Below are 57,671 nucleotides of genomic sequence, written 5' to 3' on the forward strand. Positions count from 1 at the left end.
TGGATATAAAGGCAAAAGACTTATTTATGCAGTTGCGTTCAGCTTTAACAGGAACAGAAACAGGCCCAGAACTTGCTAAATTATTGATTTTTATCGGCAAAGAAAATATCATTGCAAGGTTAAAAAAAAAGTGAAAATCAAAAAATTATATAGTAACCAGACTGCATTCTGTGAAAAACACGATCTTTCATTTGAGCTTTCTTCAATTTAAAGTAAATACAGAAACTAGCTATCTTCAAAAATATAGTTGAATAATTGTTAATAATAGTGTATAATTATTAATATTTTCCAAGCATTATGGCTCTTTCAAAATTTCTCGATCCTCGCAATGATTTGTGTTTCAAAAAAATCTTTGGAACGGAAAAAAATAAGAATATCCTTATTCACTTTTTGAACGATATTTTAGGATTTGCTGAGGCAAGTGCAATACAAGAAGTAGAATTCTTAAGTACTATCATGGATCCCGAAATTGCCTCTGATAAACAAAGTATTGTTGATGTTCTCTGCAAGGATTCTATTGGTAATAGGTTTGTGATTGAGATGCAACTGGCTCGTGATAAAGGTTTTGAGAAACGCGCTCAACTATATGCTGCTAAGGCTTACTCAAGACAATTAGATAAATCTGGCAACTACATTGATTTAAAGAAAGTCTTCTTTATTGCTATTTCCAATTGTAACTTACTTCCTGAAGAAGTTGGTTATATCTCTACTCATAATATACGTGATATAAAAACCAACGGCCATTACTTAAAAGATTTTCAATTTGTCTTTATTGAGTTACCTAAATTTACAAAAAGCAAAGTAGAACAGCTAGAAAGCATAGTAGATCGTTGGCTATTTTTCTTTAAATATGCTGAAGAAACGACAGATGAAGATCTAAAGAAAATTGCAGAAAAGGCACCAATAATAAAGCTAGCATATGATGAGTTAGATAAGTTTCGTTGGAACGAAAAAGATTTAGTAGCTTACGAAGAAAGAATAATGGATCTACGCAAAGAAGAAGCCATTCTTGAATACAGACTTGATCTTGCTGAAGAGAAAGGTATAGAAAAAGGTATAGAGAAAGGAAAAATTGAAGTCGCAAAAGCAATGCTGGCTAATAATGTTGATGTCAACACTATTGTCAAGTGTACTGGCCTTTCTATTAGTGAGATTGAAGAATTAAGTGTGAACGGTTACATTACATAAAAGGTTTAAATATACTGGACATACTGATATACTTTCGTATTAAAAAATACCCAATAAGCAGAGTTGTGAGTGGAATAAACCACAAAATGTAAGTGCTAGGTGGGGTAGTTATAATTGAATTGCCGTAAGAATTTTTTAACTCTGAGATTATCTCTTCATCTGTGTATCCATCATTGATTTTTTTACGAATTGCTTCTCGCATATCATACGCAATCTGAGATCCAGATTCAGACAATGATTCGCCAGAACATATTGGACACCTTATTATTTCAAATAAACTGGTTGCTCGTTTTTCCATGCTTTTATCTCTGAGTTTATTATCCAGAGTAAAAGCGTTTACGCCTGAGTGAAATATCAATATGAAAAGTAAACTAACTACTGCTCTCATCCTTGGTTAATTGGGTTATTTTACTGAGTTGGTTCATAAAATCAGTGGTGGATAACTTTCCAATAAAGCTTGACCCTACATCATCATCGTACTTTATTGAAAATTGAACGCTGTCATCAGTTGTTTTTTCTGATAAGGAAGACATTAATTTTTCAAACGCATCTGAAGTTTTTGAGTCACCAATCATAAACGAGATTAATTCTTTATAATTTGATATAGCCACGTTGATTTTGTCTTTAAATGAAGACGTAACCAAATTATAATTTTGCATTCCACCATCTGCAGCAAGAGAAAAATTATTACTTTGAATTAAAAATTTCTCTATGTTGAAATTAACTCTGGAAGCTGAGATGTGGTTTACAAATTCGTAATCAAATTTAGTGTCGATACTAAGGTAACTTTCAGGACTTGCAGTATTTTTATACCGATAAGTATAAAAATCAAATCCTAGTTTAGTATTTCCACTTGGTTCTTTATCGAGGTGAAATTGAATGTAATTGCTTTTATCATTCACTTCAGTTATAACACTTTGCTGATTTTCTGAAACATCACATTTTAATCCATAATCTGCGTAACGAAGTGTATCTATATAGTCTATCACGGTACTATTTTTGTTGAATCGCAATGAAGATGGTAAATCATTTAGTCTAACAACAAAGTGGCTGCTATCGTTTGTGTGGCATTTTATATTCTTTTTCTCATGACCATGAACAACAATGTTGACTTCATTGCTTGGTATGTAGATATATACTGATTTATCAAACAATCTATTTTTTATCAATAAAGCATCAGATGAGATGGTTAATTGCTTATTGGAAAATTTTGGGTTTGTCACACGGAAAATTAGGTTAGAAGGAAGTCCACTGAAATCATGTGAAATATCAAACTTTTCGTCGTTAATGTATAGTATTGCTTCAGCTAAAAGATTTTTTACCTTACATGCAGAAAAATACCAAAAACCACCATACGCTACAGGAATAAACAAAAGTAAAGAGATGATAATATAGATAAAAATCTTACGCATAGCTAATTATTCCCCTGTTTATCCAATGATATATTTCTTGTACCCCTTGGTATGGTTACACACAAACCGTCGATATCTTTTGTGATTTTTATTTGGCACCCAAGTCTTGATGTCTCTGTTAAGCCGAAGGCTAGATCTAACATATCGTTTTCCTCATCAGATATGGGATTATGCGTTTCTACAGCATCATAAAATTCTGGATCAACAATCACGTGGCATGTAGAACAAGCAAGAGAGCCTTCACATGCACCTTCAAGCAGATCTGGATCACTTCTGTGGGCTAAATTAAGCAGAGTTTCTCCCTCTGCAGCTTCATAGCTTTTCTTACTCCCATCAGGTAAAACAAAAGTAACAGATGGCATATTATTCCTATTAAAATCCTTACTAATTTCTCTGTATTCTACAGGTAATAACTAATATTTGCAAACTCTTTGCAATTCCAGTGCCTATTTTTTGTCATCCAAGTACCCCTTTCTTGTCATTCAAGTAGCTGACTACTTGGATCCAGATTGGATACTGAGTTGGTGAGTATAAAAGTATAGCTTCTACGTCATACCGCCACGAACCGTCATACCGTGATTTATTCACGGTATCTCATCCGCTAACACGCAGCAGGATGAAGAGGTTATCGTCATGCTGCCGCGAACCGTCATACCGCCGCAGACCGTCATACCGCCGCGGTATCTCTAGATCCCGCTAACAAGTAGCGGGATGACGAATTACTTAACCGTCATACCGTGATTTATTCACGGTATCTCACATAGATCCCGCTAACAAGCAGCGGGATGACGAGTTTATCGTCATGTCACCACGAACCGTCATACCGCCGCAGACCGTCATACCGCCGCGTTATCTCTAGATCCCGCTAACAAGCAGCGGGATGACGGTTGTCATGGTGTCATGAAAGTAGCTGAAACTGGTTTCCATCCAAGAGGGTGTCATCCCAGTGCCCTGACTACTTGGATCCAGAAAACTTAACTCTACACCAAGTAAATGTACAATAAGAACTAGATTCCAGACTGAAATGACAAGTTCTCGGCAACCCCTACGTCATCCCACTAACACGTAGCGGGATGACGGTAAACCTAGATTACTTTAGCCATGAATGTTTAAGAAATTTACCAAACGAAAAAAAAGGCAAAAGAAGCCCCGAGTAGCGAGTTTTGACTCTATATTACTGTAAGTGGCGCTGTAATAATGTGCTGACGCTTAGTTTAAGCGCGATTTGGCTGAATGTAGAAAAAATTTAAAAGACATGCAGCCGCTATAATTTTATGTAATCCGCCAATAAATACCTGAGTTTTTTTACTGAATTTTGTTGTTGAGCCCGCGCGTATCAAAAACAAGTTTTGAGTCATAAATACCCTTAATACTACAATAAGGGGGCTGGCGGAGTTTGTCAAGGAAGTTTTTTCGTTTCTACTGAATGACAGTTGTGACCTATGCAAGAAGTCTGTTGTAGTTTGTACGATATCTTTATAAAATGGTTCGCATAAGTTATCTAGCAGTGCAACTAAACAAATACAAAAATCAAAACGTCGCGGTTTTTGGTCTTGGTAAAACTGGTTTATCCGCCATTAACGCTCTAATAAAGAGTGGTGCAAGAATATATGCATGGGATGATCATGAAGAGCAAATAGCAAATGCAAAAATGATGTATAAAAAATGTAATTTTATTCATCCCAAGGAATACAATTGGCATGAGATCAGTGCATTGGTTTTAAGCCCTGGAGTGCCAACAGAGCCACATTGGATAGTAAAACTTGCAAGGAGATTTGATTGCAAAATAAAATCAGACATTGAGCTATTTCTTGAAGCTAAAACTACGAACCAGAAGGTAATAGGCATCACAGGAACAAATGGTAAATCAACCACTACATCACTAATAGGGCACATATTAAAATCTGCAGGGAAAAAAGTAGCTATTGGTGGAAATTTAGGCGTTCCTGTTTTGGATCTAGAAAGAGATGCAGAAATTTATGTAATTGAATTTTCCTCTTTTCAATTGGAGTTGATGAATGAAATTAACGTGGACATTTCAGCACTGCTCAATATTACACCAGATCACATAGATAGGCATGGAAGTATGGAGAACTACATAGCAACTAAATTAAAACTGATAAACGGTAGTGAGGTTGCCGTAATAGGATGTGACAATGAGATTACTGCTGACATATTCAACAAATTCACTGGAAACAAAATTCCAATCTCAGCTTCGATGTCATCCTCTTTGTCATTCCAGCCACTTCTTTTGTCATCCCAGTGCTTGGCTACTCGGATCCAGAAGATCTCGTTAAAACTAGAGAATCATAGCTTATCAGTAAGCGACGTGAAAATAAACCTAATATCCAATGCAGAAAACATAGCAGCCGCATATGCCATATGTAAGCTACTTGGAGTAGATAGCAACACTATTATCAATGGAATCAAGTCCTTTTCAGGACTGAGGCATAGGAATGAACTGCTTGGCAAAATAAGAAATGTGTTTTTCGTGAACGATAGCAAAGCAACTAATGCAAAGTCGAGCGAAAAGGCGATCTTATCTTATGAAAACATAAATTGGATCGTTGGTGGAAGAAGCAAAAAAGGTGGAATAGAATCATTAAGCAAGCATTTCACGAGGATTAGAAAAGCTTTTCTTATTGGGGAATCAACCGAAGCCTTTGCAAACACTATGGAGAATAAAGTAGATTATGTTAGATGTTGCAATCTAGAAGATGCATTCAGATTGGCTTTTGAAGAGGCCTTAAATAGCGCAGAAGAAGTAACTATATTACTTTCTCCCGCGTGTGCTTCTTTTGATCAATGGAAAAATTTCGAGGAACGTGGTGAAGCATTTTGTAGAATGTTTGAAAATCTCAGGTACAATCACACATGCTGTTTAGTATAATGTTGCGTGGAACAAGATGAAATAAAGTTAATAATAGATAAGCTAATTAGGGTTATTCCATTTGAAGGGATAAGCGATGAAACCCTATTAAAAATTTGCACAGACCTTAATCTAGCTAATAGCTTTTGCAAATTTCAGAATGGAATATATAGCGCTTTGGAGCACATAGCAGAGGACTTAAATAGCTCAATGGAAGCTGAACTAAGAAATTCCAATTTAGAAGATATGAAAGTGCGAGAGCGGGTAAAGTTAGCTATTCAAATACGCCTTTCAAACTACGCTAAGCTACCGAATTATAGAGAACTTTTAAAAAATGTTTTATCATTCTCCGTATCACCAAAAAATACATATTTTTCTAGTAAACTTTTATACAGAACTATTAGCGCGATTTGGTATGGCATTCATGACCAATCAACAGATTTTAACTACTATACAAAAAGAGCAATATTAGCTGGAGTGTACTTAAGTACGATACTTTTTTTTATCAATGATTATTCAGAAGATTTTGCGGATACTTTATCGTTTCTTGATAACCGTATCAACAATGTCATGACATTTCAAAAATTCAAAACTCGCTTAAAAGGAATCATAGGAAATTTCTTATAAGCTTTTCATCATACTGGTTATTCATATTTATATTCTCTTGTTTTTTTTTGATCTTTATGTTAAAATAACTAAATATTCATTAACGATAAAATGAAAGTTATTTATCATACCAATAGTGATATCAAGCCAGAAGAAAATACAAAACACGTGATAAACTTTTTTGGAGTACTTGGGTGTATTAAGGTTAAGGCACTTGGTAAAGGTGCACCTAATGGGCAAGAAAGTAAGTTAGTTAAGCATTATTTTGACTATCCTTATTTTTCTAGAATTGTTAATCCAGAATTCTTTAAAAAAGAATTGAATGATGAAGAAAGAAAATTCAATAGGAGAATAGTATCACTATGGTTATGTTCTGCTATATTTTCTACTGCTTCTATTGTATCGTTATACTTGGCATACCAGAATCAAAAATCAAAAAAGGTACTTACAGGGTTATCTTTTGCATCAGTAGTGCTATCAATTTTGGCTACCATATGTTTTATCGTATTTTGCCTATGGATGCTTTTTGACTTTGTTAAGAAAAGGTTCGTTGTACATAGAATCAAAAGCTTTTTGGAAAATGAAGTTAGCCCTGAGTGGATAAAGCGTTACAAAAAAGAACTTGTAGGTGACGATAAGGAAGTGGATGCAGAAGCTCACGATCAAGAGTTAGGAGAAAATAAAGATATAGAAGATATCGTGGAGTTTCTCTTGGAAAGAAAGAAAATTGTAGCGCTATATGAATTTCTAACAAACGGTGAAAAGTTAGTTCAAGCTGGAATGGCAATGGTAAACATGTTACTTGTAAAAGGTGTGCATCCAAACGATATAATTTTGGATACTAACTCTCTTGGAGGAGGAATTGCAGCAGAAGTTTTAAAAAGGTTTGAAAAGCAAGGGATTTATTTAACGCTAATTCATAGTAATTCTTATAGCTCGCTTAAGGATGCAACTAATAACTTTCCTCATGGGGTAGGGAGTTTTTTCATGAGACGGCTTCCTGCAAAATTCTTGAATTTTTGGTTTAGTCGTTGCGGATTGGAATTTAATTCACGAGAGATTATAGAGAATACAAAATGTCCTGTATTGATTGTCGGTAGGAAAGGCGATACTGTGATTCCACAGGAAATACAACTTGTTGGTAAACTGAGTGATCAATCAACTGAAGAAAGGTTAAGAAGAAATAGAGTGCTTGAACATGATCCAGAAAGAGCTTGTGAGAATAAAAATATTCACATCGATCATGAAGAACATTTGGTATGGAAAGATGGCGAAAAATATGAAAGTTATATTAAAATAAAAAGTGATTTTATTGAGTTGGCGGATAATTATCTGGTAAGTAATAACTTTAATGGAGGTTATAAGCCTGAAGAATACAAAAAAAGCCATTTCTCAGGAAACTTGACGGAAATAGAACTGAAACCCATCAATGAAAAGTATATGCAAGTTTAAGTTAATAGAGAAAGAAAAATTATTCTTGCTATACCGTATGTACGTTCCAAGATTATACTGAAGTTTTTATTGCACTCAAAACCTTCGTTTTTCCTAATCTCTAGAATTATCAATGCATCATCACTTAACCAGCCTGAGTGAGCTAGTCCATTCAACGTTGATTCAACTAGATTGCTATTGTAAGGTGGGTCTATAAAAACTACATCGCACTTTGAAATAGGTTGTGGCAATTTGTTAGCACTGCAACAAATTAGCGTGACATTGTTCGTAATTCCAAAATCTTCTGCTGTTTTTTTAGGCAGTTGCAAATTGTAATAATCTGAATCCACCATGAATGCATGTTTAGCGCCGCGAGAAAGTGCTTCAAATGAAAAAGAGCCACTTCCGCAGAATAAATCAAGTACATTCAAGTTATAAATAGGTTTTCTTGAGGAAAGTATACTAAATATTGCTTCTCGGACAACACTCATAGTTGGCCGTGCAGCTAAATGCTTACCTGTAGTTATTTTTCTTCCGCGATATTTGCCTGCAATGATGCGTAGCATACTAAATAAGCTCCAAAATAACTAATTATTTAATACTATATGATTAATGTCAATATGGCTTTAGCAGTTTAATAGAGAGAAGCTATCGAGTCGCTTGTAAGAAAAACACAAACACAAAACTCATCCGTTATTTTTTTCTGATTTGCCTACTGCATTAATTGCTTGACCAATCTCATCTTGTAAACCACCATAATCATTTCTTTCATCATGATTTATCCCTTCAATTCTGCTTTCTAACTCCAGCTTAATTATAGTATTAATTTTATCTATGTTATCGAGAAAGCTTTTACATTCTTCATCACTATACTCTTCGCCAGATGCTTTTTTTTCAACAAATAGGTTTTTAAATCCTACTAAATCGGAATTCTGATCGGTATTCAGTACAACATTTCTCTCTACGAAGCTAAGATCTGATAGTAATAAACTAACCTCTAATAGATCTTCACTTTTAATGTTTGCAAGATTATCAAGATTGTCTAAAATATTAAACACCTTAAGCCTTTCTTGTGCAATCTCTTTGTCTTCCTTATCAAATTCAGACAATAAACTATGATTATCTACAAATTTCTCACTCAAAGCTTTATTTAATTTAGTGAGGTCGATATTGTTGTCTGGTGTGTTGTCTAATAGTAGATCTACTCTTGCCCTACGCGCATTTAAAATGTCATCGTAGTCATTTAACTTTATATTACCATCACCGTCTTGCTGCAGACCATAATAATTTAATCCTTTAAAGTTATGATTCTTCGTCATTATCACCCCTGTTATCAGCCCTTTCATTATTCTCACGTTCTGTATCTTCTCCAAAAAGTAATGAGGTGTCGTAATTTTCGCCTTCTTGATTTCTTTCTTTTTTTCTTCTAGCTCTTTCAGCACGTTTTTCTATAGCTTCCGGAGTATTAGTGTATTTTTCTGTGCCTAACTCTCGTGCTAATTCATTTGATTGATTAGACTTATTTTCCTTTAGTGGTTGATCAAGCTTGTCTTTTTCTGGTTCTCTCTTACGTCCGATAGTGTAATCATGAAGTTTTTCTAAGAAATCTCGCCTATGCGATTTTGCTCTATAGAGCAGATTACCTTGGTAACCATCTTTTTCTCCTGTACGGTGGCTAACTCCTATAGAATCAAGGCCATGCTCCCAAGTAAACTTCATAGCATCTTCTATTGTATAGCCCAAATGTGACCCTACATATCCTTTATAATAATCTAAATATTTACCAATCCTTCTATGTGTAATATCTTCTTTATCAACTCCAAATGCCCTATAAATTTTTTCCTCAAGCTTATCAATGTCATTTTCAGGCGATGTCACAAATTTTGTTGCTTCAATAGTAGCATTTACAAGTTTACGTGGCGCATCAATAGCATGTTTCAGTACACCTCCAACTCTTGGTATCCTACCCAGTAGATTAGCTGTACCTCCGGCTAATCTGTCTGGTAAATGAGTAGCCCAACTGCCTAAAGACTCTAGTTTTCCACCAGCAAAATCTTGCCACTTCTGCTTTAATCCTTCTGCTACACCAGCTAAAGGTGACGCATGATACATGCTAGATATGCTGTAAACGCTGTATCCACCACCGGCAATACTTGAGCCCATTTGTTGCACAAACTCACGTAAGGAGAACATTAAGAATGAGAGCAAGAATAATACAAAGATTTCCCCCGCATTGATTAAATAGCCCCTCTGTATGTCTTGCACCCTTTGGTAATCGCTATTTTCTTGATAATTTTTGCAATCCTCACAATCTTTACATTTCTGACAGTATTCACTGTTGGGATCCCTATATAATTTGTGCAAATCCTGTAATTGGCAATATGGCTCTCGTCTAATAACATCCTGCACCAAAGACTTTATCTCTCTTTTAAGATCTGGTCTTATGGTACCTTTTCTGTAGTCATCCACTATTTTCCTATAATTTTTACATTTTTCTTCATCTTGCTGAGGTTGACAGTAAAGCTCTGTTATTTTACTATTCATACCACCTATCTTTTTGTCTATATTGTTGATCAGTAATATAATGTTAGCCCTCTCTGATGCATGAGATAAACTATTTGTTAAGCGTACTAGATCCTTTGCACTACAGTTATTATCCACTACTATATCACTTTCCGCAATATAGTGGTCTGCTGGATTATCTTTAGTTCCAGGAATTGGATTAAAGAAAGGATAATCTATATAACGAAACCCTTTTATATGTTCACCATTTTTATCTTTAGGGTAATCCGGTGGAAGCGGGATATATCCAGCGCCTCCAGTAAATTTTATTGTACCACCTTCTCTGCTTATCTTTTCTATACCTTCTATGTTCTTATCTACGTTCAGCGGAGAAGCTTCTCCAAGAGTGTAAGGTACGAAAATTTGCCCTGGGGTCCAACCAAAGTACTGGTTATCAACGATACAAAAACCGCCAAACACCCATTTTGGAGCACATAACCTTACCTCAAACCATTTATTGTAGCATACAGTAAAACCTAACTGCCTATAAAAGGTATTCATTATAATGGAAGCCAGTAATGACAAGAGAGCAAATATCATAATCGACTGTAAACAAAAGCTGATGCAGAATTTTATCCAACCTTCAAACAGACTTTTCAGCGGTGAAAATAAAATAGAGATCAGGAACAATGGCATGATAGCTATAAGAAAAGCTATACCCATAAAACCAGAGAGAAATATTATGTAAGCATATAAGCACAGCAAGAAATATAAAACTATCCCTATGAAAATTGCTGGTATCATAAGTAAGCTTGCCCACATTTGGTAATGTAAAAACGCTGCAAACTTTTTCCAAACAGAATAAGCAAAAAACTTATTGAACATGTCCTCCATGAAGCTAAACAACTTAGCTTCATTTCCTTGAGCAATACTTCCGGTGTTCATGTTGGGAGCAAAATTAGTAATTATACTTATCAGTTGTTCAAGACCTTTAACGAATAGAACGAGAAAATGATCATAGAAAAATCTAAAACTTCCAGGAGATATAAGCACTATTACTAGAGTGATTTTCATCATTCTGATGAGCATATCATGCTTAGTTTCTCGTATCATGCCAAAAAGATAAAGAAGCGATGAAATCATTACAAATAGAACAAGCAAGGAAAGAACAAAATTGTGAAAACTTGAACCTTTTTTAACTATATTCTCAAACATAGTTTGCGCAGCCGCACACTCACTACCTTTACAATCTTTATTAGGTGAGATCAATAAAGTGTCTTTTAGATAATGATAAACTTCATTGAAAAATCCAAAGGTACCTGGTTTTTGTACTCCACCCAAAAACTCAAAAGAGTAGCCACCTACATTATCTAAGTAATATCTATCTAATATTTTTACATATATTTTCCATCCCTTTTCTAACTTCAACTCATTACAATTTCTGTCCTTTAATTCAGTGCTATCTCTGTCTAAAGTAAAAAGTCCATTGGCGCCCTCTGCTGTGGAGTTATAACCTAGATGTACAGTAGGATATTGAGGATCGCGCATTAACTTTAGATTTTCGTTAGGATCATCTTTCCCCGTTTGAAACAAAAGATAAGCACCATGACCATTGGTAAACCAACATGGAGCACCACGTGATACTGTATTTGCGCTATCATCTTCATTAATGCAGTTGCACTTTACAGTGCAACTTGCATCAGGCTTACTTGAAAATTTTTGTATGCTAGGTTTATAATCATTACAAACTAAGTGAAAGTCAGGTAGACTATTATCACCTGACTTGCCTTCAAATTTAGTTGCATATTTTAACTGCTCCAAGCTTTGTAAGGTATAACTGCCTTTTTTAGATTCCTTCTTGTTATTATTACTCCAAGATGTCCATGCACCATTAACTCGCACTATTAAGCTATCTCCATTGGTTTCTAATCCAGTATCTTTCCACTTCACCACTTGGTTATGGTGGAAACCATAATTAATTTCTCCAGTTTCAGGATCAATAACTTCTCCATCTTCTGGAATAAACGCATCGTGATCGTTTGTAAAATGAGCGCTTACTGCAATAGGTTCAGGACCAAAATAATCGGCAGATATGCACCTTGGGAAAGGCATATCGTTCTTACTACAACCTGTGATCAGCACATAAGCTGCAAGAAGTAATACCCTAAACCAACATTTGCCTAAGCGTGATTGCATATCTAAACTTTTTCCAAATATAGAAATAAATTTCTAAAACTTTACTTAAAATATCTTTTTAATTAGTTACTCCATAACATCATTCATATCTTACTTCTCTCCATTTCCTTCCTTGTTTTTAGCTTTATCACTAGGATCACTTCTTATTGTTTCATCAGGATTTTTTTGCTGACCTGATTGTTTTGGTGCTTCAGGTTTAGAGCTCCCCCTCTCCTTTTTATCAGGACCTTCTTGCTTACCTGATTGTTCTGGTATTTCAGATTTAGGGCTCATGGAATTATCCTTCACGTCAACTTCCGTCCGATCTTTACCCACTTGTTGCCTAATGTTCTGTATCATACCTTGGGTGTTATTATCAAGGCCAACAGCCGACAGTATAGCTTGTGATGCGCTACCGGCAACTTTGCTAACATTTTGAGCAGCTCCCCAACCAGAGCTGAATAGTGCTTGTGCCATAGTTTCTGATATAGTAACAAAAGCTTCCATTGCATTAGCAATAATTAAGTACATAAATGCTTGGATCAGATCTATGGGCAACGCTGCAAAGTGCCCACCAGCCCTTTCTCCGGTACTGAGTGCAACATCAACATTAGTGCCAGGACTGTATCCAAGAGGCAGTATTGATTTCATCAAGCACAGATCATACGATAAGAAATTTACGCTAATTAAACATTGATAGCATGCAGAAAAATTTGTGAGATTGTATAGAACTGAATACATCAACTGATTTAAAAGAGATAAAGATGAAAATAAAATAACTGGTTGTACTGCAACGTGAGCCAGCGTTTTTATCCAGTTATCAAACAAGGGTTTAGTCTGTTGAAATAAAATAAACACGATAAACAAAGGTGTTAATGACAGTAAAAACGCTACTAGAACAGTAGATATTACATATTTAAACGTAGCGCTAATAATGCATTTTAAAAACGCAAAAGTAGCGTAGAGTATTGCCAAAAATGCAATAAAGCCAAAAGGACCAGAGAGCATCAACGATAAAAACTTTAACCAAGTTTCTGCTGTGAATAATATTCCTGCTGTCAAGTCTAAGAATGCAAATTTTCTCCCCCCTTCCCCTATATAGCCAGAAAAGCTATCAACTAAATAAGTGCTACCATCTATAAAAAGTCTGGATAAAGTTGTACCAAAAAGTTCCCAGCTTCTATCGCTAAAGGCAAAAGCTATAAATGCTATCTTGAACATTCTTACAATGAAATCAAATTTACTTAGCTGTATTGTTCCAAGCATATAGCCAACGACAGTAAATATAACGTATAGAGTAAGCAAAGCTCTTACTCCTTGAAGAAGACCTCTTGCATATCCTTTGTATGAATCTTTAACGCTGTCACCAATTACTTCTTTTTTCATAAAACCAAATATCTTGTTTATATTTGATGAAATAAAATCATTAATTTTTCTTTTGACAAATAAAGTTACACTATACTTATTGTTTTCGTAATATTTGCCATTTTTGTCCGTAATGTCATCTCTCTCTACGTTGCTTACATCAATACCAAAATATATCTTCTTAGATTCTTCGTTCTGAAAGTGTTTTCCGCTTATTACACCTAATATAGTGTACTCATCTTTTCCGTCTACTCTTTCTCTTACCACTTTGAAATCATTAGTTCCCACACTATGCAAATCTTTAGGTGGCTCATCACCTAAATATACATATAATTTTTCGCCATTAATGTATTCACATGATCTAGTCACTTTAACATGGTACCCACCCCTATTAGCTCCATAATGACCATAATCTGCAATGGCAAGCATCACACTGCTACCAGGTGTTACACTTCCTATTGGATAGTCATGATTTAATTTCAGAGAAAAATCCTTAAAATTATCACTAATTTGCGAACACACATTATCCTTTCTTGCACCTACTTCATTATCTGGAAGACATTGCATACCTTTAGCAGTACCTTGATTATCAAGATCACCAATTTTTGCAACAGCAGTACCTTGATTATCAAGATCACCAATTTTTGCAACAAGAGCCTCAGCCCAGGAAATATCTTCTTTAGTGTTTATTGTAAAATCAATGTTAATCTGCTTGAGATCCCCTTTATTTTCTTCTCTCTTCTTAAGTTTATCTTCAACTTCTTTAAGGTGAGAATACATATCACATTTATTTCCTTTATCATATTTGTTATACCTTATAGAAGAGACACAGTTCCGTTCTTTGTCTTTATATGTATAATTCCATATACCCTTCTCGGTATAGCACACGTTCTGATAGTAACAATTAAGCTCATAAGAGCTGTACTTTTTCACCTCGTTAGAATCGAAGTTTTTTCCATCACATAATTCGTTCAATCCTATTTTAGCGCGGCGTAAATCGAGTAGCGAGCCATATATCCATGGTTCGTTGTCTTGAATATAACCTTTATTAAAATGTACCTTATTATCATATGGGGTATACCCATTGCCAACTAGCACTTTGCTTTCCTTTGCTTTTGTTTTATCAAGAGGTAAAAATTTTATTTTATTTCTCTTTCCATCCTTGCCCTCACAAAAAAATTCCTCTCCCTCTTGCTTGCTAACATTCAATATTTCACTTGCTGACACTTTTTCACCTCCTTCTTCAGCTCTATAACAATTGTCATCAAAGCTGATGCCTTTCCCTCCTGGATTATCATAATCAATTGTTATCTCCCTGGGAATTAAGCTGAAGCTTACCTTATCACCAGGATTTACTTTAATTCCAGTGTCCACATAACGTCTATTGCTGCCAAATTCTTTACCGCCGCACAATTCGTTTTCATTTACGCCTTTTTCATCAACGCCATAATTATTAGGCACATCGTTAATATTTGCAGCTTTACTATAATTTGGTTCTGAGCCATCAGCACAAAAGCTAGCTGGCACAAGTACTTTCCTTGGATTTTTACCTTCTTTAAGAGGGCAAAAATTTACTGATCCATCGAGGGTGAATTTGATTTCCTCACCCCCACTAATTACCTGACCAGAATCAACCCAATGAATTTTATCGGCTTTATGAACTGGAACATCCACATTAACGCTGGTGTTTCTGCTCTGCAACCCAGGCTCAACACACTCCATAGTACAACCAGTGATTGCAAGACACAGTATCAATAATAGTGATCTTTTACTTATCATTGCTGTCTTCCTGGTTGTGGTATCTGAGGCGTTGACCTTTGAGTCCCTTGTGGTATTTGAGGTCTTGACGCACCTGACTGTTGAAAAGTACCTCCTCCTCTTCTTTGAACGCTTTGTTCATCTAACCCTACTGTTCCCATTAAGCTTTGTTGATATTCTTTTCCAGGTTCGTTTTGCACATAAGCACCAAACAACGAGTCAGATATTGCCGAAGAAGCTTTAACTAAAGCTTTCATAGCGTGTCCCAAAATAACAAAAGCCATCATAGCGGTAATATTAGGTGTATATTTGGAAGCATAACCATAGAAGATACAAGGGTTAAAAATCTTTAGGTTAATACTAAGTATACACGTAGAGCAGACTTCAAAATCAAATACTGAATATATGATATAATCCATAACCTGACTTATCAGTGATATAAAAATTAAAAGCACTACTGGATGAATCGCAAATCTTGCTAAATTTTTAACCCAGTTGTGAAACATCTGCCTAGTATACGCAAATAAAAGACAAATAATAAAAATAGGTGCTAAAGAAAGCAATAACGCAACTATTGCTATAGATGTAATAAAAGAAAATAAGGCATTAAAAATAGATAAGCTCACTGTGATTAAACCCCAAATCACCAAGCAAAAAGATACAATGCCCAAAGGGCCAGAAAATATAAGAGATACTATTAACAATACTGAATGCGATGACAGAAATCTATTTAACGGCAAATCAAGAAACTCAAAAACATTTGAAGTAGTGCCTCTGAAATTTGCTATTTCTATTAACTGTCTTGGGGTGTTAATAAAAATAGAAAATGCATTGTTATAAAAAAAATTCCAACTGTTGTCCTGCAGCAGCTGGGTAATAACTCCTATCTTTACGCATATAATTAGAAACTCATATATAGAAATATGAGTTAATCCAAAAAAGTAGTAAAGGGTATATAAGATTATGTATAATACTAACAGCGATATTATCGTAGATCTAATTGTGTTTGTTTTGTTTGATTTTAGAAAACTTTCGTAAAGATGCTTTACAGGACTAGTATCAGAGTGAATCGCGTTGGAGTCTTTATAGCTGGAACCAAAAAATGCAGTTTTTACTTTTTCGTCAAAAAAATTATAGATTGCACTAAAAGTTCTTGTAGGTGGCTCTTTAGTTGTTAGGTTAATGCTAAACTGACCTTCATTTTTGTAATCGCAGCCATGGTCTCTTATTCCGTAATATATGTTGCCTGTTTTGTCTTTTAACTTTTCTTTTAAGCCTTCCATGTACTCAGTATCATGAACTTGGCTAATATCCACAGATATATCCGCTTGGTCTTCACCAGGCTTATGGTCAGGGAATTTATCAGAAACACGTATATATAAGTTATTTTTTAGGCTATGGTTCTTTGTTACCCTTATGTTGAAACCACCTTTGTCATTTCTATCGTAGCAGTGCTCGTCATTTCTACTACATAAACTAAAAGTTAAACTTGGTGTTCGATGGTATTTTTCTATCTTATAATCACAGTTAGTACATATGCCACCTGTTGGAATGTATTCAAAATCTTCACCATCCATGTGAACACGTAATAGTGTAATGTCAGTTTTTACCTGTTTTTCCTTTAATACGTTACTAATAGTTTCAGCAATAACAGATTCACCACTAGAATTTAAAGCATTGAATATCTCACCTTCTATACTATTGTATTCAATATATGCGCAACCTTTGTTTCCGCTGTCGGAAGGAAATTTACATATACGTCCGCAGAGTAAATTCAAAATGCGCGTATCTATTTTGCTTTTCTGATCACTTGAAAGCCCCCTGCAGTCTATATTTCCCCCTTCTTGTTTTATAGAATTGATGACATTTTTAATCTTTTTTTCATCTTGATCTAACTTCGAAAAATCTGAATCCCAGTACTCTTTTCCATTCAACCATTGCGCATCGCCTATTATATATTTATTAGGACATATTCCATCTTGAATACTACCTTGACATTCTTCTTGATTTAAAACATGTGCAAAATGTTCCGTTTCTTGCTCGCTACACTTTTCATCGATTTTCACATACCTGATTTTTGTCTCACTCTCTTTATCTTTACACACTTTACTTCCAATAACACTAAAGCTTATCGTATCGTCTTTTTTAAGTGCAAATGGTAATGTAACGTCATTTCTCCCAGGCCTAATTGCAAAATCTGCATACTGCTTAGGACAAAAATTAACCTTACTAGGCACTATATTAATCTCTGTTACGCTTCTTATCCCATCTGAGATGTAAACACCAGAATCAACCCACTTCTGCTCTGTTGACACTATATCTAGTTTTTCACGCAAACCTGATAAATTTTCTGGCTTAATACAGTGATCCTCCCCGCATCCAGACAATAAAAAAAGTACCACAAAACTTATGCATAGCTTACCCAAGTTTTGGTTACTTAAACGTTTAAGCATCTGTTACTTACCTTAACTAGCATCACCGCCACCTTAGTTAATCTTTTCGCTGGAACTTTTACCACTATCTCCACCTCCTCCACCAGCACCACCTCTTGCCTTCTTGACAGCCGCAGCAGCAGCTTGACCAACACCTCCAGCAGCAGCTTTGGCAGCAGATAAAGCTTTGCCCACCATTTGTCCAGGTGTACTACCAGAACCGAGTAATGCTCTATGGTTACCAGCAAGTTCAGCAGCCATGTTAGGAAGAATGTTTAAAAAGTGGTAAAAGAGGAATAACACTAGACACAACTTTAATAACTCTCCGATGAGAGAGCTGCCAAACTCCATGTATGTAAAGTCGAATAGACCAAGTATGCTGCTCTTTTTAAAGCTATAATTTTGCATCATACATGCAAGAGTAGTTTCATTTTTATCACATTCCCCATCTTTCAATTTAAACCACTGTTTTTTCTTACTATATGAGATTTCTGCTTGTTTCTTTTCATATGACTTGTCCGGTTGTTCATTTTTATACGACTCGTCCAGTTCAAAATTTAAATTTTTAAAATAGATCTTATCACATGCTATGAACATAAAGGACAAAAACGCAAAAAGGATAACCGGGTATAAGCTATAGGTAATCAACTCTTTCACCCAGCCGTCAAAATATCCTTTGGTGTGTTGGAATAAAACCATAGGAATAAACAAAGGTGATAGAATAACAATTACACTTAAAGCAACTAGAGATAAAATAAATACATAGCACAGCCACAAAATAACCATCATCATCAGAACGGCCATAAATATACAGACAAGAGCTACTAAAATTTGTCCACCAGCGAAAATAATACCAATCACCGAACCTGCAACTAACAAGACAGGAGCAGCACCAAGCAAGACTGCTAACGTTGCAACACCTCCAGTACCAATTTTGCCACCAATTCCATCTAAAGGGGCACCTAAATAAAATAAAATTCTACAATCAAGCCTATCCCAAGGTGCAAGATAACTGTAAGATACCTTCTTTCCTTCACGAGTATATTCATAATCTGTACCTGCTTTATAATTACATATGCCTTTACTTTCAGATGACGCTTTTAGCACTATCTCTGACAAACCATTTGAGAGACGAGTTAATTCTCCATAATAATGAGACATGGTACTGCCTGTTGTGAAGTAAATCACTAAAGCGAATTTAATAATCAACATGTACATCTCTTGTGGACTGCGAACTCCACCAGACATAGCTTTTATAGAGAACAGTATTAAAGCTAAAACCAAAACAGCAGTTACAGTGTTTTTCAACCTCTTTTGTGCTACAGATAAGAAACTGCCCTTGTTATGTCCATCTTTATCTTTAAGTGGGCTGCCACTTGAATCAATACCTGCAACTAAATTATCTAACGATTCCTTAATGCATTGCACTATCATAGAAGTCACGGGAATAGGAGCTAATGATTTACTCCCTGCCTGGTTATAGCAAGCTTTAGAGACATACGAGCTAAAACAGCGAGCATTATCATAACCTACAAAAACTTTTCCTTTTTCTTCCGTTTCCCTTATCAGAGTTTTGTAATCTTTCTTGGGATCAATTTCTATTGGCTTATCAGTATTAACACTGGCCTTATCCTTGAAAATCATCATAGATTTTTCACACATAGGAGCAAGTGGGTCAGGTGGCAATTCCGTGCACCCCATATCAACCCCTTGCGGCCAAGGAGTCATTTCGATACCAAGCATTCTCACACTTGCTAACTCCACACACAATCTGCCCATTTTTCTCACTGCTTTAAATGTTGACCCATGTATGGTTTCGCTTTGCCCAGCTTTAAGAACTTTACATTTCAGCTCACCATCGACCGTCGGGGACCATGACCCATCTACATATCCAGTATCTTTTTCCCTTACATCAAAGTCTATGTATCCAGGTTTTTCTCTGGAATCAAAGTCTTTCTTGTTAAAAAGATTACCAAAAGTTAAAGGATTTCGATGACATATTTCTATATATTCACTGTATTGCACACCGTTTTTTGGCCAGTAATAACTTTCTGTACTCTCCTGAACGTTAGAATTTAAGGCTTCTTTTTCTGCTCTTTTCCCGTCATAGTCTTTTTTGTTCACGCCTTCCCGAGCTTTATCTTGCAAACAAGAAAAATATTCATCTTCTGTTTGGTAATTTTTATTGGTACAGCCACTATAACCTGTGTCTTCTAATTTAAAATTTTTGTATTTTCCATCATGACCACGTGCAACTGGGTGTTTAACAAAACTATGTTCACAAACAACAAGCCCCCCTATTGCTTTCCAGACTCCAACAATTGCAGCTATCATTCCAACAATAACAAGAGCGGTAAACAAACCAGCAGAAGAGACGATTAAGACAATGCCAGTAAATATTGCGCCAACAGCAATCGCTATTCCAGCAAGTGCTGCAGCTGTTTTAAACGCCCCACAATCAGGATTAGAGGCACGACTGAAGCTGCCAGTGGAATTAAATCTGCTAACAAATTCTGTCTTGTCAGTACCACTTACTCCATCTGCAAGCACTGGATATGAGAGTAAAAAGTCTATATTTAGTAAAAATATCGCAATTAATAGCAATGACAGCTTAGTCTTAAACATTTTTTACCTTCTGATAAAATATAGGCAACCATACTTTTGGGTTGTCCCCAACTTCATTTAATATATCGTGTAACAATAGAACACTTTCTGCACGTCCGGATAATACGTTGATTATATCATCTAAGTCTTTTAAGTCTATTCTAGCTACCACAGCATTAACTCCTTGTTTCACCAAAAAGAATCTAGTACTCGGATCTGTGTGCTTAATTAATATATATTCACGTTCAGTTAACATAAAAACATCCCGATAGACACTAGTAGCTTTCAGATTTGGTAAAAAAATCTGTGTCGCTGTTTGTTGTACAAGCGTATCGCTAATAGCACTTTTACTTGCATCCTCAACACTCTGAGTAGCAAAAATCACAAAAGCATTTAGTTTTCTCAGTACCTTCAACCAGTCTTTTATCTTGGGTGCAAAAACTGGATTATCTATTAATGCCCATGCCTCATCAAGAACGATAATAGATGGAGTGCCATCAAGAGATATACTAATCCTATGAAATAAATAAATCAATACTGGTCCAAGGGCAACAGGATCTTTGAGCAAGCTAGCCATCTCAAAACCAAATACTCTTGCTCGTGAAAAATCTAGCAAATCTTCTTTATTGTCAAATATTGCAGCATGAGAACCATTATCATGCCACATAGATATTGCCCCAGCTAGAGTATCAGGACCTGCAAGTCCTAAAAACGGTACAAGGTTTCTCAAGAACCTGTCTTCTTTTCTTAATTTAAAATTTCCTTCAATTGCATCATTAATTCGTGCAATATCTTCTGAAGTAAATTTATCATTATATACCGAAATTAAAGACTTTATCCACTCCATTAAAAATGTTCTATTATCAGAGGTGTCATCAAGTTGCAAAGGATTAAAATTTGTTTTAGTTCTTGGTTCTATTACAGTATAGATACCACCAAGTGCTCTTAAGAAAATCTCTGCACCGCGATCTTTGTCAAAAAAGAATATCCTTGGAGAAAATTTTATCGCTTGAGCACATAAGAAATTCATTAAAACAGTTTTACCAGCACCAGTTGGGCCAATTATCATAGTGTGTCCAACATCCCTTATATGAAAGTTGAAAAAAAATGGAGTACCAGATGTCGTGTCGAAAACTGTAACGGCATCTCCCCAGTGGTTATTGAATTTATTACCAGTAGGATAATTATGTTGAGATGCAAATCCAGCCAAATTAAGACTACTTATTGTAGCTTTTCTCACTATATAATCGAAATTACCAGGAATTTGCGCCCAAAATGCTGGTTCAAGGTTAACTCTCTCACGGACAGGGTAAACACCGCAATTAGAAAGCTCTGATTCTACCAACGACAGAGCGTTATCCAATGATTTAGGACTTTTTTCTATACATAAAATAGTCAGGTGATGTTGACCAAATGCAATCTTACCACTCATTGCGTCATCAAGCGCTTGAGAAATTTCTGCTATTTGAGAAATAGCTTTATCTGCAGACTGTATCATTCGATTTTGCTGTATCTGCATTTTTCCAATCGCCATTTGCCTGTTTATAAATTGAAAAGATTGCGTAATTATAAACTCGTAAGGAAGTTGTAAAAACGAATCAAGCATTCCTGCAGAAGTATGATTTCCATATTCTTTGATACTAACTACTCCAGCATATTTACTCTCATTATGAGTCACAACCTGTATCATCTTACGGCCAAAGAATAACCTATGTACTGGTAAGTATCTTGATATTTCAGTTCTTAGCGGAAAAAGCGTATTTGTAACGAAGCCACAATTTACGATTCTAGATAGAAACTCCATTATTTCGCAGAACAAACCATCTGGAGTTTCTTTTACTCCAAGAATTTTAGGCGAATAATTTCTAAGGCTTGTCATTACACGATTTGTCGTTTCCTCTAAATCTTCATACGTGGCACGCATATCACTTTCCCAAGCATGTTTTGAAGTTACATGTCCGAATTTTTTTAGTAGATATGACAAAAATTCTACTCCTTTTGTGTCTGCTCTACGGATAATCGTAATGTATAGGTCATTAATAAATGATTGCCTTGTTGCGTGTTTTTCTCTCCATTTTAGATTTACGTGATTAGCGAAAAAATTCGGCAAACCTTGACTTGCAAATTCATCAGAAAAAATATTTTTTTTACGTCTGATAGTATGAAAATACAAACTAAATGCCGGAGATGAAATGCTTCTGAGCATCTGATTCCTGATATTATTTTGTATTACTAAATCCTCGTCATCGGCGGTTTCAAATGCAAAGCCACTTAATTTTATAACCTTAACCAACCAATTTTCTTTTGTCATCAAGGTTGTGCTATTCCAATAGCAAGAATAAGGAATAAATTCAGCAGCGTGAACTTCCCTGCTCAGAGTAGATTTACTCTTTGATTGAATAGCCCTAAACCTCAGCATCACACAACATTAAGCAATATCATAAGAATTGGCTCCATGATAAAAACGATTTAAACATTTCGAGCACTTTCCTAATTTTACCATAAATAATTCAATAAACAAAGGTTCTTTTGCAGAAGCTATATAGCCAAGTCCATGTATACCTGGTAACATTAAGAGAATCACTCTCAAATCATTTGAATTAATGAAAATTAGCAGGCAAATCAGGACGTTTAATATTGCAAACATATAACTCACACCAAAGAGCATTGCAGGTCTTGTAAGACCTTTAAATAATTGATCTGTTTGTATACTACCTGTGGACATATCTTTAACCTTCTAATAATAGCTCTAACACTAATACTATATCATTATATTAAAAATCCATTGAAACTAGTAGCACTTTAAGTTAAGATACATTGATTAATAATTTAACCCAGATAATGACAAGTTGGCCATTTCAAGAAGCAGAAAAAATATTGCAAGAGTTTCCTAATAAAAAAGAAATAATATTTGAAACTGGTTATGGACCCTCTGGTTTACCCCACATAGGAACCTTTGGAGAGGTTTTCCGCACTACAGTTGTTGTAAATGCATTAAAAAAAATAGCTCCTGGTATAAAAACCAAAATCATTGCAGTTTCAGATGATATGGATGGTTTGCGAAAAATACCAGATAATGTGCCAAATCAAGAGATGCTAAGGGAGCACTTAAATAAACCATTGACTATGATACCCGATCCATTTGGCACTCATGAGAGTTATGGTCATCACATGAATTCGTTGTTGTGTAAATTTCTTGATTTGTTTGAATTTGAATACGAATTTAGGAGTGCAACAGAGTGTTATAAATCTGGCGTTTACGATGAAAAACTTTTATTCCTGCTGAAAAATTATGATAAAGTGATGGACGTAATGCTTCCATCATTTCGGGAAGAAAGGCAGCAGACTTACAGTCCATTCTTGCCGATATGCCCAAAAACTTCCCAAGTTTTACAAGTTCCAGTAATTGAAACAAATACAGATAAAGGAACAATCACGTATGAAGACCCAAACGGGGAAAAAATAGAAGTTCCAGTGACAAAAGGAAAATGTAAACTGCAATGGAAACCTGATTGGGGAATGAGGTGGGCCGCATTTGGAGTAAATTATGAAGCTCACGGAAAAGATTTAACTCCATCTGCTGTGCTTTCAAGTCAAATATGTGAAATACTTGGAGAAAAGCCACCACTTCTGTTTTGCTACGAGCTTTTCCTTGATAAAGAAGGAAAGAAAATATCAAAATCAAGAGGAAATGGCATTTCGATTGAAGAGTGGCTAACTTACGCACCAACGGAGAGTTTATCACTGTATATTTTTCAGAGTCCTAAAAAAGCTAAACGTTTATATTCTGATGTGATACCAAAATCAACCGATGAGTATCTAGAGTTTGTAAGGTGCTATAATGAGAGTAAAGAAAAAGATATAAATAATCCTGCATGGCATATTCATCAAGGTGAAGTTCCCAGTATAGAAACTTCAGGTATAAATTTTACGCTACTTTTAAACCTAGCGGCGGCTTGTAACGCTGAAAACAAAGAGATTCTCTGGGGTTTTATATCCACTTATGCACCAAGCGTCACACCAGAAAATAATAAAATGCTCGATAGACTTTCAGACTTTGCAGTAAAGTATTACCACGATTTTATCAAACCAACAAAATCATATAAAACTCCAAATGCAAAAGAGAAAGAAGCGTTACTAGATTTGAAGGACACTTTACATTCTCTATCTACAACTGTTACTGCTGAAGAAATTCAATCTCAGGTATTTTCTATTGGAAAAAAATATGATTATACCAACTTACGTGACTGGTTTCAGCTATTATATGAAACGTTACTTGGCCAAAAAACCGGTCCAAGAATGGGATCTTTCATAAAGCTTTATGGAATAGATAATACGATTTCTCTCATAGAAAGCGCTACTAAATGTATACTTTAGAGTTTACCTTCTTTCATTTGAGCTCTTTAGTTTTTAGTTCTGCCTTCTAAGGCTTTTACTCGTGACAACCACTGTGCCTGCGATCTTGTCGTGCCAAGTTTGACAGCGTTTGTTGAAATTTGACCATAAAAAGCCCAAGAATAATGGTGCAGCTGACAATATAAAGGAAAAAAATCTCTTTGTTGCTTGTCTTAGGGTCATCTTTTCGAAAGTTTGTGCATCCACAACTCTAAGCCCAAGTAATAGTTTTCCAGGTGTAGCAGCAAACCTTACCCACATATATGTTACATAGCAAAAGAGCATAATGCATTGGACTATTTGATTTAGGATTTGTAATTTTATAAGTCTACTCTGCGTTGTCTTTTCTTCTGCAGACAGTGGCGCTTGCATTTGGTATTTTGCAGCAATTTGACTTAATATTTTGCTATCCTCTGAGTTCATAAAGAGCTTATTTAAGGCTTGGCTGCAAAACTGCAAGAACAAAACGATAATAATCAAATCAAGCAATACTGATATATAGCGCCTAAGTCCTGTTACATAACATATCCCATTTTCATCTTTCTTTACCTTTTGAATAACATTTATAGAAGAAAAAATAGAAAATAAACGATTAAAAAATTTATGTAACATATATATACTTTCCAATATTTAACGTGCCCCTGGCCGGACTTGAACCAGCATGCTTTTGCAAGCAACAGATTTTGAGTCTGCCGTGTCTACCATTCCACCACAGGGGCATTAAGTTTTAATGCTATAGGCAACACGGAATTAGTCAAATTTTATATGTCTTTCAAATGAGGACTAAATATTCTACAATAATCAACAGTTACTCTCAAAACTTAAAATGAATGAATTAGCTAGTCTCCTCAGTTCAAGAAGTGTAGATAAGGAAATATGTAAATTACCGCATAATTTAGAAGCTGAACAGATGCTTATTGGTGCAATGATTCGTGATAATAGAATCTGTGATGCAGTTGAAGACACAATCACAGCAGAAAATTTCTATGATCCATTACATCAAAGTATTTTTACGCAGATATCCAAAACCAGGAAACACGGTATAGTTGCCAATGAACTAAGCCTCAAAATGTTTTTTGAGAACGACCAAGCGTTTACCGAGTGTGGTGGGGTAGAGTACTTGGCAAAGCTTGCAGCAAAGGCAAGTATTGCACTTGATATCTATAGTTTGACTAGAATAATCCGTGATACTTACTTAAGGAGATGTTTAATTAAGCTCGGGCAAGAAATAGTTGGTGATAGCTACAACTACGATATTGAAAATCCTGCACAGGCTCAAATTGAACAAGCAATGACAAAATTGTTCAACTTAGCAGTAAAAAAACAAGGTGAGAAAACATATATAAAACTTGCAAGTTCAATTAAAGACGTAGTTGAGAAGATCAGCACACTGAAAAATAATCCAGAAGCGCTGGGCGTTACAACCGGACTTCAAGATCTAAATCAGCTTCTTGGTGGCCTACAAAAATCTGATTTATTAATTTTAGCTGCAAGGCCTTCTATGGGTAAAACAGCACTGGCGCTAAACATCGCACTTAATGCTTGTAAGATGTTGCAAAAAAGAGCAGATAAACAACATTATGTAGCGTTTTTCTCACTTGAAATGTCAGCAGAACAATTAACCGCAAGGCTGATCACTATAGATTCAGGGATTAGTTATTATAAGGCATTAACCGGGAGAATTAGTGATTTTGAATTGCATGAATTTATCAATGCTAGTACAGAATTATCTGAACTGCCTTTCATCATAGATGACACCCCTGCGCTATCAATTAGTGCCCTTCGCACCAGAATACGCTTGCTGTATCAATTATATAATGTAGAAGTGGTATTCATTGATTATTTGCAGCTAATCAGAGGAACAACAAAAAGAAGTAATGAAAATAGAGTACAAGAAATCTCGGAAGTGACGCAGGGTTTGAAAGCAATTGCAAAAGAGCTGAATATTCCCGTTGTTGCACTATCTCAGCTCTCTCGTTCTGTTGAGCAGAGGGATGATAAAAAACCACAACTTTCTGATTTACGTGATTCAGGAAGCATAGAGCAAGACGCAGATATAGTAATGTTTCTCTATAGAGAAGAATACTACGAATTGAGAAAGCAACCAAGTGAAGGAAGCAATAAACATCGAGAGTGGCAAGAAAAAATGGAAAAAATTAGAAATATTGCAGAGCTTGTTATTGCAAAGCAGAGAAATGGGCCAATTGGCAGTGTGAAGCTATATTTTGACTCTAACAGAGGTTCGTTTAAAGATTACACGGAGAGGCATAGTGTGTAGCTTGGCAGCAATCTTCTTATTTCTAAATTTACTAGCTTATATCTTATCGTATCAAAATTAACTTGACTTTACTTCTTAATTGATGTTAAACTCATTTAACATAATACATGAGGAATAATCATGATAAGTAAAAACAATGTACCCTATCTTGTAGCTGGTGCTCTGGCTACTCTAACTTTATTAGCATCTGGAGTGTTTGCTGCAGCTCCTTATATTGGTTTCTTAGCTCCAGTTGCAGCATTAAGTGTTGGCCTGCCATTTATTATTGGTTGTGCTGTATTTTCTGTTGTAACTATTGCACTTTCGTATAAAGCAATTAGTAAGAACAAAACTATTTCTGAGAAAGATGTTCAACTGGCTGAGAAAGTAGAAGAAATATCTAAAAAAGATGCTCAACTAGCTAAAGAAGAAGATAAAGTACAAGCTCAAGAGCAAACAATTTCTGGGCAAAATGACCAACTGACTAAAAAAGAAGCGGAAGTAAAAGCTAAAGAGGAGGAAAATTCTAAGCAAAAAATTGAAATTAATAAAAAAAATGAGGAGATTAATAATCAAAGAAAAGAAATAGAAGAACTTAAACACAAGAAAACTTTTGTTCCGCAAGCAATGAAGGATATCCAAACAGCATCTGAAAAAGCATTTACATCTACAAAAGAAGCATTTATTAGTGGTCGTGTAACTCGTATTGTTAAAGATGGCTTAAAAGATGTTTATGGTGCTATGCCATCAACTGAGTCAGTAAAAGGAACACTTAGTGGTATTGGAAATAAATTAAAAAATGTTTATGGTACATCAGTTGAGTATACAAAAGGAGCACTTAACAGAGTTGGAAGCAGCTTGTACAGTAGATTTCATGGTACTAAGGTTTCTAGTTCGGAAGAGCAGTTTAAGCGTGAAGATGGATCTAAACCTAGTATGCAAGAACTAACTCGTTTGGATTACTTAGATCTTGCAACTTCTAAGAATTTGAATCATTTAAATGTTGATATTTCTAGCCTAAAAAGTAAGTCGGTTGAGAACTGTAACGCAAAATCTGGTGATGAAAAAGATACTAAGATTTCTAGCCCAGAAAATCAGCCAACTAAAGAAGAAAATGGTCAAAGTTGGGTTGCGTGGGGTAAGGCTAAGGTAGCTGGAATAGGAGTATGTGGTTGTGTTGCTTTATATTATGCTGCACCGTATATTTCTACAATGCTTGAAGGAGTTTCAGTATCATCTGTAGGCAGTGAGACGGGTTATACCAACGATACGTACTATCCTTACCAGATGTAATCTCATTCAGGAGAAATAGTTTTTAAAAAACTATTTCTTGTATCTTGTCAAAAGCATCTAATGTTTTAAGCTTAAGCATTAGGTGGAGAAGGGAGGAACTCTGTGCTTCTTCTTAGATATAAAATCTGTAGAGGAGATAAGAATTCCCTTCTCAAAAGTATAGGCTGGACGGTATCGTAGAAAGACCTGAATGGTTCTAATTCTGTATTCACAAGACTAGCCTTACTTTTCATTTTTAATGGTAACGTATGGGGTTATATATGATCAACAACTTTTTGGGCATAGATATATCAAAAGATCGCTTTGATGTTTTTCTCTCATTTATAAGCAAAAAAGGAAAGCGTGAAATTAGAAAAAGAAGCTTTAAGAACGATGATCATGGGTTTCAAAGTCTACTGAATTTTCTACACAAACATAATGTAGAAAAAGTAAAAACCTGCATGGAATCTACTGGTTGTTATAGCGAAGCACTGGCTGAATTTCTACACAATGCTGGACATTTTGTAAGTGTTGTAAATCCTTATTGCATAAAATCTTATGCAAGGAGTAAGCTGATACGACAAAAGAATGATCAGACCGATGCAGAAGTTATTGCTGATTATTGCCAAAGACAGGAACCTTCTAGTTGGACACCACCTTCTCCTGAAATGAAAAAATTAAAACATCTTTATCGTTGCTCAGTTGCGTTAAAAGATGAGTTAACATTAGTAAATAACCACTTAGAAAAAAAAGAGAGACTGCCTAAAGAAGTTGCAAATGCTTGGGAAGACCTTGCAATGAATATAGCTCAAAAAATAGAAACAATAAAAAACTCCGTACGTGAACTATTAAATCAACACAAAGAATTGTTGGAAAATTTTCAACTTCTATTGACTATTCCAGGCATAGGAGAAGAATCAGCAATAGCTATTTTAGCTGAAGTTTCTGATATAGAGGTTTTTAGAGATGCCAGGCAATTGGCAGCATATACAGGAGTTATACCACGAAATATGACGTCAGGTTCCTCTGTATATGCCAAACCCAGATTAAGTAAATCCGGTTCACAAACATTACGTAAGGCACTTTTCTTTCCTGCCATAGTAGCTAAGAATCACAATCCTATCATTATGAGCTTTTGCCAAAGATTAAAGGAAAAGGGTAAGCATAATATGGCCATCGTTGGTGCTGCAATGCGTAAGCTACTCCATATCATTTTCGGTATTCTGACATCCAAAAGTGCTTTTGATCCTAACCATATCAAAAACTACAGGGCTAGGAGGTTGACTGAAGGTTTAGTACTTTAAAATCAAAAATGCTTCCTATCTATCTTATGTAAAGTGGTATCTTACACAAATTTATTGAATGTTGTTGGTTAGTGGATATGTTGATAAGTAAACTTCATCTGTTTTGTGCGTATAAAACTAATTTACTTATCAACATATCCACTAACTATAATCTGTGTACTGTTACACAATTGGAAGTATTTTTTGATTTTATGATGCAACTTGGGAAATTTTTATAATTTTTTTGTTGACTAACAAGACGGTATCTCCTGTCATTCCAGTGCTCCTTTTTTTTGTCATCCGAGTAGCTCCTTTTTTTGTCATCCGAGTAGCTCCTTTTTTTGTCATCCGAGTAGCCCCTATGATGTCATCCCAGTGCCCAGACACTGGGATCCAGGAAACTTAACTCTACACCAAGTAAATGTACAATAAGAACTAGATTCCAGCGTCACGCGCTGGAATGACATCATAGGGGCACTGGGATCCAGAAGACTTAATTTCAACCAAGTGACTGCATAATAAAGGCTAGATCCCAGTGTCACGCACTGGGATGACACCCTACTAGCGGAAGTTACTCTCAAATGTTTGTTCATGTTGCTATAAATATTAAGAAATTTACCAAATAAAAAAAAAGGCAAAAGAAGTCCCGTGGTTATTATCCGCTTTAAAATATTGGCGTTTTTTATGTTTTAAACGCTTGACAAGCAAGATTTAGCTGCTTTTAATTGCAACTAACCTACGCTGCAAATGTTTAAGAAATTTACTAAGCAGAAAAAAAGACAAAGAATCCCCGAGTTAGCTAGTCTTTTACTATCTCTGTCGAGTATTGGCATTTTTTGATGTCTTGTAACGCTTTATAAGCGCGTTCAGCTTATTTAGATAAAAATCTAGATGTAGATGAAGTTTTGTAAAGACATACAGTATCTATATACTGCAAAAAATTGAACATAAGACGCCGATACATTAAGTAATCCTTACCTTTTAATCTGCAGATTGGCTAAAGCAAATACAATAGCTTCACTGTCATGATAAGGGGGCTGGCGGAGTTTGTCAAGTGATTTTTGTCTCTCCATGCTACTTGGGTGACACCAACAGTTGTATTTTATATTATCTTTTTGCTCTACTAGCACTCAAGTTTCCTATTTAAAATTTTTAATATTAAATTCAATTCATTTGGATTATTATACCGTATCATAACTTTACCCTTAGAATTACTGTCGTTAATTTTGATCTTTAAACCAAGTTGAGAAGATATAGCACCTTCTAGTGCTGCCATATCTTGATTTTTGGTATATCTCTGCTCTTTTTGGTTGTTACTTTGATGTAAGTCTTTTATCAATTTTTCAGTTTGCCTAACGCTTAAGCCTTGGGAAATTATTTTTTCTGCAATACTTTCCGCATTTTCAACATTAATCAACGCTCTTGCATGGCCCATAGATAGCTTTTTTTCGTTGATCATTGTTTTTACTCCATCAGGAAGTGACAACATCCGAATCATATTGGTTATGTGACTGCGGCTTTTGCCTATAGTTGAAGCTAATTCTTCATGTGTATAGGAAAACTCATCTATCAGTCTCTTATACGCTTCACCTTCTTCTATTGGATTAATATCTTGCCTTTGTATGTTTTCAATAATGGATACTTCCAAGCATTCCTTGTCGCTCAGATCTTTTATGATAACGGGTGCACTATCAAGATTTGCAATCTTGCTTGCTCGCCAACGACGTTCCCCAGCTATTATTTCGTAACCATCATCATTTGAATCTTTGCGTACCACGATAGGCTGTATAATGCCACTTTTCTTTATCGAATTTGCAAGTTCTCTTAATGACTCCTCGTCAAAATGTTTCCTCGGTTGAAATTTGCTTGGGTGCAGTAATGAAATAGGCAAATATTCTTGTCGATCTTCTTTATTATCATAATTATCGCCTATGAGGCCGGCAAGACCTCTGCCGAGGCGTCTATCATCCTTCATACCACGCCCTCACTCACTAGCTTCTTCTCCTTACAACTGCTCGCGTGCTTTTTTAAAATTTCCCTTGCCAAACTTATATATGCTTGTGCACCAGGACACTTAAGATCATACACAATAGCAGGTTTTCCATGAGAAGGCGCTTCTGATAACCGTACGTTACGTGGAATAACAGTCTCATACAATGGGATGATAGTTTTGTATACTTTATCATTTAAATACTGGCAAATATCGTTTTTAATCTGTTCACTGAGTTTGTTGCGCCTGTCATACATTGTTAACACGATCCCTTCTATTGCCAAAAAAGGGTTTAGGTTATTCCTTTTTATCAGTTCTACAGTTTTAACTAAATGGCTTAATCCTTCCAGAGCAAAAAACTCACACTGAAGAGGAACAATAATAGAATTAGCAGCAGTCAAAGCATTTATGGTTAGAAGCCCAAGTGATGGAGGGCAATCGATGATTATATACTCATAATTATCGCGTATCTTCTCTAATGCGCTTTTTAGCACAAATTTTCCTCGCTCAAGTTGCGATAATTCAATTTCTGCAGCTGACAGATCAACTACTGACGAAATTAGTGATAAATTTGGAATTTCCTTTATATTGAAAATTGCCGATTCTATCAATTTATTTTCGCTGCTCAGTAGTATTTTGTATATATTTTTTTCTTCCCTACTACGATAAGAAATCCCGAGTCCGGTGCTAGCATTTCCTTGAGGATCAAGATCTACCAATAAAGTGCTTTTTCCCACAGCAGCAAAGGCTGTCGATAAATTTATACTAGTTGTGGTTTTGCCAACTCCACCCTTTTGATTTACTATTGCAATAATCTTGCTCACGCCTTTTATCTTATGTATAAAATAATTCTATTGTATATATGCAAGAAACTTTTGCATTAGAAAATTTTTTTGTTGCTAATCACACTAAAATTAGACTGTCTTTTTTGCTTTGTGTAACACACTTTGAACCTTGTTTCCTAATTCATTCAGAGTGAATGGTTTTGGCAAAAAGTGAAAATCTTCTATATTGATGTCATCACTCTTTAAAAAAGCATCTTCTGCATACCCAGAAATAAAAATAACGTTGATATTTGGCCTATGGATCAATGCTTCTTTAACTATTTCTGGACCACTCACCTCTGGCATGATTACATCAGTGATTATTAGATCTATGTGTTGATTTTTTTTACTGATTATTTCTAGCGCCTCGCTGCCTATGCTCGCTTCTATTACATCAAATCCTTTTCTTTTGAGTGCTTTAGAGATGAATTCCCTTACTGAATTTTCATCTTCAATCAATAAAATTATACCATTACCTTTAATTTCACTTACTACCGGTCTTTCTATTTCTTCACTATCTTCCTCTATCAGATTTTCATCTGATATGTAAACCATGGGCAAAAATATGCTAAATTTAGTTCCATGATTTACTTTGCTAGCAACATAGATGTATCCTTCAGTTTGTTTAATAATGCCATATACAGTAGAGAGGCCAAGACCTGTACCAGAGGTAATATCTTTGGTAGAAAAAAATGGGTCAAATGCCTTTTCAATTGTATCACTTGTCATTCCACATCCAGTATCAATTACTTCAATCACAACATAATTTCCATGTTCGATCGTTTCCTTGTCTGGAGAAAACATGTCCTGAGATGTAGAATTTAGTGAGTCAATCTTTTGATTAAAGGTTCGTATAGTTAATTCTCCGCCCTTTTCCATAGCAGCACTAGCATTGACTGCTAAGTTAAGTATAACTTGCTCTAATTGCCCTTGATCAGCCCTAACAGCACCCAAGTCTCTACCATAATAAATATTAAACTTTATATTTTCACCTATTAATCTTTTTATCATTTCATAAAGATTAGCTATAGTACTATTTACATCAATAATTTTTGGCTGCAAGGTCTGTCTTCTTGAAAAAGCAAGCAATTGTCTTACTAAATTTGATCCACGCTTTGCATTTTGCTGTATCTGTATTATATCTCCAAAAGATGGATCACCAGCTGAATGTTGGAGTAAAAGCAAATCGCAAAATCCTATTATCCCAGTCAATATATTGTTGAAATCATGCGCAATACCACCTGCTAACTGCCCTATAGCTTGCATCTTTTGATAATGCTCAAGCTTTATCTCTAGGTTTTTGTGTTCAGTATTGTCAATAAAATAACAAAGTATGAAGATCATTTTATTATGAAGAAACTTATTGAAATATATTTTTATGTTATTATCGCCGTTGAGCTGTACATCAAAGGACGCATTATTTATTCTATTACTCGAAAAATATTCACGTATTTTCACATGATAACTATCTAATATCAATGTAAAGATTGAATTATTATCTGACCCTGCAAGCTTTATTAGTGCCGTATTTTTCTTTACAAAGTTGCCGTTTATGTCACATTGTGCAATAGCAATTGATGAATTTGCAAAACAAGGGTGTAATTGATAATCAACAATATTTGATTCGGTTGGTGTTATAAAGCCATATATATAGCTATGGTTGTATTTATCACAAAATATAGCAGTGCTCATATAAGCCTTGAATGGAATACCACTTATAGTAAAAAACAAAATTTCATTATCGGTTGTTGTATTGTTATATTTAGATTGAGATATAAAATCACTGATTGAGCTATCTTTTTCCAGTTTTTTCAGTTCAAATATATCTAAAAATCTTTTATTTACAGATAAAATCACCCCTTTGGCATTTGCAATGTAAGTTCCTATACTGTGTTTTTCTATTAACTCTTCATATATCTGCTCCTTGTTTATCTGTGTTGCTTTTAACACAAAATACCCATCTGGCCTTGCTATTGGCACTAATGATAAATTTAAAATCTTATTACTATTTATAGCAATTTGGGGATTATCTGGTATCGGCTCAAAGAGCAAAAGAAAGTTAGATACTCTATTCTTCTTGTTTAAGGAAATGCATACTTGTACAGAAGAGTTATTTTTTAGTGCATGATAGAGTACTTTTTTGTCTTCTTCTGAAACATCTCCTATTTCAAAAATCTTGCCTAACGTAATGTCATCATCTATATGATCTTTAAACCTTTCGTAGAACCTTGCATCAGAATAAATAATACCCTCATCTCTATGTAAAATAAGGCAAAATTCTGTATTATGGTTTAGTGCATTTGCAAATATTGCATTTTGAAATTCTATAGTATTAAGTAGGTGTCTGTAGCGTTTTACATTATATATCATAAAGAGAGTTGTTAGAATGCTAACTAATAAATTAATCTCTATATTAATATGCTGACTATATATATCAAAAAAGTAGAGTATCGATATTGCTACTGGAGGTAAGAGCATAATAACTGCCATCACAACAATTGACATTCCATAATTTCTTAGTATGAAATCAACCCTGTTCTCTTTTTTGTTATCTATGTATCTTTTATTCATTATTGTTACTTGGCATCGTTGTACATACGAAAATGTTTTATTATATTGATTTAATTATTATAGATTTATTAACGTCTTTGATAGATAATTATCATCCAAATCTAATTAAGTTCCTTAAATATCAGATATAACAATGTTAATAAGCTAGCGAGAGGATATTATGGAAAAACAAAGAACACAAGCATTTAAGTGGTTCTGTGCACTAAGAGATAAGATCATAGAATCTTTCTTATTAATTGAAAAACAATCATCCGCAGAGCCAAAGATCGAAAAAAGAAAGTGGGATCGCCCAGGTGGTGGAGGTGGTGAATCTACAATTATTTTTGGCAATGTTTTTGAAAAAGTTGGAGTAAACGTTTCAAAAGTACACGGAAAATTTGCAGATTCAGCCATTAATGAAATTCCTGGTGCAAGTGAAAGTAACGGAGAGTTTTGGGCAAGCGGTATATCTTTAGTGTCTCATATGCAATCGCCCCTTATCCCTGCAGCACATATGAACACAAGGCTGATATATACTTCAAAACAATGGTTTGGTGGAGGGATGGATTTTACGCCAATATATAAAAATGAAGAAGATTGCAAGTATATTTATGAATCAATCAAAATGACATGTGATAGATTTGACACCGGATATTATCCAAAATTTAAAGAGCAATGTGACAACTATTTTTTCTTACCACATAGAAAAGAGCCGCGTGGCATTGGTGGTATTTTCTATGATAATCTGAGTTCTGGCAATTGGAGAAATGATTTTGAGTTCACAAAAGCAGTAGGTGAAGCCTTTTTGGAAATTTATTTGCACATCATACGTAAACATATACAAAAATCTTGGACAAAAGAACAACGAGAAAATCAATTAATAAAACGTGGCAGATATGTAGAATTCAATCTGTTATACGATCGTGGCACAAGGTTTGGTTTAATGACTGACGGCAATCCAGATGCAATTATGATGTCAATGCCACCACTTGTTAAGTGGTTATAGAGAGCTGCTATTAGCAGAAAATAAATCATCATAGTTTAAAGTTGTACCATGATAGTGAGCTTTTATATAGGGGGTATAATCATGGGTATAATAGATAATTTTTTAATTAAATCTGTCAAAAACAATGACATAAAAGGTGTTAAACTGACTCTAAGTCTCTACAATGCACTAAAAGGCTGGCTTTAGTGTAGAAGAAATAAAGCAGAAATATGAGCGTAGAGATTCTGGCTACGATTCTGGCTATGATTCCGATACAAAAGTTGAACAACAATTAGAATTAGGATCTAAAACTCCTAAATCTGAAATAAATTCAGTGAATATTAAATATGGAATAGAGAAAGACGTTTGCGCCATAAAATAATTGACTTTATGTGCATAATCAATATAACTTGAGTTAATTCGCATTGACTCTTTCGTCTAGTGGTTAGGACACCACCCTTTCACGGTGGTAACACGGGTTCAAATCCCGTAAGAGTCACTCAAGTAGAATATAATTAAAGTTTTGAATGGGAAAAATTAGGCTTTATTTTGAAGAAGCTTTATCACAAGGCGTGAGTTTAGCACTTAATCCACAACAAAGTCACTATATTTGCAATGTAATGCGGCTTAAGAAGTATGATAATCTCTCTCTTTTTAATGGAAAGGATGGAGAATGGTTAGGAGAAGTAGTTAATATATCGCGTAAATTAACAAAAGTTACACTCAAAGAATGCACTAAACAACAGCAATATGAGGAAAATTTATACTTATATTGTGCCATGGTAAAAAGTGGTGCTTTAGGCAACATAGTAAGACAGGCAACTGAAATGGGAGTAACCTGCATTCAATTTATTTCAACGGAACGTACAGTAGTAAAAAACATTAACCTAAGTAGAGCAAAATTACAGGCAATCGAAGCTGCGGAACAATCCGGTAGGATGAGTATACCAGAGATTTTGCCTCCTATTAACTTTTGTGAGTTACCTGATTCCCAGAGTAAAAATTTTGTTTTATGTGATGAAACAGGTAAAGCTGATAAAGTGCTGAAAGGTAAGAAAAATGTTGCTATTATTGTTGGCCCTGAAGGTGGTTTTTCATCTTATGAACTTGATCTTGCCGATAAGTTTTGTCAAAAATTGAGTCTAGGAAAAAGAATTTTAAGGGTCGATACTGCTGTGGTTGCTGCACTAACTTTCACCAATTGGTGTAGCTAGATTTTTAAATATGGCTAAGGTTTGGGCCATAGAGAAATCTGATTCAGTGTTGCACGCGCTAACTGTACAAACTCTATAGGCCGCCTGCGAAGCAGTTTGCTACTAAAGAGGAGCTAATAAAAAACATATTCTAAAATAATATTAAATCTTATATTATATTTTTTCTAAAATAAACAAATGAATCTTGCATTTTGCCTGAGTTATTGATACTCTGAGTAAAGAAGTCGGGGCGTAGCGCAGCCTGGTAGCGCATTTGGTTTGGGACCAAAGGGTCGGGAGTTCAAATCTCTCCGCCCCGATGCTAGCAGAAGTTTTAACGCTTTTAATAGTTAGAGCTTTTAAAGGCATTTCGTTCATATTGCAGTTTAACGCTCAAGTTTATAAAATAATTGACAATGTTAATTTTCTAATTTATAAATAAATTTTGAAATGATTACCGAAGGAGGTATAGAGTTTGATTGAAGTATCAGTCCATTATGGTGATGTAGACAGAGCTCTTCCAGTATTGAAAAAAACAATTCAAAAGGAAGGAAGAGGGTTGAAAATGAAAAAACAATATCATGAAAAAAAATCAGAAAAAAGAGCTAAAAAGAAAGCTGAAGCGAGAAAAAAGAGGCACCAGCAAGAATGCAGAAGGCAGCGTTACGGTTGGTAATTTTTTAATAGTTTATCATTGGTTGTTTTATGAATATTCACGAATATCAAGCAAAAGAGATTTTGCATAAATTTAATGTCCCGGTGCCAAAAGGTTTTGTCACTATATCTGCAGAAGGAGTAAAGACTCAAGTAAGTCAATTAAAATCTGACGTGTTTGTGGTTAAAGCTCAAATTCATGCAGGTGGTAGGGGTAAAGCCGGTGGCGTAAAGCTAGCAAAGTCAGCTGAAGAAGCTCAACAGTTTGTAAAAGACATGATTGGTATGACTTTAGTTACTCATCAAACAGGGCCAAGCGGGCAGCAAGTAAGAAGAGTATATATTGAAGAAGGCTCAAGCATTAAGAAAGAGTATTACTTAAGCATGGTAATTGACCCGAAGCTCAGTAGGCCAATATTCATATTTTCCTCAGAAGGTGGAATGGACATCGAAGAAGTGGCGAAAAATTCTCCCGCAAAAATTGTGAAATTTGATATTGATCTTGCTACAAGTTTTGATAGCAGCAAGTTAAGCAGCAGTTTTAATTTGAGTTCAGAACAAATAGAAAAAATAACAAATGTTGCAAAAAATATATATGATGCGTTTATTGCAACTGATGCGAGCCAAATTGAAATTAATCCACTGGTTGAAACAAGTTCTGGAGATTTTATTGCGCTCGATGCGAAAATTAATTTCGATGACAATGCTTTATATCGTCACCCAGAAATTATGGAACTTCGTGATTATGATGAAGAAGTGAAAGAAGAGATAGAGGCTTCAAAGTATGGGCTCAGTTACATCAAAATGGATGGCAGTATTGGTTGCATGGTAAATGGTGCAGGTCTTGCTATGGCAACAATGGATATAATAAAATACTACGGAGCAGAGCCTGCTAACTTTTTGGATGTTGGTGGTGGAGCGAGTAAAGAAACTGTAACTGAAGCATTTAAAATCATATTGTCTGATAGCAACGTAAGAGGAATTTTGGTTAACATATTTGGTGGTATAATGCGTTGCGATATTATCGCAAGTGGAATTGTTGCGGCTGTAAAAGAAATGAGCATTAAAGTTCCTTTAGTGGTTAGATTATCAGGCACTAATTTCGAAGAAGGAAAAAGAATTTTAGAAGAGTCAGGATTAAATATTATTGCTGCAGATGAACTGGGCGATGCTGCGCAGAAAATAGTACAAGAGGTGAAATAGAGTATGTCCGTTTTAGTAAACAAAGATACAAGGTTAATATGCCAGGGTTTTACTGGTGCGCAAGGTACATTTCATTCAGAGCAAGCAGTTAGCTACGGAACAAAAATGGTTGGTGGTGTAACTCCTGGCAAGGGTGGTAGCACTCACCTTAACTTACCAGTTTTTAATACTGTAGCAGAAGCCAAAGAAAAAACTGATGCGAATGCCACGGTAATATATGTACCTGCTAAGTTTGCAGCTAATGCAATACTTGAAGCAATAGATGCAGAGATAGAGCTAATAGTTTGCATTACAGAGGGCATTCCTATACTTGACATGGTAAAGGTGAAGCATGCTCTTGCTCGTTCAAAAAGTCGATTGATTGGTCCTAACTGCCCGGGAATTATTACGCCCGAAGAGTGCAAAATAGGGATTATGCCTGGCCATATCCATAAGCGTGGACATATAGGGATTATGTCTCGTTCTGGAACTTTAACTTACGAGGCAGTAGCACAAACAACCGCTGTTGGTCTTGGTCAATCCACGTGTATCGGAATTGGGGGGGATCCAGTTCATGGTATGACATTTGTCGACTGTATGGAGCTCTTTTTAAAAGATGACGATACTCATGGTATTGTAGTTATTGGTGAAATAGGTGGAAACGAAGAAGAAGATGTATCACATTTTGTGAAAACAGAAAAAACTAAAAAGCCAATCGTTGGTTTTGTAGCAGGTCAAACAGCACCTCCAGGAAGACGTATGGGACACGCTGGAGCAATCATCTCTTCCAGTGGTGGAAGTGCTGGTGCAAAACTAGAAGTTATGCGGAGCGCCGGGATTGCAATTGCTGAAACCCCTGCAGTGATTGGTAAGAAGGTATTGGAAGTAATGCATTAGTGCCTAATCTAAAACGCAGCTGTACGAACGTTGTGATTTGAGGAGCAGTTTCTGCTAGAAAGGGTGTCACTCAAGTAGTTGACACTGGTTCACTCTATAATGGTGTCATCCGAGTAGCTTGACTACTTGGATCCAGGAAAGTTTGCTTGTAAGCAAGCAAACTGATTTGGTGAGTATAAAAGTATAGCTAACGCTGACTCTACGTCATACCGCGATTCATTCGCGGTATCTTATCCGCTAACACGTAGTGGGATGACAAGGTTATCGTCATACCGCCGCGTTATCTCTAGATCCCGCTAACACGTAGCGGGATACTTGACCTTTACAGGGATGACGGTTGTCGGTAGGCCTAAATTACTTTAGTCATAAATATTAAGAAATTTACCAAACAAAAAAAAGGCAAAAGAAGCCCCATGGTTGGCTAGTTATTTATATGTACTTCAAAATATTGGCGTTTTTTATTCTAAATGCTGCAATTTAGCTGCTTTTAAATGCGACTAACCTAAATTATAAACGTTAAGAAATTTACTGAGCGGAAAAAAAGGCAAAGAAACCCCAGGGTAGCTAGTATTCAAATTCTCCCTTGTCTATTTGACGTCTTTTACTGTCTTAAACGCTTTATGAGCGCGTTTCAGCTTATATAGGTAGAAACCTAGAAGTTTTATAAAGACATGAGGTGCACATAGTGCAAAAATTAAGCATGATTTACGCCAAATACATTAAGTTTTTTTGTCATTAATCCACTGCAGAGATTGCGAAGATAAATAAATAGCTTCAGTTTCATGATAAGGGGGCTGGCGGAGTTTGTAAAGTAATTTTTTGTGGCTCTCATGGTTTTTGGATTCTAACTAACGTCACGCGCTGGAATAACACCCTTGGTGGTAACAACTAAAGAAAAATATCAACTAGGTTTATAATCTATTACTACTGTTTTTGCAATTTTATCATAAAAAGTCTGCTTGCGCCGGTCAAATATCGCAAATATTAAAACTAAAATTGGTAAAATTATAAACCACTGAGAAACATAGTGAGTCAGCAAAAAAGAAATAATCAAGAAAACTGTCTCAGAAATACACCTTATTCCTGCTTGCATAAGAGTAGTATTTTTAAATGTGTCTGCATCTTTGATATACATACCACACAACAGTTGTCCTGGCGTACCTCCCAGTCTTGTTATCATTAATATTTCTAATACTGTACACAGCACTGATGTAAAGATTGTATAAGGAGATGTTAACTGTTCAATTTCGTCAAGAAAATTATTAACCTCATTATTGCCCAACAATGCAATTTATAAGATGAATGAAGGAAAGAAAAATATTATTTGGTCAAGTATTGCTGTTACAGTACGCCTTGTAAACCCTACGTAATTTACTTTAACATTTATTTCAGTATCCATAACCCCACCTATATTTCATAATGTCATCATATAATATAAAAGCACGTTGTTAAATAACCGTAAATATACTAATTTGGGTAATATTAGCTACTTGTGCCACTCTATTATTTGAATTAACATTAAATCGTTTACAGTTAGGGAAGTTATGTCAACACCAATCACAGTTGCGTATGGCGATGGTATCGGACCAGAAATTATGGAAGCGGTGCTGTCGATATTGCGCAAAGCGGAAGCGAAGATCTCAATAGATATTATTGAAATAGGTGAGCGTGTTTATAGTAAGGAATGGTCTCACGGAATTTCTCCAAGTGGTTGGGAATCAATTGAAAGGACAAAAATATTATTAAAATCTCCAACAACAACTCCTCAAGGTAAAGGCCACAAGAGCTTGAACGTTGCACTCAGAAAAAATCTAGGGTTATATGCAAACATCAGGCCGTGTATTTCATATCATCCTGTTATAGAAAATAAATTCGATAAGTTTGATATCGTAGTGATACGCGAAAATGAAGAGGACGTTTACACCGGAATAGAGCATAGGCTCACTGGTGATTCTTACCAATGCACTAAAATTATTACTAGATCTGGCTCAGAGAAGATATGCAGGTATGCTTTTGAATACGCGAAAAAACACAACAGAAAAAAAGTAACTTGCCTGACTAAAGACAACATAATGAAAATGACTGACGGAACTTTCCATGCAGCGTTTGATCGCATTGCAAAGGAATACCAGGACATAAAGGCAGAACATTATATAGTTGATATTGGAATGGCACGTGTTGCCACAGAACCGGAGAATTTCGATGTTATAGTAACTGAAAATCTATATGGCGACATATTATCAGACATAGTGGCACAAACCTCTGGATCTGTGGGACTCGCTGGAAGTAGCAATATAGGTAATGAATATGCGATGTTTGAAGCGGTTCATGGTTCTGCTCCTGATATTGCAGGAAAAAACATAGCTAATCCTTCTGGTCTTTTAAATGCTGCAGTGCATATGCTAATTTACATAGGTCAAGTGGGTAATGCAAAACTAATCTACGATGCATGGCTGAAGACTTTAGAGGATGGAATACACACTGCCGATTTGTATAAGGAGAAAAGAAGTAAACAGAAAGTTGGTACAAAAGAATTTGCAGAAGCTGTTATAGATAATCTAGGGAAAAAACCTACAATATTATCTGAGCTTATAATTAGCAGTGGTTCAGATAGTAAAATAAATAAAGTACAAGACAATTACGAACAAGATTACAAAGTTAAAAAGCTAGTGGGTAGTGATATAACGCTTGCTTGGGACAAATCCAGCAATTTTGATCAAATAGTAGGATTAAATAATCTGCAAATGATAGCAATATACTCAAAAGGACTGGCAATTTGGCCAAGAAGCTCAAAATCTTCAAGCGATCAAATAACCTGTAGGTTTATCGCAAATAATGAAAAGCAAGCTATTACAAATAGTGATGTAAATAACTTGCTAATCAAACTTGAAGAAAACAGCTTTGACGTGGTGAGAATGGATAAGTTGTATTTATATGATGGGAAAGAGGGGTTCTTTTCTTAATTCTTTAAAAGAGGTGTGATAAATGAAATGGATTCAAAAAAAATAGAACTAATATTTAAAAAGTTTCAACAATCAAATCCTGCGCCAAAAATAGAGCTAAATTATACCAATCATTTTACACTACTAGTTGCGATAGTTTTATCAGCACGGACAACCGATGTAAGCGTTAATAAAATTACAAGAGAACTATTTAATATCGCTGATACGCCAGAAAAGATGCTGAGTTTTGGGCAAAATGAGCTGAGAAAATGCATAAGCAGTATTGGTTTATATAATTCCAAAGCAAAAAACATAATCGGGCTCAGCAAAATATTGATTGAGCGGTACAATAGCGAAGTGCCTACTGATTTCGATGATTTGGTATCTTTACCAGGGGTTGGGAGAAAGAGCGCTAATGTGTTCTTAAATTCAGGACTTGGTATTCCAACATTGGCAGTTGATACTCATGTTTTTAGAGTAAGCAATAGACTTGGACTTGTGAGAGAAAAAGATGTGTTTAAAACAGAGCAATCTCTTTTAAATGTAGTTCCAAAAGAATACCTGCTTTATGCTCATCACTGGCTAGTTTTGCATGGTAGATATGTTTGCAAAGCGCAAAAGCCTTCGTGTGAAACGTGTATAATTCATGATTTGTGTGAGTTTGAATGCAAAAGGTATAAAGTCTAGCACACTATGACCCCTTTCTTGTCACTCCGATATTCCTTCCTTTTATCATCCGAGTAGCTGACACTGGGATGGCTTTGTTGCATCACACTTTATGAGATGGTGATTTATGGTAAATTCATGTAACTATCTCAAATTTAGCCATACCAATATCAGTGAATTTATTAAGCAAATAGCATTTGATTAGCAGTTCTTTTTCTCGATTTATCTCAGATTTATTCCTAAAACTAAATCCGAATATTTGCTTTAATCTTGAGAAAAACCCTTCAATATAAGATCTTTTCCCATAATTTACTTCTTTTTTCCATTCTTTCATGCCATCTTCACCGTATAATTTTATTAACCTAATAGCAGCATTCCTGTCAGACATATAATCTATTTCTGGATGTTCTGCCGCATTGTTTATTGGTGGAATTTTTGTCTTTATATCATATTCGTTACACAACTTATAAAACTTGTGCCTATCACATGCTCTATCTGCATATAGTGCTTTTATGGCATGCTGAAAATCAACTTCTTTTAGCAAATCACAAGCTCCATAGTGATCAGAGTAGACACCGTTACTGTATTTTACAGCTATGGCTTTTTTGTTGTTTATATTCAACATTACGTGCAATTTTCTCGTTTGCTCATAGCCACGATATTTTCTGTCAGTGCTATTTTCCTTGCTGTGTGTTGTTGTATATACTAATTCCTGTACTGTCTATAGCAATTTCGATATCTTCCATATTATTTTTATCAATTCTGCAATCATTTATCTTAATATTAAGTTTCTTTTGATGCTTGTGAATAGCTGATAACTGCCAAATCTCTTCCTATTTGTTGCAAATACCCTTTTATAAACCCGACTGTTTGTCTTAAACCAATTCTAAAGAAACTGACGATTATATGCACCAAAATCACAACTTTATCACTATAAATATAGTTGCCGCCCTGCATTTTTGGACAATTCTCGTACCAATTTTCTATGGCGTCATTGGTATAACAAAAAATGCTTCCTCTTTCTTGGAGAAATTTGTTATATTCATGGCAGTTACTGACTCTCATTTTTTGTGGCATATTTTTTCTTCAACAGTTAAATGGCTATTTATAATGAATTTTGTCAGTAACTGCCAGTTCTTTTCACTTGAGCGATGCAACAAAGCCCACTGGGATCCAGGTTGCTCATAAGCAAACTATAGTATTTTCAAAAGCGAATGATAAAGGTATAATATGTTTTTTTAAAGTAGGGAAAGCGATGGTATATAGTGTAGATTTAAGGGAAAAAGCAGTGTCTTTGGTAGAAAAAGGAAAGTCAAAGGTTGAAGTTGCAGAGGTTTTTGAGATAGAAACTATATAGATGGCTAAAAAAGAAAGCTACTGGCCAAGGTCTCAAAGCGGTAAAAAGTACTGGTTTTATTCGGAAAATAGACCCAAAAATACTTGTAGACTATGTTAAAAAACACCCAGATCACACACTAGCAGAAATGAAACAAAACCTTGGCTTTGGAATAAGTGCAATTTGGTATAGGTTAAAACAGCTAAAAATAACCTTAAAAAAAGTCACATTCTATCAAGAGCGCAATCAAGAAGATAGGCAGCAATTTATCGATAAAGTCTCAAAAATAGACCACTGTAGCATTTTATATATAGATGAAGCAGGAGTTGATAATAGACTATACCGAGAATATGCATGAGCTCCAAGAGGAGAAAAAATATATGCTGATGTTCCAGGAAAAAACTGGGAAAGAGTGAGTATAATAGGTGGATGGATTAAAAAGAAGTTTATTGCACCAATGACCTTCACAGGAGGGTGTAATAAAGATGTATTTAATGTATGGTTAGAGCGAACCACAATTGCAGCGTAATACAACCATAGTTATGGATAATGCTACATTCCATAAAACTCCCAAAACAAAGTCATTAATAGAGTCTTTTGGCTGTCATTTGCTTTATCTTCCAACATATTCACCTGATCTAAATCCGATAGAGCATTGTTGGCACACCATCAAAAGTCGCCTCAGACCTCTAATGCATCAATGTACAGACTTACACCTTTTAGTTGGTAATACCATTTTAGACGTTTATCATTCGTTTTAGAAAATACTATAGTTTCATTAAGATTTTTTTTTAAACTCCTCTTGTTTACTTTTATCTTGTCCGTTATGCACTGGTCTTGGTGTGATATATGAGAATTTCATTCTTTGCATATTACGGTGTACTGTAGACTTGCTAAACCAAACTTTTCCTGAATTCTTATTCTCGTTTCTTTAATGGTAATGTTGGGATTTTCTTGTATCCATGCTTCAACTTGTTCAAGTTGGCTTTGGTTCAATATAGTTTTTCTACGGCGTTGAGGTGGAGCAAATAATTTTTCTTCTCTGCCAAATTTTAGGTCATGCAGTAAGTGCCTTTCTTGAAATGCAACATATTTTTGCTACGGCTGTTATACTATGCTTTTTTGCTGCAATTACAGCATTTAGTTTTTTTGCAACATATGCATTATTTCTTACTTTCTTCAGCATTTCTTTTGCTCACTTTTTCATCCAATAATTTTGATCTTAATGCCATTTAAACCTCGCTATTTTACTTACTCCAGTATGGCTTTTTTCCATTATTGTCTATCCGTTACTTGTATAGCGGGAATTGGTATTAGGAGATTTATTTGACTTTCTTTTTGGTAGTTCTAAAGCTAATCGCCAATTTGAAAATAATATCGGAGTACAAAAAGAATTGTATGGTCGGTACAATAAATTCATGGATAGTCTTGGGGGCTTAGGAAAAGATGGTCCAGGAGGATTTATCAATGAAATAGCGTCGCAATACTGTGAAGGTCCTTATCAGCAGTTTGTTAGCAATCAAATGAACACCGCGCTTGGCAATCAATTACGTGCCAGTGGACTTAATCAATCAAGCTATGGTCTATCTAAAGTTGCAAGTTTAAACTCTGAACTTGCGTCGCGTGGCTTGAATGACTTTATCGGTTCATCTTTAGGAGGGCTGCAAAGTCTTATCGGAGCACATGGACTTGGTGCACAAATTGGTCAAAATCTAGGTGGTGGTTACACTTCTTACGGAAAATCTTTAAATGATCGTTGGATAGCTATGAATCAAATGTTAGATAATTTTGGTCAGGTTGCGGGTAAGGCTGCAATATAGCCAACTACAGCATTTTATTTTTTCAATAAAGAAAAGAATGTACTTATCTCTTGTAAATAGTATCTCTATGTCCTATCTCTGTGATAACCACTGTACGTTCTGATTGATCTACCCTGTAGACCACGCGATAGTCACCTACTCTTAACCTTCTGCGCCCTTTTAAGCTATGATGTAGTGGTTCACCAAGATTTATTGGATCGACTGTAAGTCGTTCTTTTATAGCCTTTTGAACTCTTAGCCTTATTGTCTTTGGAAGATTTGGTAAATCCCTTTCAGTAACGCTCTTTAGAGACTTAATTTTATAACGTTCTAGTCCCACTTAATATCTTCAAAATCAACTGTTTCTGCGCCTTCAACATCACGCTCATCAGAAATTTTAGACACTAAAAAATCCTCGATTTCAAGCTCAATTGCTTCTTTGAGTAGTTTCTCTGCTAATTCTTGAGCAGGCTGCTTAGTGAGCTCAGCTAGCTCGGCAAGGTGCAGTAAAGTTTCTTTACTGAGAACTATATTAGCGTTTAAGTCTGCCATAAGTTTTACCAAAATCTACTACTGTAACAATTTTACAACATTTTTTTTAATTTTTCAATAAATTAGTGCATGTTGGAATTAGTTTAAAGGATGAAAAATGCTATCTCAGGAGGATATTATTTTATGCCGCAAAGATTTTGGCTTCTTTGCGTTTCAGGGCATGCTGCGAGTATTTAATATCAGATTAAATTTAAAGAGAGAGGATGGTAGCAAAAACTATCTGTGGCTGCTCTTTAGCAGTGTTAATCGCTTGGTGTTTGAAAAAGCACACAGTCAATGGTGGAACATACCACCATGCTGTGCCAAGACAACACTGGGTTTTATATTTCATGTGGCGTTTGCCCTCGGTAATAATCCAAGGGCAAAGTTTATGTATATTACGCACCAAAGAGATTTGATGCGTGAAAAAATCAATGAACTGCACATTGTCCTTGAGTCTCCATTTTACCGTCAAGTCTTTCCAAACGTAAAAGTAGTTGGTCGCAAAAGTACGCGAGTAATTAGAACTAAAGAAGGAGGTTTTGTTAATGGCTTTTCAATATCAGGGCATGTAACAGGTACAGGAGCTGGGGATAGTTCTCTTGATTTTGATGAAGGTCGAAAGTACGGTGGTTGCATTATCCTTGATGATTTACATGATGCAAGCTGCGCTTATAGTCGGGTATCGCTGATCAGTGCCTGTCAAAAGTTTGAACAATGCATAACTTCAAGGCGTAATACTGCTGATACGCCATTTTTAGTGATTGGTCAAAGGATCAGTTTTTATGACATATTTGGTTATTTAGAGAAAAAATCAGAACGGCAATTTGAGAAAGTCATAATACCTGCAGTACTTGAAGATGGCACGAGTATTGATGAAAACAGACTGCCAATGCAGGAACTTAGGATCAAGGAAAAAGCAGATACCGTCACGGAATAATTAACCGTCATACCGCGATTCATTCGCGGTATCTCTTAGTATAGATCCCGCTAACACGTAGCGGGATGACGATTGTCGATGAACCTAAGTTACTTTAGCTATAAACATTAAGAAATTTACTAAACGAAGAAAAAAGGCAAAAGAAACCCCGTTGGTGGTTGGCTATTTACTATGTACTAAAATATCGGCGTTTTTTTATTCTAAAATGCTTGATTAAGAGCGATTTAGCTGCTTTTAACTTGCAACTAACCTAAATTATAAACGTTAAGAAATTTACTGAGCGGAAAAAAAGGCAAAGAAACCCCGTAGTAGCTAGCATTCAAATTCTCCCTTGTCAATTTGACGTTTTTTGCTGTCTTAAACGCTTTGTAAGCGCGTTTCGGCTTTTATAGGTAAAAACCCAGAAATTTTTAAAGACATGCGATGCACGTAGTGCGAAAAATTAAACATGAGACGCCAAATACCCTAAGTTTTTTGTCATTAACCTGCACAGATTGCGAAGATAAATAAATAGCTTCAGTTTCATGATAAGGGGGCTGGCGGAGTTTGTAAAGTAATTTTTCGTAGCTCTCATGACTTAAAAAGCTGGATTCCAGCTTCACGCGCTGAAATGACAGATTACTGTTACCTTATCTAGATACAGAAAAAAAATCTTAATACTTAACACATTTTTCATAGTACACACCGTATGATTGATAAATAAAATAATGAATAGATTTACATAATATTTGGAGGCTACCAATGGTCAACGACAAGATTACTTTGAACTTTGAGATAGAAAAAGGCGAACCTATAGATCGATACTACTTTTCTGCACGTATGAGGCTTACAGATGAAAGCAAAAATCTTTTGCGTGAGAAGCTTGGCAGTACAATTCAATTCGATAACCTAGATGATCACTTCAATCTTAACCATGAGAATTTTTATATCTACTACAATAAATATAGTGAGCACAATGGTAGAAGTGAGCTATACGTTAGGGATGATAACGGTAGATATTTAACTTCCAATCTTCCACTTAATCACTATGGATTCTCAATGGAACTATCATCTGATGGGGCGTCAATAGCAGATTATGGCTTTTATCCTCTTTATGCAATCTATAACCCAAATCACTATGATAAGGCAAAGGAAAAAGTATTTGATGATCACGGTGAATTGTCACCAATTGCATCAAATATGTTAGATAATTTTTTAAGCAACACAAATAGCTTAACCACACAAGAGATGTTTTTACAGTTGCAAAATGGAGCTACTGAAAAAGAGGAGAAATTGATAAGAGAGAAAAGACAAGCAGAAGAAGAATTAGATCAAAAGAATGAGAAATTAAAGGAGTTCATAGAAAAAGGTGAAATTACCTTGTTTAAAGTGGTAAAAGGTAATGACGTAGGTAACGGGCGTTCAGAAGTAGTTTTACAGTTTACTGCAGAAGGTAAGGGGACAAATGAAATTACCCTTGATTCCGAAAAATTCTATATAGCAGATTATGAAGATAGTGAATTCTTGCATTGTGTTAGCTCTGATTATGACATGCTACTTGATTATGAAAATTTATTTTTCGCGCTCAATCAAAGCTTCTACTCAGACTTTGAAAGTGGGTTTTATTCAGCAGACAGCACTGATCCCTATAATTACGCTAAATATTCAAAGGAACCATATTTGAGTGGTGATCAGCTATCTGAAAAATTATCTCATGAGTTGGAGAAAGATAGTAACCAGATAGATGCAGAAGTTATGTTTAGTGATCAACCTATGAACGAAGAAGTTACAGTGAAAAGTGAAGTCAAATCTAGAAAGAAAAGGGCAGTTGAAGAAGATAATGCAGAAGATACTATAGGAAACATAAATGAAACAAATGAGGTAACCGGTGCGACGCGTTTGCACTCTGCTTCTTTATCAGGGGATTTGAATGAAGTTATCGAACTTGTAGAACATAGCGCAAATATTGACGCGAAAGATAAAGCCGGACAAACACCGCTACATCATGCTATTAAATCAGGAAATACAGAAATAGCAAAATATCTTATCGATCAAGGTGCAAATCTCAATTCTCAAGATATTTATTACGAAGGAACTGATTACTCTTGTTTTAAGACACCTTTGCACTATGCCATAAAATCGGGAAACATGGAAATAGTTGAATACTTAGTGGAACATGGTGCAAATCCTAATATTCCAGATGCTCACAATCTCAGGCCGCTCGACTATGCTATAAAGAACACAGCTTTAGTAAAATATCTTGTGGACAATGGTGCAGATATTAATGTACGTAATCCGATATTCCATTTTGTTAAGCTAGGTGAACTGGATATGGTGGAATATTTAGCTCAACATGGTGCAGATCTTAATGTCAAAAACACCTCTGCTCAAACACTACTACATTATGCTATTGAACTCAAACATACAGAGATAGCTAAATACTTAATAGATCACAATGTAGATATTAATACTCGAGATATTAGTTCTGGTAAATCTCCATTACATTTTGCCATGAGCATGAAAAATATAGAGGTAGCAAATTACCTAATAGAGCATGGTGCAGATGTTAATGTTAAAGATAGTTACGGTTTAGCACCTTTACACTTTGCTGTTAATTTAGGAAATCAAGAGATATTAGAATATTTAATAAAGAATAATGCAAATATTGAGGTTCGAGATAGTGAAGGCTGGACACCACTTATTCATGCAGTAAGGCATGGACAATTGGACAAAGTAAAGTACCTGATAAAGAATGGAGCTGATGTTGATATTCGTGGTAATGAAGGATGGACGCTATTTGAGCATGCTGAACAATGGATAGATGATAGAAGAATATTAAAGGATGTAATCAATAATGATAGAAAATATGCAGATGCTGCAAGTTGGGAAAAGACTGGAAAAGATATGCTTGATTACCTTAAGGGAGTTACAAAAAATACTATACAGGAAGAAGAATCTAACTATATAGATCAAATGCAAGCAGATGATAGCAGCAGTTATGTTGAAGATCAACCAGCTTTGCAAAGCAATCGTGACGGTTATGCTGACATGGAAAAAGCTCTGCAGGAGAAATTGCATGGAGATGAAATACGCAAGCAAAGTAATGAGAAAGCTCAAAAAGATATGGAAACAAGAAAAGTCACTGTGGAAACTGACAGTAGCAATAATAAAATTGAAAAACAAGCAAAACCAATAGAAGACGAACAAGAAACTGTTATGGCAAGTGTGATAGAAAATATGGATAAAAATTCTGATAGTGAAGCAGAAGATTCTAACAGTATTGCAAATGCACAACATCCCTTTAAAATAAGAACAGGAAGTCCTCTTGAAGTGGGAAAGTATGAGGTGGAGCTGCAAGTGACATATGATGATATAAAGAATTTTTATGATACCGTACGTGGTAAATATCATGCTGGTGATGGATATAACTACGAGCAAGTAATGGTTTTATATAATGAAATTGTTAGGCCAGCATCGCAGCATTATGATAAACCATTTACCCTGCCTAAGGCATACATAACAGATGGTCATCTATTTGTTCAAAATAAAGATTTTGGAACTTTGGATGATTTTAATGAGATGTTCTATAAAAGTGATGAGTTAATGTGATGTAAAAAGCAAGATTCAATTTGGTGAACGAGAGTTAACTGACAGAGGAGATTGATACGTATGCCTTTATCTTTAAGATTGTTTATCAAGTATAGACATCAGCTCGTCCCATTCTCTTTTACCAATATTACTTTCTTCTCTAGTAACGTTTTCCCCTTTAATTAATTTGCGAATTATTTCTAGACCAGTTCTTGAAATACAAGCTGATTCTAGGCAATATTCAACAAAGGCATTGTAGGCCAATGGGACCCATTTTTTCATTATATCCAGCATAACTTCTGCATAAACTCTGATTTCATATTGGGCATGCTTATCAGCTCTAAGCTTCAAAAAATGAAGGAGGTTATGCAGATCTATTTTCCAATAAAATTGCGTGTAGTAATTAAGCGTTAGATTAGTTCGGGCAATTTCTCTTGCAAGCCCCTGCTCAATAAATTTTTCATAATGAGAATATACTAAATTAGAGTCGTTTGTTAGAGAATCTATTATTTCCTTTGAGGTATCCGGATCAAAAGCTTCACCGCTACCTTGTTTATTATTATCAGATTGTTTTGCAATCTGTTCTGGTTTTGGTATATAAAATTCATTGTCAAGTATTGAATATCTTGCCGAATATTCATTCACATTTGCAGTTCTATGCCTTATCCATTGCCTTGCAACAAAAATTGGAAGTTTCACGTGAAACTTAATTTCACACATTTCAAATGGAGTTGTATGATGATGTCTCATTAAATACTTTATAAGTGCTTCATCCTGACTTATCTGTTTTGTTCCCTTGCCATAAGAAACACGAGCAGCTTGAACTATAGCGCTATCAGAGCCCATATAATCCACTACTCGAATAAATCCATGGTCTAATACCTTATGTTCTTCATATAAGATTTCATCTATTTCTTTTACTGTAGTTCGTTTAGTTGCTTCATTCATAAAATATCCTCAAGATGAAATGGAAATATCAGCTCCACATGAATTGAGTTTTTCGTGCATTGCTTCATATCCTCTCCATAAATGATGCGAATTATTTATTGTAGTTTCTCCACCAGCTACCAAAGAAGCAAGTACCAAAGCTGCTGTTGACCTTAAGTCAGTGGCACACAGATTAGCTCCAGATAAGCTTTTTATTCCACTTATAGTAGCTTTGCTTTTCTCGATGCTGATATTAGCGCCTAACTTTCTCAATTCATCTGCATGTGCAAATCTGTTTTCAAAAATGTTCTCTTCAATTACTGATATCCCATCAGCGATGCACATTGCAGACATCAGTTGTGGTTGCATATCACTGGGAAAGTTGGGGTATGGGTCTGTTGCAATGTTAGCAGACCTAATAGAGCAATTTTTTCTGGAAATCATAACCCCCTCATTATATAGTTCAACATTAGCCCCTATAGCCTTCAATTCATTCACAATACATCTTATATCAGATAGACTTATTCCTTCTAACTCCAACTTACCACCGGTTATTATAGCAGCTAGTGCATAGGTGCCTGCTTCTATGCGATCTGGTATTATTTTATGAACACATCCATTTAATTCTTCAACTCCTGTTATTGTGATCCTTGTATCACTAATCTCAATATTAGCACCCATTTTCTTTAGGAACTCTATTAAATCAAGAACTTCCGGCTCCGTTGCAGCATTGTTTATTATTGTCACTCCTTCTGCAAGTGTTGCTGCCATTATTACATTTTCTGTTGCACCAACGCTTATTTTCTCAAGTATAACTTCTTTTCCTTGTAGCTTTCCTTTCACTGTTGCAATTATATTACAGCCTTCAACTTCAATTTTAGCTCCCATTTCTTCTAATGCTTTGATATGCATATCAACGGGACGCTTTCCGATATTGCATCCACCAGGAAAGACTGTTGTGATTTTACCAAATCTACTGAGAATTGGACCTAGCATTAAAAGAGATGCTCGCAGCTTACTTGCAGTTTCGTGTGACATTACGTGATTGTTGATATTACTGCAATCAATTTCCAAAGTATGATTTGCTTTATAATCTTTATTGCGTGTAAAATTCACTTTCGCTCCAAGACTCTCAAGCAGCTTAGACATTAGATGCACATCAATTAAATCAGGTACATTATGCAAAATTACCGAGAAGCTACTCAATAGACTTGCTGCCATTATCGGTAAAACAGCATTTTTTGAGCCATTAATCTTGATTTTTCCGACCAGAGGTTTATGGTTACTACTTACTAATATTTTGTGCATTTAATTAAGCTAGATCTTACCAAATAAGTATAGTAAATCGACAGTAAAAGGCAAATTACAGATAATATAGCTATCACAGATCATAATGTTCGTACATTTTAGCTATTTAGCAGCAAAATTGATTACACTTGTCCAAAGATGAGCGATGCATTAGTGCCACCAAAACCAAACGAATTAGAAAGTGCATATTGAATTTTATGCTCCTGAGCTTTAAACGGTACAAAATTTAAATCACATCCTTCTGAAGGTTTATGTAAATTTAAGGTTGGCGGAATAATTCCATTATTTAACGCAAGAATACTGAATATTGCTTCAACGCTCCCTGCAGCACCAAGTAAATGTCCTATAGAAGATTTAGTTGAAGAAACAGGTATTTTATAAACGTAGTCACCAAATAACTGTTTCATTGCTATTACTTCAATTTTATCTCCAAGTGGCGTTGAAGTTCCATGTGCATTGATATATCCTACTTGATTTGGATTAATTTGCGCACTTTTTAAGGCAAGCTGCATTGCCTTAAATGCGCCTCTTCCTTCTGGATGTGGTGCTGTAATGTGGTGCGCATCTCCTGTGAGTCCGTACCCAACCAGTTCAGCATGTATTTTTGCCCCCCTTTTTTTTGCATGTTCGTATTCCTCCAGCACCAATATACCTGCTCCTTCACCCATAACAAAACCATCGCGTTCTGCATCCCATGGCCTTGAAGCTTCTTCCGGTTTATCATTGAATTTAGTTGATAATGCCTTCATAGACGCAAAACCTGCAATTCCAACTCTACACAGTGCACTTTCTGCTCCACCTGCAATCATAATATCTGCTTCACCAAGTTTTATAGTTCTTGCTGAATTTATGATTGCATGCGCACCTGTTGCACATGCGGTTACTGCTGAATCGTTTGGACCTATAAATTCGTATTTAATAGAAATATGGCCAGATATCAAATTTATTAGACTTGCAGGGACAAAAAATGGACTGACACGTCTGGGCCCTTTTTCCTGCATGGTAATAACATTTTCCTGAATTGACGGAAGACCACCTATACCAGAGCCAATAGTTACGCCAACACGTTCTCTATCTACTTTTGAATCTTCTAAAGATGAATCTTCCACAGCTTGAATCGCTGCTGCAATGCCGTAATGAATAAAACGATCCGTTCTTTTTAGATCTTTTTCAAAAATATAACCTACAGGATTAAAGTAATTCTCAATGTTATCGGATTGCACAGGCACCTGCCCTGCAACCTTGCAAGCAAGATCAGAAGAGTCAAATCTATCTGTATTGATTGCTTTTATGCCAGACTCGCCTTTTATCAGCCTTGACCAAGTGTTGTCAACATCTGCCGCTAGTGGAGTGATTAAACCAACACCAGTGACTACTACTCTTCTGCTCATTTAACACTAACTATTAGCCTTTTTTACTATTAATGTACTCAACTATTTGCTCCATAGTTTCCATTTTTTGTGCGTCTTCATCTGGAATTTCTATTCCGAACTCTTCTTCTGCTGCCATGATGATTTCAACTGCATCTAAACTGTCTGCACCATGCTCCGAAAGCTTTGAAGAGCTGTTGAATTTCTCTACATCCTTACTAATGTGCTCTAGTATAATCTTTTTCACTTTCTCTTCTATGTCTTCTCTAGTGCTCTTTGCTAGTTCGCTATTCACATTTCTTACCAAAAAAATAACCTATTCTTTGATGTTATAAAAAATTTTTATGTTTGCAATATCTTTTATAACTGGTAAACTACAGCAAAGTTTTCTACTGCCCTAGCTGGCTAGCGTTACGTGCTAAACAATTAACAATTCAAAAATGCTAGACGAAACAACAAAAAATTTGCTTATTGTAGAAGTAAATAAACTTTTACCAGAAAATAGCGAGAATAAGCTTATATCAGCTATGCGTTATATACTCCTTGCTCCTGCAAAACATATACGCTCCTTTTTAGTCGTAGCTTCATCGCGAGTGTTTAACGCGGAAGCTAAAAAAGTAATATCAGTTGCTGCAGCAATTGAATTTGTTCATGCTTACTCTCTAATTCACGATGATTTACCGTGCATGGACAACAGTGATACTCGCAGAAGCCAGCTAAGCTGCCATAAAAAATTTGATGAAGCAACAGCAGTGCTTGCCGGAGATGCACTACTTACTCTGGCTTTTGAGGTATTATCTTCGTTAAATGAGAAATGCTGTGAAATCATGAAAGTTCTTTCTCAGGCAATAGGAATTAGGGGAATGGTAGGAGGACAGATTTTAGATATTGGTGCAGATTTTAACAAAATAAAAGAAATTCATTTGATGAAAACCGCAAAACTATTTGCAGCTTCATGTGAAATAGGTGCTATAATAGGGAATGCTACAGATAAGCAACGTAAAGCGTTATATAACTACGGGATAAACCTAGGGCTTATCTTTCAAGCTAAGGATGATATTGAAGATTACGAACAAGATAAAACAAATAATCTAATGTCTGTACTTGGTAAAAGTGAAGTAGAGGACTATATAGACGCCCTCTTTAAACAAGGCTTGGATAATTTGAGTGCGCTTTCAGGGGATACTAATTATTTATATGATTTATTGAATCAAGTAAAGAAAGATGGTTAGAAAAATTATATTACAAATGCTTATTTCCATAGTAATGATTCTCACTTTAACCTCTGCTTTTATGTTTACTATTGTCTATATAAACAAAGGTAAACCGGGAAAAAAGGACAAGCTTTATGAGATAAGTGCCACGCATGGTGGTTTGATACAGACAATAGCACATTATCTAGTGAAGCCAATACTTGAATCAGCACTCGACCGCTATATTGAAAAGCATGGGCTAACAGAATATTTAGAAGAAATGACGCAGCAAAAGGAAGAAGATTCGATAAATTTTTATGAAATTACTGAAGGCAGTGGCAGCAAGGCTTTCTGTGGCATGGAAGTCCTATTGCAAATATATAAAATTTCTAATAATAACTCAGCAACACTCCCTAGCAAAGTTTCTGATGTTACTTTGAAAATAGGTCAAGATGACCTAAAAGAAGTGGGTTTAGGGGTGATAGGTATGAAAGAAGGCGGAGAGCGTGTAGTTACTATTGCCAATGATAACAAAATGAATTTTAATTCTTATTACGTCAAACTGATCGAAGTAAAGGATAAATATCCCGACTCAGTGAATAATCTGATGGTTTTTAATGACTTAATTAACAAGACTGGAAAACAAGTAAGGTGCGGTGATGAGATATCAGTTAAATATAGCGTAAAGGAGCATAATGGGGAATATATAGTCAAAGATCAAACAGTGCAATTTAGGGTTGGCGATAAAAAAATACCACTTGCTATAGAGCTTGGAGTTGTGGGAATGAGAGCTGGTAATAAAAGAACTATTCTTTCTCCGCCTGACCTTTTGACTATTACTGACGATATGTTAATAAAAGACATAGATTATGATGAAGAAAATATCTCAATAATTGACTTAAGCTTAGATATTAAGCAAGAGGTCGCAGCACACCATTCTACTGTTGAAAAACAGCCTAAAGAATATAGCTGAAATTTTAGGTTTACTGGCTGACCTTCTGAACACTCTCTATACTACTTAAAGTAGGCTTTTTGTTTTTCCTAAAGTATAAACTTAGATAAATCAAGCTGCTTCGAAATTGACTCAAGTTTATCTTTTACATACTTGCTGTCTATAATGAATTTTTCGCTATTTTTCTCAGAAGCAATGAAACTTATTTCATCTAAAAGCTTCTCCATGATAGTGTGAAGCCTTCTTGCGCCTATATTTTCCACTTGCCTATTAACTGTAAACGCTATTTCAGCTATGGTTTTTATACCATCATCAG

49 protein-coding genes, 3 tRNA genes and 3 pseudogenes (2 of these 55 cut by a window edge) are annotated in these 57,671 nt (G+C 35.4%); 26 read left to right on the plus strand and 29 right to left on the minus strand.

Translation table 11 applies throughout. The features are described from left to right. Positions 1-134 carry the final stretch of a glutamate--tRNA ligase gene (gltX, locus tag OOK84_RS05680; RefSeq protein WP_264731518.1) on the plus strand. Its footprint begins 1,189 nt before the window's first position, so only the last 134 of its 1,323 coding nucleotides appear in the window; its start codon lies off the left edge, out of view; it ends in the stop codon at positions 132-134. Between the two features lie 163 nt (positions 135-297). Further along, positions 298-1,188: an Rpn family recombination-promoting nuclease/putative transposase gene (locus OOK84_RS05685; protein ID WP_264731520.1), complete on the plus strand. Its 891-nt coding sequence runs from the start codon at positions 298-300 to the stop codon at positions 1,186-1,188. Here the strand turns inward: OOK84_RS05685 and OOK84_RS05690 are convergent. The 4 genes from OOK84_RS05690 to OOK84_RS05705 form a co-directional block, all read right to left on the minus strand. Continuing rightward, positions 1,181-1,576 (minus strand): cytochrome c-type biogenesis protein CcmH, encoded by a 396-nt coding sequence (locus OOK84_RS05690; protein WP_264731522.1) that lies wholly within the window; start codon positions 1,574-1,576, stop codon positions 1,181-1,183. The genes OOK84_RS05685 and OOK84_RS05690 overlap by 8 nt on opposite strands. Continuing rightward, complete coding sequence (locus tag OOK84_RS05695; RefSeq protein ID WP_264731524.1) at positions 1,560-2,600, minus strand: hypothetical protein; 1,041 nt, start codon at positions 2,598-2,600, stop codon at positions 1,560-1,562. Before OOK84_RS05695 ends, OOK84_RS05690 begins: the two co-directional genes overlap by 17 nt. Before the next feature lie 2 nt (positions 2,601-2,602). Beyond that, positions 2,603-2,962: a ferredoxin family 2Fe-2S iron-sulfur cluster binding protein gene (locus tag OOK84_RS05700; RefSeq protein WP_064125547.1), complete on the minus strand. Its 360-nt coding sequence runs from the start codon at positions 2,960-2,962 to the stop codon at positions 2,603-2,605. Between the two features lie 94 nt (positions 2,963-3,056). After that, a complete protein-coding gene (locus tag OOK84_RS05705; RefSeq protein ID WP_264731526.1) occupies positions 3,057-3,188 on the minus strand; it encodes a hypothetical protein in 132 nt (43 codons plus the stop codon). A gap of 895 nt (positions 3,189-4,083) precedes the next feature. On the opposite strand from OOK84_RS05705, the gene murD reads away from it, so the two are divergent. The 3 genes from murD (at position 4,084) to OOK84_RS05720 (ending at position 7,527) form a co-directional block, all read left to right on the plus strand. Further along, a complete protein-coding gene (murD, locus tag OOK84_RS05710; RefSeq protein ID WP_264731528.1) occupies positions 4,084-5,490 on the plus strand; it encodes a UDP-N-acetylmuramoyl-L-alanine--D-glutamate ligase in 1,407 nt (468 codons plus the stop codon). Between the two features lie 6 nt (positions 5,491-5,496). Next, positions 5,497-6,096, plus strand: coding sequence for a COQ9 family protein (locus tag OOK84_RS05715; protein WP_264329272.1), 600 nt, complete (start codon positions 5,497-5,499; stop codon positions 6,094-6,096). A gap of 90 nt (positions 6,097-6,186) precedes the next feature. After that, on the plus strand, positions 6,187-7,527 hold the full coding sequence (locus OOK84_RS05720; protein WP_264731530.1) for a hypothetical protein: 1,341 nt from the start codon (positions 6,187-6,189) through the stop codon (positions 7,525-7,527). Here OOK84_RS05720 and rsmD read toward each other — a convergent pair. The 8 genes from rsmD to OOK84_RS05760 form a co-directional block, all read right to left on the minus strand. Continuing rightward, positions 7,524-8,072, minus strand: coding sequence for a 16S rRNA (guanine(966)-N(2))-methyltransferase RsmD (rsmD, locus tag OOK84_RS05725; protein ID WP_253309159.1), 549 nt, complete (start codon positions 8,070-8,072; stop codon positions 7,524-7,526). The two genes, OOK84_RS05720 and rsmD, sit on opposite strands and share 4 nt — an antisense overlap. 120 nt (positions 8,073-8,192) lie before the next feature. Further along, positions 8,193-8,825: a WD_0853 family protein gene (locus tag OOK84_RS05730; protein ID WP_264731533.1), complete on the minus strand. Its 633-nt coding sequence runs from the start codon at positions 8,823-8,825 to the stop codon at positions 8,193-8,195. Beyond that, positions 8,809-12,204: a TrbL/VirB6 family protein gene (locus tag OOK84_RS05735; RefSeq protein ID WP_264731535.1), complete on the minus strand. Its 3,396-nt coding sequence runs from the start codon at positions 12,202-12,204 to the stop codon at positions 8,809-8,811. Before OOK84_RS05735 ends, OOK84_RS05730 begins: the two co-directional genes overlap by 17 nt. 90 nt (positions 12,205-12,294) lie before the next feature. Then, positions 12,295-15,327, minus strand: a complete 3,033-nt coding sequence (locus OOK84_RS05740; protein ID WP_264731537.1) for a TrbL/VirB6 family protein — start codon at positions 15,325-15,327, stop codon at positions 12,295-12,297. Then, positions 15,324-17,759 carry a TrbL/VirB6 family protein gene (locus tag OOK84_RS05745; RefSeq protein ID WP_264731539.1) on the minus strand — a complete coding sequence of 812 codons (2,436 nt, stop codon included), beginning with the start codon at positions 17,757-17,759 and terminating at the stop codon, positions 15,324-15,326. The genes OOK84_RS05740 and OOK84_RS05745 overlap by 4 nt, the downstream gene beginning before the upstream one ends. Positions 17,760-17,792: 33 nt before the next feature. Further along, on the minus strand, positions 17,793-20,363 hold the full coding sequence (locus OOK84_RS05750) for a TrbL/VirB6 family protein (RefSeq protein ID WP_264731541.1): 2,571 nt from the start codon (positions 20,361-20,363) through the stop codon (positions 17,793-17,795). Further along, complete coding sequence (locus OOK84_RS05755; RefSeq protein ID WP_264732588.1) at positions 20,356-22,761, minus strand: VirB4 family type IV secretion/conjugal transfer ATPase; 2,406 nt, start codon at positions 22,759-22,761, stop codon at positions 20,356-20,358. The genes OOK84_RS05750 and OOK84_RS05755 overlap by 8 nt, the downstream gene beginning before the upstream one ends. A gap of 9 nt (positions 22,762-22,770) precedes the next feature. Next, the gene (locus OOK84_RS05760; protein WP_253307377.1) at positions 22,771-23,067 is read right to left on the minus strand and encodes a type IV secretion system protein VirB3; all 297 of its coding nucleotides are present in this window, start codon (positions 23,065-23,067) and stop codon (positions 22,771-22,773) included. Positions 23,068-23,183: 116 nt separating this feature from the next. Between OOK84_RS05760 and OOK84_RS05765 the strand changes: the two genes are divergently transcribed. After that, on the plus strand, positions 23,184-24,719 hold the full coding sequence (locus OOK84_RS05765) for a lysine--tRNA ligase (protein WP_264731543.1): 1,536 nt from the start codon (positions 23,184-23,186) through the stop codon (positions 24,717-24,719). A 33-nt stretch (positions 24,720-24,752) separates the two neighbouring features. Here the strand turns inward: OOK84_RS05765 and OOK84_RS05770 are convergent, their stop codons facing one another. Continuing rightward, positions 24,753-25,349 carry an RDD family protein gene (locus tag OOK84_RS05770; RefSeq protein ID WP_253309168.1) on the minus strand — a complete coding sequence of 199 codons (597 nt, stop codon included), beginning with the start codon at positions 25,347-25,349 and terminating at the stop codon, positions 24,753-24,755. A gap of 24 nt (positions 25,350-25,373) precedes the next feature. Continuing rightward, positions 25,374-25,456: transfer RNA gene (locus OOK84_RS05775), tRNA-Leu, on the minus strand. A 107-nt stretch (positions 25,457-25,563) separates the two neighbouring features. Here OOK84_RS05775 and OOK84_RS05780 point away from each other — a divergent pair. The 3 genes from OOK84_RS05780 to OOK84_RS05790 all read left to right on the plus strand — a co-directional run bounded on the left by OOK84_RS05780 (position 25,564) and on the right by OOK84_RS05790 (position 29,570). Further along, positions 25,564-27,015: a replicative DNA helicase gene (locus OOK84_RS05780; RefSeq protein ID WP_253309169.1), complete on the plus strand. Its 1,452-nt coding sequence runs from the start codon at positions 25,564-25,566 to the stop codon at positions 27,013-27,015. Positions 27,016-27,135: 120 nt separating this feature from the next. Continuing rightward, positions 27,136-28,287, plus strand: a complete 1,152-nt coding sequence (locus OOK84_RS05785) for a coiled-coil domain-containing protein (RefSeq protein WP_264731544.1) — start codon at positions 27,136-27,138, stop codon at positions 28,285-28,287. Between the two features lie 260 nt (positions 28,288-28,547). Next, positions 28,548-29,570 carry an IS110 family RNA-guided transposase gene (locus tag OOK84_RS05790; RefSeq protein WP_264731025.1) on the plus strand — a complete coding sequence of 341 codons (1,023 nt, stop codon included), beginning with the start codon at positions 28,548-28,550 and terminating at the stop codon, positions 29,568-29,570. Between the two features lie 189 nt (positions 29,571-29,759). Here OOK84_RS05790 and OOK84_RS05795 read toward each other — a convergent pair whose 3' ends face one another. The 5 genes from OOK84_RS05795 to OOK84_RS05815 form a co-directional block, all read right to left on the minus strand. Further along, positions 29,760-29,936 (minus strand): hypothetical protein, encoded by a 177-nt coding sequence (locus tag OOK84_RS05795; RefSeq protein WP_264731545.1) that lies wholly within the window; start codon positions 29,934-29,936, stop codon positions 29,760-29,762. After that, on the minus strand, positions 29,909-30,142 hold the full coding sequence (locus tag OOK84_RS05800; protein ID WP_264731547.1) for a hypothetical protein: 234 nt from the start codon (positions 30,140-30,142) through the stop codon (positions 29,909-29,911). Before OOK84_RS05800 ends, OOK84_RS05795 begins: the two co-directional genes overlap by 28 nt. Before the next feature lie 530 nt (positions 30,143-30,672). Then, positions 30,673-31,524 (minus strand): ParB/RepB/Spo0J family partition protein, encoded by an 852-nt coding sequence (locus tag OOK84_RS05805; protein WP_264731549.1) that lies wholly within the window; start codon positions 31,522-31,524, stop codon positions 30,673-30,675. Next, positions 31,521-32,363, minus strand: a complete 843-nt coding sequence (locus OOK84_RS05810) for a ParA family protein (RefSeq protein ID WP_006280226.1) — start codon at positions 32,361-32,363, stop codon at positions 31,521-31,523. The genes OOK84_RS05805 and OOK84_RS05810 overlap by 4 nt, the downstream gene beginning before the upstream one ends. A 90-nt stretch (positions 32,364-32,453) precedes the next feature. Beyond that, positions 32,454-34,934 (minus strand): response regulator, encoded by a 2,481-nt coding sequence (locus tag OOK84_RS05815; RefSeq protein ID WP_264731551.1) that lies wholly within the window; start codon positions 34,932-34,934, stop codon positions 32,454-32,456. 160 nt (positions 34,935-35,094) lie between these two features. On the opposite strand from OOK84_RS05815, the gene hemF reads away from it, so the two are divergent. From hemF to sucD, 7 genes are all read left to right on the plus strand, one after another. After that, positions 35,095-35,919, plus strand: a complete 825-nt coding sequence (gene hemF, locus OOK84_RS05820; protein ID WP_264731553.1) for an oxygen-dependent coproporphyrinogen oxidase — start codon at positions 35,095-35,097, stop codon at positions 35,917-35,919. Between the two features lie 406 nt (positions 35,920-36,325). Further along, a tRNA-Glu gene (locus OOK84_RS05825) sits at positions 36,326-36,397 on the plus strand. Between the two features lie 28 nt (positions 36,398-36,425). Further along, entirely contained in the window at positions 36,426-37,112 is a 687-nt protein-coding gene (locus tag OOK84_RS05830; protein WP_264687982.1) for a 16S rRNA (uracil(1498)-N(3))-methyltransferase, read from the plus strand. Positions 37,113-37,337: 225 nt separating this feature from the next. After that, positions 37,338-37,411 (plus strand) — tRNA-Pro (locus tag OOK84_RS05835). Positions 37,412-37,566: 155 nt separating this feature from the next. Continuing rightward, entirely contained in the window at positions 37,567-37,767 is a 201-nt protein-coding gene (gene rpsU, locus OOK84_RS05840; RefSeq protein WP_064125049.1) for a 30S ribosomal protein S21, read from the plus strand. A gap of 29 nt (positions 37,768-37,796) precedes the next feature. Next, positions 37,797-38,948 carry an ADP-forming succinate--CoA ligase subunit beta gene (gene sucC, locus OOK84_RS05845; protein ID WP_264731556.1) on the plus strand — a complete coding sequence of 384 codons (1,152 nt, stop codon included), beginning with the start codon at positions 37,797-37,799 and terminating at the stop codon, positions 38,946-38,948. A gap of 3 nt (positions 38,949-38,951) precedes the next feature. Further along, complete coding sequence (gene sucD, locus OOK84_RS05850) at positions 38,952-39,824, plus strand: succinate--CoA ligase subunit alpha (RefSeq protein WP_253309325.1); 873 nt, start codon at positions 38,952-38,954, stop codon at positions 39,822-39,824. A gap of 901 nt (positions 39,825-40,725) precedes the next feature. On the opposite strand, the gene OOK84_RS05855 is transcribed toward sucD, so the two are convergent. After that, a complete protein-coding gene (locus tag OOK84_RS05855) occupies positions 40,726-41,106 on the minus strand; it encodes an RDD family protein (protein ID WP_264731558.1) in 381 nt (126 codons plus the stop codon). 262 nt (positions 41,107-41,368) lie between these two features. Here OOK84_RS05855 and icd point away from each other — a divergent pair, with 262 nt between their 5' ends. Further along, positions 41,369-42,787, plus strand: coding sequence for an isocitrate dehydrogenase (icd, locus tag OOK84_RS05860; protein ID WP_264731560.1), 1,419 nt, complete (start codon positions 41,369-41,371; stop codon positions 42,785-42,787). 27 nt (positions 42,788-42,814) lie between these two features. After that, entirely contained in the window at positions 42,815-43,453 is a 639-nt protein-coding gene (nth, locus tag OOK84_RS05865) for an endonuclease III (protein WP_264732591.1), read from the plus strand. Between the two features lie 115 nt (positions 43,454-43,568). On the opposite strand, the pseudogene OOK84_RS06875 reads toward nth, so the two are convergent. Beyond that, positions 43,569-44,509, minus strand: a pseudogene (locus OOK84_RS06875) (IS5 family transposase). A gap of 40 nt (positions 44,510-44,549) precedes the next feature. On the opposite strand from OOK84_RS06875, the gene OOK84_RS05880 reads away from it, so the two are divergent. From OOK84_RS05880 to OOK84_RS06775, 3 genes and pseudogenes are all read left to right on the plus strand, one after another. Beyond that, positions 44,550-44,789, plus strand: a complete 240-nt coding sequence (locus OOK84_RS05880) for a hypothetical protein (RefSeq protein ID WP_264731564.1) — start codon at positions 44,550-44,552, stop codon at positions 44,787-44,789. A 52-nt stretch (positions 44,790-44,841) separates the two neighbouring features. Continuing rightward, positions 44,842-45,126, plus strand: a pseudogene (locus tag OOK84_RS05885) (IS630 transposase-related protein); the annotation flags it as partial. A gap of 184 nt (positions 45,127-45,310) precedes the next feature. After that, positions 45,311-45,529 carry a transposase gene (locus OOK84_RS06775; protein WP_264736254.1) on the plus strand — a complete coding sequence of 73 codons (219 nt, stop codon included), beginning with the start codon at positions 45,311-45,313 and terminating at the stop codon, positions 45,527-45,529. A 26-nt stretch (positions 45,530-45,555) separates the two neighbouring features. Here the strand turns inward: OOK84_RS06775 and OOK84_RS05890 are convergent. Beyond that, a pseudogene (locus OOK84_RS05890) lies at positions 45,556-46,000 on the minus strand (winged helix-turn-helix domain-containing protein); the annotation flags it as partial. A 75-nt stretch (positions 46,001-46,075) separates the two neighbouring features. Here OOK84_RS05890 and OOK84_RS05895 point away from each other — a divergent pair. Further along, on the plus strand, positions 46,076-46,588 hold the full coding sequence (locus OOK84_RS05895; RefSeq protein WP_264731566.1) for a hypothetical protein: 513 nt from the start codon (positions 46,076-46,078) through the stop codon (positions 46,586-46,588). A 43-nt stretch (positions 46,589-46,631) separates the two neighbouring features. Here OOK84_RS05895 and OOK84_RS05900 read toward each other — a convergent pair whose 3' ends face one another. Together OOK84_RS05900 and OOK84_RS05905 are read right to left on the minus strand one after the other, a co-directional pair. Beyond that, positions 46,632-46,907 (minus strand): type II toxin-antitoxin system RelE family toxin, encoded by a 276-nt coding sequence (locus tag OOK84_RS05900; protein ID WP_253309215.1) that lies wholly within the window; start codon positions 46,905-46,907, stop codon positions 46,632-46,634. Next, positions 46,898-47,119: a hypothetical protein gene (locus OOK84_RS05905; protein ID WP_253309216.1), complete on the minus strand. Its 222-nt coding sequence runs from the start codon at positions 47,117-47,119 to the stop codon at positions 46,898-46,900. Before OOK84_RS05905 ends, OOK84_RS05900 begins: the two co-directional genes overlap by 10 nt. Positions 47,120-47,216: 97 nt before the next feature. Between OOK84_RS05905 and OOK84_RS05910 the strand changes: the two genes are divergently transcribed. Together OOK84_RS05910 and OOK84_RS05915 are read left to right on the plus strand one after the other, a co-directional pair. Beyond that, positions 47,217-48,038: a hypothetical protein gene (locus OOK84_RS05910; RefSeq protein ID WP_264731568.1), complete on the plus strand. Its 822-nt coding sequence runs from the start codon at positions 47,217-47,219 to the stop codon at positions 48,036-48,038. Positions 48,039-48,779: 741 nt separating this feature from the next. Further along, entirely contained in the window at positions 48,780-51,626 is a 2,847-nt protein-coding gene (locus tag OOK84_RS05915; protein WP_264731570.1) for an ankyrin repeat domain-containing protein, read from the plus strand. Between the two features lie 72 nt (positions 51,627-51,698). Here the strand turns inward: OOK84_RS05915 and thyX are convergent, their stop codons facing one another. From thyX to acpP, 4 genes are all read right to left on the minus strand, one after another. Beyond that, positions 51,699-52,553, minus strand: a complete 855-nt coding sequence (thyX, locus tag OOK84_RS05920) for an FAD-dependent thymidylate synthase (protein ID WP_264731572.1) — start codon at positions 52,551-52,553, stop codon at positions 51,699-51,701. A 9-nt stretch (positions 52,554-52,562) separates the two neighbouring features. Then, positions 52,563-53,840, minus strand: a complete 1,278-nt coding sequence (gene murA, locus OOK84_RS05925) for a UDP-N-acetylglucosamine 1-carboxyvinyltransferase (RefSeq protein WP_264687745.1) — start codon at positions 53,838-53,840, stop codon at positions 52,563-52,565. A gap of 122 nt (positions 53,841-53,962) precedes the next feature. Continuing rightward, positions 53,963-55,231, minus strand: a complete 1,269-nt coding sequence (gene fabF, locus OOK84_RS05930) for a beta-ketoacyl-ACP synthase II (protein ID WP_264731574.1) — start codon at positions 55,229-55,231, stop codon at positions 53,963-53,965. 13 nt (positions 55,232-55,244) lie between these two features. Beyond that, positions 55,245-55,505 (minus strand): acyl carrier protein, encoded by a 261-nt coding sequence (acpP, locus tag OOK84_RS05935; protein WP_341811841.1) that lies wholly within the window; start codon positions 55,503-55,505, stop codon positions 55,245-55,247. 145 nt (positions 55,506-55,650) lie between these two features. On the opposite strand from acpP, the gene OOK84_RS05940 reads away from it, so the two are divergent. Both OOK84_RS05940 and OOK84_RS05945 read left to right on the plus strand, forming a co-directional pair. Next, positions 55,651-56,442 carry a polyprenyl synthetase family protein gene (locus OOK84_RS05940; RefSeq protein WP_253309222.1) on the plus strand — a complete coding sequence of 264 codons (792 nt, stop codon included), beginning with the start codon at positions 55,651-55,653 and terminating at the stop codon, positions 56,440-56,442. Next, on the plus strand, positions 56,435-57,376 hold the full coding sequence (locus OOK84_RS05945; RefSeq protein WP_264731576.1) for an FKBP-type peptidyl-prolyl cis-trans isomerase: 942 nt from the start codon (positions 56,435-56,437) through the stop codon (positions 57,374-57,376). The genes OOK84_RS05940 and OOK84_RS05945 overlap by 8 nt, the downstream gene beginning before the upstream one ends. A 68-nt stretch (positions 57,377-57,444) precedes the next feature. On the opposite strand, the gene hslU is transcribed toward OOK84_RS05945, so the two are convergent. Further along, positions 57,445-57,671 carry the 3' portion of an ATP-dependent protease ATPase subunit HslU gene (gene hslU, locus OOK84_RS05950; RefSeq protein ID WP_264731578.1) on the minus strand. 1,264 nt of this gene lie beyond the right edge of the window, so the window shows 227 of its 1,491 coding nt (coding positions 1,265-1,491); its start codon lies off the right edge, out of view — the gene reads right to left on this strand; its stop codon occupies positions 57,445-57,447.

This window comes from Wolbachia endosymbiont (group A) of Sphaerophoria taeniata, from assembly GCF_947250735.1.
Lineage (GTDB): Bacteria > Pseudomonadota > Alphaproteobacteria > Rickettsiales > Anaplasmataceae > Wolbachia.

Excerpts from the sequence above, each read along its gene's own strand:
- OOK84_RS05685 (WP_264731520.1), top strand. The coding sequence starts at position 298 with ATGGCTCTTTCAAAATTTCTCGATCCTCGCAATGATTTGTGTTTCAAA.
- OOK84_RS05690 (WP_264731522.1), bottom strand. The coding sequence starts at position 1,576 with ATGAGAGCAGTAGTTAGTTTACTTTTCATATTGATATTTCACTCAGGC.
- OOK84_RS05695 (WP_264731524.1), bottom strand. The coding sequence starts at position 2,600 with ATGCGTAAGATTTTTATCTATATTATCATCTCTTTACTTTTGTTTATT.
- OOK84_RS05700 (WP_064125547.1), bottom strand. The coding sequence starts at position 2,962 with ATGCCATCTGTTACTTTTGTTTTACCTGATGGGAGTAAGAAAAGCTAT.
- murD (WP_264731528.1), top strand. The coding sequence starts at position 4,084 with ATGGTTCGCATAAGTTATCTAGCAGTGCAACTAAACAAATACAAAAAT.
- OOK84_RS05720 (WP_264731530.1), top strand. The coding sequence starts at position 6,187 with ATGAAAGTTATTTATCATACCAATAGTGATATCAAGCCAGAAGAAAAT.
- rsmD (WP_253309159.1), bottom strand. The coding sequence starts at position 8,072 with ATGCTACGCATCATTGCAGGCAAATATCGCGGAAGAAAAATAACTACA.
- OOK84_RS05730 (WP_264731533.1), bottom strand. The coding sequence starts at position 8,825 with ATGACGAAGAATCATAACTTTAAAGGATTAAATTATTATGGTCTGCAG.
- OOK84_RS05735 (WP_264731535.1), bottom strand. The coding sequence starts at position 12,204 with ATGCAATCACGCTTAGGCAAATGTTGGTTTAGGGTATTACTTCTTGCA.
- OOK84_RS05740 (WP_264731537.1), bottom strand. The coding sequence starts at position 15,327 with ATGATAAGTAAAAGATCACTATTATTGATACTGTGTCTTGCAATCACT.
- OOK84_RS05745 (WP_264731539.1), bottom strand. The coding sequence starts at position 17,759 with ATGCTTAAACGTTTAAGTAACCAAAACTTGGGTAAGCTATGCATAAGT.
- OOK84_RS05750 (WP_264731541.1), bottom strand. The coding sequence starts at position 20,363 with ATGTTTAAGACTAAGCTGTCATTGCTATTAATTGCGATATTTTTACTA.
- OOK84_RS05755 (WP_264732588.1), bottom strand. The coding sequence starts at position 22,761 with ATGCTGAGGTTTAGGGCTATTCAATCAAAGAGTAAATCTACTCTGAGC.
- OOK84_RS05760 (WP_253307377.1), bottom strand. The coding sequence starts at position 23,067 with ATGTCCACAGGTAGTATACAAACAGATCAATTATTTAAAGGTCTTACA.
- OOK84_RS05765 (WP_264731543.1), top strand. The coding sequence starts at position 23,184 with ATGACAAGTTGGCCATTTCAAGAAGCAGAAAAAATATTGCAAGAGTTT.
- OOK84_RS05770 (WP_253309168.1), bottom strand. The coding sequence starts at position 25,349 with ATGTTACATAAATTTTTTAATCGTTTATTTTCTATTTTTTCTTCTATA.
- OOK84_RS05780 (WP_253309169.1), top strand. The coding sequence starts at position 25,564 with ATGAATGAATTAGCTAGTCTCCTCAGTTCAAGAAGTGTAGATAAGGAA.
- OOK84_RS05785 (WP_264731544.1), top strand. The coding sequence starts at position 27,136 with ATGATAAGTAAAAACAATGTACCCTATCTTGTAGCTGGTGCTCTGGCT.
- OOK84_RS05790 (WP_264731025.1), top strand. The coding sequence starts at position 28,548 with ATGATCAACAACTTTTTGGGCATAGATATATCAAAAGATCGCTTTGAT.
- OOK84_RS05800 (WP_264731547.1), bottom strand. The coding sequence starts at position 30,142 with ATGAACAAACATTTGAGAGTAACTTCCGCTAGTAGGGTGTCATCCCAG.
- OOK84_RS05805 (WP_264731549.1), bottom strand. The coding sequence starts at position 31,524 with ATGAAGGATGATAGACGCCTCGGCAGAGGTCTTGCCGGCCTCATAGGC.
- OOK84_RS05815 (WP_264731551.1), bottom strand. The coding sequence starts at position 34,934 with ATGAATAAAAGATACATAGATAACAAAAAAGAGAACAGGGTTGATTTC.
- hemF (WP_264731553.1), top strand. The coding sequence starts at position 35,095 with ATGGAAAAACAAAGAACACAAGCATTTAAGTGGTTCTGTGCACTAAGA.
- OOK84_RS05830 (WP_264687982.1), top strand. The coding sequence starts at position 36,426 with ATGGGAAAAATTAGGCTTTATTTTGAAGAAGCTTTATCACAAGGCGTG.
- sucC (WP_264731556.1), top strand. The coding sequence starts at position 37,797 with ATGAATATTCACGAATATCAAGCAAAAGAGATTTTGCATAAATTTAAT.
- sucD (WP_253309325.1), top strand. The coding sequence starts at position 38,952 with ATGTCCGTTTTAGTAAACAAAGATACAAGGTTAATATGCCAGGGTTTT.
- icd (WP_264731560.1), top strand. The coding sequence starts at position 41,369 with ATGTCAACACCAATCACAGTTGCGTATGGCGATGGTATCGGACCAGAA.
- nth (WP_264732591.1), top strand. The coding sequence starts at position 42,815 with ATGGATTCAAAAAAAATAGAACTAATATTTAAAAAGTTTCAACAATCA.
- OOK84_RS06775 (WP_264736254.1), top strand. The coding sequence starts at position 45,311 with ATGGATAATGCTACATTCCATAAAACTCCCAAAACAAAGTCATTAATA.
- OOK84_RS05905 (WP_253309216.1), bottom strand. The coding sequence starts at position 47,119 with ATGGCAGACTTAAACGCTAATATAGTTCTCAGTAAAGAAACTTTACTG.
- OOK84_RS05910 (WP_264731568.1), top strand. The coding sequence starts at position 47,217 with ATGCTATCTCAGGAGGATATTATTTTATGCCGCAAAGATTTTGGCTTC.
- OOK84_RS05915 (WP_264731570.1), top strand. The coding sequence starts at position 48,780 with ATGGTCAACGACAAGATTACTTTGAACTTTGAGATAGAAAAAGGCGAA.
- thyX (WP_264731572.1), bottom strand. The coding sequence starts at position 52,553 with ATGAATGAAGCAACTAAACGAACTACAGTAAAAGAAATAGATGAAATC.
- murA (WP_264687745.1), bottom strand. The coding sequence starts at position 53,840 with ATGCACAAAATATTAGTAAGTAGTAACCATAAACCTCTGGTCGGAAAA.
- fabF (WP_264731574.1), bottom strand. The coding sequence starts at position 55,231 with ATGAGCAGAAGAGTAGTAGTCACTGGTGTTGGTTTAATCACTCCACTA.
- OOK84_RS05940 (WP_253309222.1), top strand. The coding sequence starts at position 55,651 with ATGCTAGACGAAACAACAAAAAATTTGCTTATTGTAGAAGTAAATAAA.
- OOK84_RS05945 (WP_264731576.1), top strand. The coding sequence starts at position 56,435 with ATGGTTAGAAAAATTATATTACAAATGCTTATTTCCATAGTAATGATT.